The sequence below is a fragment of the Mesorhizobium sp. B2-5-7 genome, assembly GCF_006440875.1.
In the GTDB taxonomy this organism is placed as follows: domain Bacteria; phylum Pseudomonadota; class Alphaproteobacteria; order Rhizobiales; family Rhizobiaceae; genus Mesorhizobium; species Mesorhizobium australicum.
In genome coordinates, this window is record NZ_VFUO01000002.1 from 702,501 (window position 1) to 758,037 (window position 55,537).

Here is a 55,537-nt window from a genome sequence, read left to right on the forward strand (position 1 = left end):
GAACTCGGCAAATTGCACGCGTAACTTCGGAAGAAGCGTGACCCTTTTCCACGCAAGTGGAGGAGGGTGGCACAGACCAGGGGGTAGCGACTGTTTATCAAAAACACAGGGCTCTGCGAAGTCGCAAGACGACGTATAGGGTCTGACGCCTGCCCGGTGCTGGAAGGTTAAGAGGAGGGGTGCAAGCTCTGAATCGAAGCCCCAGTAAACGGCGGCCGTAACTATAACGGTCCTAAGGTAGCGAAATTCCTTGTCGGGTAAGTTCCGACCTGCACGAATGGCGTAACGACTTCCCCGCTGTCTCCAGCATAGACTCAGTGAAATTGAATTCCCCGTGAAGATGCGGGGTTCCTGCGGTTAGACGGAAAGACCCCGTGCACCTTTACTATAGCTTTACATTGGCATTCGTAGTGGCATGTGTAGGATAGGTGGTAGGCTTTGAAACCTGGGCGCCAGCTCAGGTGGAGCCACCCTTGAAATACCACCCTTATCACTATGGATGTCTAACCGCGGCCCGTTATCCGGGTCCGGGACAATGTATGGTGGGTAGTTTGACTGGGGCGGTCGCCTCCTAAAGAGTAACGGAGGCGCGCGATGGTGGGCTCAGAACGGTCGGAAATCGTTCGCTGAGTGCAATGGCATAAGCCTGCCTGACTGCGAGACTGACAAGTCGAGCAGAGACGAAAGTCGGTCATAGTGATCCGGTGGTCCCGCGTGGAAGGGCCATCGCTCAACGGATAAAAGGTACGCCGGGGATAACAGGCTGATGACCCCCAAGAGTCCATATCGACGGGGTTGTTTGGCACCTCGATGTCGACTCATCGCATCCTGGGGCTGGAGCAGGTCCCAAGGGTATGGCTGTTCGCCATTTAAAGCGGTACGTGAGTTGGGTTCAGAACGTCGTGAGACAGTTCGGTCCCTATCTGCCGTGGGTGTAGGAATATTGAAAGGATCTGTCCCTAGTACGAGAGGACCGGGATGGACGGATCTCTGGTGGACCTGTTGTGGCGCCAGCCGCATAGCAGGGTAGCTATATCCGGACGGGATAACCGCTGAAGGCATCTAAGCGGGAAACCCACCTTAAAACGAGTATTCCCTGAGAACCGTGGAAGACGACCACGTTGATAGGCCGGGTGTGGAAGAGCGGCAACGCTTGAAGCTTACCGGTACTAATAGTTCGATCGGCTTGATCGTTCTCATTCCTAATACCCATTTGATGAAGTCAAATGGTCTGACCAGCGCTCACGCATGAGCGGCCCTTACGGGCCTATGCTCCGCGAGGGCGCCGGACGACCGGCGACGCGCAGTCGCGCTTGCGGGCTTTGCCCGGAAGCAAACTGCGGATGTCGCTCAGGCACAAAAAGACAGGTGAAGAGCAGTGAGCCAATGGCGAATAGGTATCCCCTACTCACTATTCGCTACTCACTATTCCCTATTCCAGCTTCTCGAATAACGTGCGTTTTGCCGACCTGGTGGTTATGGCGGAGCGGCTGCACCCGATCCCATTCCGAACTCGGCCGTGAAACGCTCCAGCGCTGATGGTACTTCGTCTCAAGACGCGGGAGAGTAGGTCGCTGCCAGGTCTGCAAAACGCACGTTCAAACTCTCATCCAATCGGATGACCGTGAAATCTTCTCTGCACGTCGTTCGATGCATGTCGTTGCCCCAAACCGCTAACACTTTTGGGCAACATCCATAAAGGCCCGCCAAGGGATCCCGGGCCGCTCTAAGCGGCCCTTTCATTTGGCAAAGCCAAAAGCAAGCAAACGCTTGCCTAGATCGGCAAGCAAACGCTTGCCTAGAGGTGACGCGGGGTGGAGCAGCCCGGTAGCTCGTCAGGCTCATAACCTGAAGGTCACAGGTTCAAATCCTGTCCCCGCAACCAAACAAAACGGCCCGCCTGGCTCTATGCCGGCGGGCCGTTCGCGTTCCGATCTCATAATGCTGCGGATGTCTTGTTTTGGGGTGCGGCAGAACCGCTTTATGTAAGCCATTACCGACCTTCTGCCGCGGTTGCATTCACGCCACGGCACTGCCGCGCGATCGCTTTCTCTCTGCGGCGGCGAGCAGGTCCACAAACGCGCGCACCTTGGCGGGCCTGAACCTTGCCGGCGGAAAGACAGCGTGGATACCGCCGTTGGGCAAGGCCCAGTCGGCAAAGACAGGAACCAGCCGCCCCTCGGCGATGTCGTCGCTGACGCTGTAGTCGGGAAACACACCCAGCCCTATGCCGGCAAGCACGCAGGCATGGGCAGCCGGGCTCTTGTCGCATGTGATGACCGGGTTGAGTTCAGTCAGCACCTTGTCGCCATCCCTGGAAAACAGCCATTGGCCGACGCCGCGAAGCTGGGCGTTTCCGACCCAGGCCAACGACCGCGCCTGCCGCGGGCTCACGTCCTGCGGCAGGCTTGCGGCGAACGCAGGGCTTGCCACCACGATCTGCCGGATCGTGCCCAAGCGCCGCGCCTGGTTGGAGGAATCAGCAAGCCAGCCGACGCGGATGCCGAGGTCGATCTGCTCGTCGACCAGATTGCTTACCGCGTCGTCGAAGATCACCTCGACGCGCATATGCGGATAAGTTCTCAGATAGGCGGCGATGACCGGTGCAACCACCTTCGTGCCGTAGTCGAGCGGCGCCGTCAGTCTCAACATTCCAGCCGGTTCGACGGCCGCGCGCGAAATCTCGCCATAGGCGGCCTCCGCTTCCCGCAGGATTATCATCGCACGATCATAGAAGAGGCGTCCCTCTTCGGTCGGCGCGACACGCCGTGTCGTTCGTCGCATGAGTGTCGCGCCCAACTCCTCCTCGAGCTTGCCGATCTGATGGCTGACCACGGCTTTGGCGACGCCAAGCCGGTCGGCCGCCGATGTGAAGGAGCCGGTCTCCATCACGGTGGTGAAGTAGACCAGTCGATTGAGGTTCAGCAGGTCAGCCACGGCGATCGCTTTGTATGAACTGGTCAGACAATCTATATTATTGGATGGTGTTTATCGCAAGATCGTTGTCTGCCACATAGGAGCAACAGATTTTGGCAATCCAGACCGCTGCACGCCGCGCCAAGGGATATCAGGCAATCATGAGCAATTCGGATGTGATTTATCTTTTCGATCCGCTCTGCGGCTGGTGCTACGGCGCCGCCCCGATGCTGGACAAATTGGCTGCCAGCGGCGTGCGCGTCGAATTGCTGCCGACTGGTCTGTTTTCGGGAGCGGGCGCGAGGCCGATGGATGAAGGTTTTGCCGCTCACGCCTGGGCGAACGACCAGCGTATCGAGCGTCTGACCGGACAAGCGTTCACGCAGCCCTATCAGCACAATGTCCTCGGCATCCGTGGCACCTTGCTGGACTCGCATGCCGCGACCCTCGCCATCAGCGCCGCCGGCCTGGAAGACCCGAGCCGCCGGTTGACCGCGCTCAAGGCAATCCAACGTGCGCGCTATGTCGACGGTCGCGATATCGTAACTGTGGAAGGCGTGGCTGCCGTGCTCGCCGGCGCTGGCATGATGGATGCCGCCGCGATCCTGAAGAGCCCGACCGAAACCTTACTGACGGCGCACCTCGACCTGGTTAATCGGGGCAGCGCGCTGTTCCAGCGCTTGCATGCCAAGGGCGTGCCTTCGCTAGCGGCCATCCGCAACGAAGCGCCTCGGCTCATCGGTTCGAACGCGCTGTTCGGCGGCTTTGACAATCTTGTCGCCCATATAGCGGCGGCGTGATCCTCAACCGACCTCCAACAAGGACTGGAAAAGAACATGGCAAACGTCGCTCTCATCGGTGCATCCGGCGCTGTCGGCTCGCGCATACTCAAGGAACTCTCCGATCGTGGCCACACGGTCACCGGTATCGCCCGCAGCCCTGAAAAAATTGCCGCGCTGCCCGGCGTGACCCCCAGGAAGGGCGATGTCTTCGATAAGGAAGGCCTTGCCGAGTTGATCCGCGACCATGATGCGGTGATCAGCGCGGTGCATTTCGTGGATAGCGACCCCGACACGCTGATCGCCGCGGTGCGTGCCTCGGGCGTGAAGCGCTATCTCGTCGTGGGCGGCGCGGGCAGTCTCGAAGTCGCGCCCGGCAAGCGTCTGGTCGATACCGCCGAATTTCCTGCGATCTACAAGGCCGAGGCACAGAAGGGCGCCGACTTCCTGGACAAGTTGAAGACAGTCAGCGACCTCGACTGGACGTTCCTGTCGCCGTCCGCGATGTTCGTCCCAGGTGAGCGCACCGGCAAGTTCCGCGTCGGCAAGGACACGCTTCTCGCCTCGGATAAGGGTAGCAGCATCTCGTTCGAGGACTATGCCATCGCCATGGTCGACGAAATCGAGAAGCCGACGCATGTCAGGCAGCGCTTCACCGTCGGTTATTGATTGAAAGGACCGACGCGTCGCCGGCCAGGGTCGCGCGGAGCCATGCGGCGATGGCCTCGAAGTCGATCGGCTGCGTCGTGTCGACGTCGAACAGCGGCCCGCGCCGCAGCGGTTCGGCGCGCCTGGCCAGCTCGATCAATTCGGGGATATAGGCAGCGCCGGGATGACCCGGGAGGCGCTGACCTAGCCGGGCGCCGTAGCGTTCGGCCAGAACTTCGCCCGGCGCGTGGCACCAGATTTCGACCGTGTGTTCGACCCCGGCGTTGCGCAGATGATCCTCGAGCACTTGCCGCGGCTGGAAACCGAACCAGGCATCGACGATGAAGGTGCTGCCGGCCGGGGCGTCGCCGACGAGCGACCAGATTGCCTGGTAGCTGGCGCGGCCCAGCGTGCGGTTGAATTCGCGGTCGCCGCCGCCGAGCACTTCGAGGAACGGGTTCTTGACCGTATCGAGCGCGAGCAGCGGCCATCCCATGCGATCGGCGATGCCGCGTGACACCGTGCTCTTGCCGCTGGCCGGGATGCCGTTGACGAGCACGGCGCGTCTGGCGCGGCCGGGCTGAACGGAAAGCGATGTCGATGTCGGTGCCGAAAGCGCCTGGAGACCGGCGCCGATCACTCCGGCGTCGTCGCCGAGCCGCGCCGGCGCCACCGGGCATTGGTACCACGGCGCCAGCGCCGGCGCGTGGCCAAGCGCTCTGTGTGCCGCCCGGCCAAGACCGCCGCCAAGCAGGACGAGGTCGGGGTCGAACACGGCAACGGTGGTATCGATAGCCGCCCGCAGTGGCCTCGCCCAGGCTTCCAATATGCCTCGCGCCTGGATGTCGTCGGCGGCATCGCGGGCAAAGAGTTGGTCGACCGAAACCTCGGGACCAAGGCCAGCCCGCGCTATGTGACGGCCGAGCGCCGTACCCGAACTGGTGGTTTCGACACAGCCGCGCCGCCCGCAAGCGCAGAGTTCGCCGTTGACGTCGACGGTGATGTGCCCCAGTTGCCCCGCCGTTGCCCGGCCGCGCATGATCCGTCGGTTCTGGACAACGGCGCCGCCAACGCCGGTGCCGATGGTGAACATGGCGATGTTGTCGTGGCCTTGGCCGGCGCCAAGCGCCATCTCGGCGGCCAGAGCCATGTTGCAGTCATTGTCGACGATAACAGGCTTGCCGGTCATGCTTTCCAGCCGCTGCGCGAGTGCGACCGAAGCGAGGTTGACATAGCCTCCCGACAGGACCGCGCCGCGCCGTGCGTCGACGCGGCCGGGAACGCCGACGCCGATGGCCGCCACATCAGGCGTATCGAGAAGGCGCACCATGTCGGCGATGCGGCCAAGCACCAGCTCCGGGTCAGGCGCGCTCTTTTCAGAAAGGCGTTCGAGGATTTCACCGGTGCACGAGATGCGGGCGGCACGCAAATTGGTGCCGCCGATATCGATCCCTATGGCCATCGACTTTTGTGGCATGACGTCCTGCACGTGACGGCGCTCAAACGGGGATATCAGGCGGCAGCCTTCCGCCGATAGTGCCCGATCACCGCCTGGATCTCTCGCAGCCGCGGCACCGCGATGGTCTTAAGCCTTTCGCGCTGAATGTCACGATCGAGCGAGATGCAGTCCTTCCACAGCGATCGGCCGGCGATGACGCCGGAGGCGCCATTTTGCATGGCGACCTCGACCTGGCCAAGGAAAGTGGTGTGGTTGACGCCGGCCGAAAGTACGGCCCACGGCACTTCGCCGGCCATTTCAGTGATGTTGGCGCAGGCTTCCGGCGTTCCGGGGTAGGGAAGCTTCAGCACCTTCGCGCCGCATTCCAGCGAAATCCTCGTACCCTCCTCGACCAACCAGGGCGTCTTGGCCGCATAGTCCTCGGGGCTTTCCCCTTCGAGCTGATAGGTCAGGAATTCGACGACGAGCAGCAGGTCCTCTTTGCCGAAGTCGGCGATGCATTGGTGCAGGATGGCGATGTTGTGTTCGTTGGCTTCAGGCTTGTCGGCTCTGAGATACACCATGATCTTGCCGCCCGTGCCGCCGAGTTCGCGCACGCGCCGCGCATTGATGCCGGGGACCAGCCGCGACAGCCGGTAGCCCTCCGGCGAAACGTCGAAACCGGACGCGTCGAGGCCAATGAGGAGTGCGGTATCGCGGTTGAGCACGCCGTCGTCGACAACCCTCGGCACCGCGCAGAGTGGGTCGAGCAGCACGCAGGACGCCGCACTTGCGAGATAGCGCGTGATGTCGGCCTTGGTGTCGCCGAGCATGTCGTTGGTGATCCTGGCCTGGTCCTCGGGGTCCGACGCCAACAAGGTGCGCATGCCGCCGCGCTGGTCGCAAGCGATGGCCACCATGGCTCCGTCCTTGCCGCATATCTGCTGGTAGCCGCGCAGTTCCGCGGTGGTCATCTTGATCATGGTTTTCTTCTGTCCGATGTTGGCGCGCCGAGGCGCTGATCCCGTGGAAACAAATGGTCAGTTTGCCCGCCTGCCGGCAGGAAGAGTTTGCCGCCTGATGCATCGCCGGCTGCTGGGATAAGCAGCCCAGCCGGCGTTTGGCCTGGTATCGCCTCAAGTTGCGAGTTCACCGGATTTGCGCGATAACTCGCATCGGCGTATACGTATGTAACACGTTGCTGAAAGGAATTGCAAGCTGTCTGTTTCTTCCGCCCAGGACGCGACCGCATCGCGCACGATGCTGCACACGGTTGCCAAGTTGCACTATGTGGAGGAGATGTCGCAGGTCGACATAGCGCGGCAGCTCGGTGTCTCCACCGCGACGATTTCGCGGCTGCTGCAGCGGGCGCGGGCCGAAGGCATCGTGCGCATCGAGGTGATCGACCTGGCGACGCCGGAGGATATTACCAGGCAACTTGTCGACGGATTGAAGTTGCGGGACGCCGCCGTTGTCGAAACGCCGGCAGCGGGTGCGCTGACTGCGCTTTCCGCCCCGCTTGGCGCTTTGCTCAGGCAGGCGCAACTGGTGGCCGGCTCCGTAGTCGCCATCGGCTGGGGACGCGCCGTGCGCGAGGTCATTCGAGCCGGTCTGCCGCGCATGCCGGGCGTGCTGACTGTGGCCGCGACTGGCGGCATGCAGCAGCACGCGGCGCATTTCCAGGTCAATGAATTCGTGCGGCTCGCCGCCGAAGAGTTTGGCGGGACACCGCACTTTATCCATGCGCCCTATCTGCCGTCCAGCGAACTGCGTGACGTCTTCCTCGGAGACGCCACCATCCGCGATGCCGTCGCGCTGTGGGACAGGACCGACGTTGCGATCGTCGGCATTGGCCTGCCGCACGCCATCAACCCACCCGAGGCGAGTGCCGCCACGCCGACCGAGCAGGCGCTGGTCCATGCGGCTGGCGACGTCCTTCGCCATTATTTCGATGCGGAAGGCGCCCTGATCGCCTGGGAAGGGGAGAGCCGGATGATCGCCATGTCGCCGGCGCAGCTTCGCGCCGTGCCCCTGGTGGTCGGCGTCGCAGCCTCGCCGGAGAAGGCGACGGCCATCATCGGCGCCGTTCGTTCCGGGCTCATCAACACGCTGGTGACGGATACCAAGACGGCTCAGGCCATCCTCGCGGTTCTTGCAATGCGATAGCGGCAGATATGAGGACTGATGCGGCGCTGTCGGTGCGGAGAGAAGCCGCTGCGAAATCGATTGTGTCGCCGGGGAGTCGGGACGATAGTTCGCCCGGGGCTCGGAGGAGCAGTCAGATGGCGTCTGGAAAGCCGGCGTTGCAGTCGCGGAAAAACCGAGTTGCAATTTATTTCTGCAAAGTGTTACAAATTGCCGATCCGTCGTGCAGGATGCCGGGCGCGATGGTTCCCTGACCTCGCGGAGGCGAGGAAAGTGAGCACGGGATTGTGCGGTCGGCTCGGCCGGCTGATATTTAGATTGGAGGGCGCTTGGGAGGAGCTGCCCGCGAAAGGCAAACAGGCGTTCCGGCCGTCGGCATCCTGCCTCTGAGCGGATAACGGCCACTCCAATGTCACCGAAAACGGCAGAACTGCCAACAATGAGGAGGATGTCATGAAGAAGATCGTTGCCGCGCTCGCGGCGCTTGCCGTCAGCGCAACGGTGCTGATGGCGCCCGCGCAGGCGCAGGACAAAAAATACACCATTGCGCTCATTCCGGGCCTCACGACCGATGGCTTTTACATCACCATGCGCAAGGGTGCCCAAGCGGCCGCCGACGCGCTCGGCGTGAACCTGGTCTTCCAGGGCGCTCCGGACTTCAACCCGGTCACCCAGGTGCCGGTGCTCGACGCGGTCATCGCCAAGAAGCCGGATGCGATCCTGATCGCGCCGACCGACAAGGTCCAGCTGGTCGAGCCGCTGCGCAAGGCCAACGACGCCGGCATTCCGGTCATAACAGTCGATACTTTCATCGGCAGCGGCGTTTACCAGACGGGTGCTGGCGATGCCGATTTCCCGCTGGCCTACATTGCTTCTGACAATGTTCTGGGCGGCGAGATCGCCGCGCGTGCGCTTGCCACCGCCGTCGGCGACAAGGGCAAGGTCTATGTGTCGAACGTCAAGCCCGGCATCTCGACCACCGACCAGCGCGAAGAAGGCTTCAAGAAGGAAATGGCCAAGCATACGGGCATCACCGTGCTGGAGACCCAATTCAATGACGACGACGCCAACAAGGCGGCCTCGCAGCTGCAGGCCGTCTTCGCGCGCAATCCCGATCTGGTCGGCGTGTTCGGCGCCAATCTGTTCTCCGCGCTGGGTGCGGCCAACGGCGTCAAGCAGGCCGGGCAGAGCGGCACCGTCAAGGTCGTTGCCTTCGATGCACCGACCAGCATCGTCGACAACATCAACACCGGCCTGGTGGACGTGGCGATCGCCCAGCATCCCGCCGAGATCGGCTACTTCGGCGTCGTCTCGGCCTATGCCCACCTGACCGGCCATTCAATCCCGGTCACGATCGGCACCGGCTTCACGATCATGGACAAGTCCAACATCGCCGACCCGAACATCTCGAAGTACCTCTACTCCGAGTAGGTCAAGACGAGCTTGGCTCCTCCCGGTCCGCCGGGGGGAGCTCGTGCCGGCTCCCAAAGGCGGGGCCTGTTTGAACGCAGCCGCGCCGCGGAGTATTCATGACCTCGACATCACCAGCCGAGTCGGCCGAGAAGCATGTCGCCCCCCAGGCCGATCATGGCGATCCGGCCAGGACCCTGATCGGACGCATCGCCGAAGGGCGCGCCTGGTTGTTCCTCGCCGGTCTGATCATCTGTTTCGAGGTATGGTCGAGGTTCGCCTTCGGCGCGACGTTCGTGCTCAACCCGTTCAACCTGCAATCCATCGCAATCTTTGCCATAGCGCCGCTCCTGCTTGCGACCGGACAGACCTTCGTCATCATTTCGGGCGGCATCGATCTGTCGCTGGGGTTCATCATGGGGCTTGCCGCCGTCGTTGCCGCGCATGCCACCAATATGGCGGGCGCCGCCATTCCCTTGCCGCTGGCCATGCTGGCGGGCATCCTCGCAGCGGTGATCGTCGCCGGCTTGCCCGGCATCATCAACGGCCTGCTCATCTCGCGCCTCAGGGTGCCGCCGTTCATCGGCACGCTCGGCATGTTCGGCGTCGCGCGCGGCGTTGCCTTCCTGCTTGCCGGCGGCACGACGGTGCCGGTTCAGAATTCCTGGTTCGCGCTGCTCGGTAATGGCAAGTTCTACGGCGTGCCCTATCTGGTCATGATCGCTGCCGTGTTCGTCATCGTGATGCATTATCTGCTCAGCCAGACACGGTTCGGCCAGCACAATTATGCCATCGGCGCCAATGTGCAGGCGGCGCGGCGCGCCGGCATCGACATCAGGGGCCACATATTGCGGCTCTATGTGCTGTCGGCGATGTGCGCCGGCCTTGGCGGGGCGCTCTACGCGGCGCGCTTCACGGCCGGTGCGGCACAAGCCGGCGAGCCGCTGCTGCTCGACAGCGTCGCGGCGGTCGTCATCGGCGGCGCCAGCCTGTTCGGTGGCTCCGGCACCATCCTGGGCACGGTCGCCGGCGCGCTGGTGATCGCGGTCATCCAGTACGGGCTGGTCTTCGTCAATGTCGAGCCGTTCTGGCAGTTCATCGCCGTTGGCGTCGTCATCATCATTTCCGTGCTCATAGACCAGGCGCAGCGCCGGTTCAGTGGAGGCCGCCAGGATGAATAGCACCGACCAGAACACCCCCTTGCTCGAGGTCCGCAACCTGTCCAAGCATTTCGGCGCCGTGCGCGCGCTCAACGATTTCTCCATGGCCGTGCGGCCGGGCGAAGTGGTGGCGCTGGCCGGCGACAATGGTGCCGGCAAGACGACGCTGATCAAGGCGATCTCGGGCGTGTTCCAGCCGACAGGCGGCGAAATCCTGCTCAGGGGCCAGCCGGTGGCATTCGCGACGCCGCAAGAGGCGCGCGAAAAAGGCATCGAGACGATCTACCAGGATCTGGCTCTCGCCGACAATCTGTCGATCGGTGCCAACATTTTCCTTGGCCGCGAACCGATGCGCAAGGCGTTCGGCTTCCTGCCGGTGCTCGACCGCAAGGCCATGGCCGAGGCGGCCAGGGAGACGATGAAGCGGCTGGATTTCCACGTCAGCCGGATGAACGCCCCGGTCAGCAATTTCTCCGGCGGCCAGCGCCAGGCTGTCGCCATCGGCCGCGCCGTCTACTGGGATGCGCAGATCCTCATCATGGACGAACCGACCGCGGCACTTGGCGTGCCGGAACAGCGCAAGGTGATCTCGCTCATCCACCAGCTCAAGGCGCAAGGACGCGGCGTGATCTTCATCTCGCACAATCTGCAGGATATCTTCGCGGTCTCGGACCGCATCGTCGTGCTGCGCCGCGGCGTCCAGGCCGGCGAGCGCAAGATTTCCGAGACCAACCATGACGAGGTCGTCAGGTTGATGGTTGGAGGGTAGGCCGTCCTGTCGGTGTGATCTTGTTAGAAGAGCGGATCATGGTCTGTTTCTGTTCAATCTAGGCGCGGCTGCCACCAGTGCCTTGCCGATGGCCGATCGCGGCGCGTCGATGACAGTTCGGGCATCGCCGCTCTCGGCAATACGCCCGGCATCGAGAAGGATGACGCGGTGGGCGACCGCCCGGACGACGCCAAGATCATGCGAAATGAAGAGATAGGCGATCCGTTCCTCGCGCTGCAGGTCCAGCAGGAGATCGAGGATCTGGCCGCGCACCGAGACGTCGAGCGCCGACACCGCTTCGTCAAGCACGATCAGCGACGGCTTGGTGGCGATGGCGCGGGCAATCGCCACACGCTGCCGCTGACCGCCGGAGATTTCATGGATTGCGCGGGGCGCGAGATCGGCCGCCAGGCCGACCCGCTCCAGCAAGGCGGCGATGCGACGCGGGCGCTCCGAGCGCGGGGCGACGCCATGAATGCGCAAGGGGTCATCGAGGACGCGCGCCACCGTGGCGCGCGGGTTGAAGGCGGCCAGCGGATCCTGGAACACCATTTGCAGGCGCGCGCGACGGGCTCGAAGTGCCGAGCCGCCCAGAGCCAGGAAATCACCGCCTTCGAATTCAATGCGTCCGCCATCCGGCTCGATCAGGCGCAGCACCAACCGCGCGATGGTCGACTTGCCGCTGCCGGAAGGGCCTGCCAGCGCCAGCGTTTCGCCGGGCTCGATATGAAACGAGATATCATCCACCGCAGCAAGGGTCTTGCCGCCGCGACTATAGCGTTTGGTGAGATTGGATACTCTCAGCAGGCTCATGCATTCAGCCTGCTTCGGTGCAGCAGCGGCTCGGCGTCGAGGCCGATATGGGCGTCGAGCAGCGCGCGAGTGTAAGCTTGCGTCGGGGCTTCGACAATCTGCTCGGTCTTGCCAAACTCCACCAACTGGCCGTGGCGGAACACGGCGATGCGTTCGGCAAGCTCGGCGGCGAGCGCAATGTCATGGCTGATGAACAGCAGCGTCATGCCGTCCTCGGCCACAAGCCGCCGAATCAAAGCGACGATCTCGGCCTGCACGATGGTATCGAGCGCACTGGTCGCCTCGTCGGCGATCAGCAGTTTCGGCCCGGCGGCAATCGCGGCGGCAATCGCCACGCGCTGCTTCTGGCCGCCGGAAAGCTGATGCGGGAAGGCGTGCAGGGCGGAGTCGGGGTCGGGCAAGCGGACGCGTTCGAGAAGGGTTTTGGCTTTGGCATATGCCTGGGCCCATGTGAGGCCGAGATGCGTGCGCGCGACTTCGGCGATTTGTTTGCCGACTGCCATTACCGGATCGAGGCTTGCGGACGGATCCTGGAAGACGAAGCCGATGTCGCGGCCGCCAAGGGAGGCTTGATTGTGACGGTTGAGAGATAGGCGATCCTTCCCACCCCCCTCTATCCTGCCGGAGGGGGGTGCCTTGGCCCCCAAGGTTGGCGGTGATCGCATGAACCAGTCGATACTCCCCTCAATCCTGGCGCTCGCCGGCAACAATCCCGCGATCGCCAGCGCCAGCGTGCTCTTGCCCGAACCGCTTTCACCGATGATGGCCAGCCGTTCGCCTGGCTGGATATCGAGAATAATATTCTTCAGCGCGGCGACCTCGCTGCCATCACGGCGGTAGGTCACCGTCAGATCTCGGATCGACGCCAGTACTGTCACGACAGGCCCCTCCGCACGGCCGTCGTCTCGACGATGCCTTCGCCGGCGAGATAGACGCCGAGCACCGTCAGCACCAGCGCAATGCCCGGGACGATCGAGAGGAACGGCGCGGTGCGCAAGACAGCGCGACCTTCCGCGATCATGCCACCCCAGGTGACCCGGTTGGGGTCGCCAAGACCAAGGAAAGACAGGGCTGCTTCGGTGAGGATCGCGGCGGCGACGATCACCGACGACATCGCCAAGATCGGCGGCAAGGCATTGGGCAGCACCTCGCGAAAGGCGATTTCCAGGGGATGCATGCCAATGACACGGGCACTGGCGACATAGTCGCGTTCGCGAATGGAGAGGACTTCCGCGCGGGCGACCCGCGCCGGTCCTGTCCAGGTGCCGAGCGTTATTGCAACGACGACGACGCCGAGCGAGGTCCCAACCACGCTGACGAAGGCCAGTGCCAGCAGGAAGCCCGGCACGGTCTGGAAAGCATCGGTGACGCGCATCAGCACCTCGTCGATCAGGCCGCCGGCGAAGCCGGCCAGCGTGCCGATCACCGCGCCGAAAGCGAGTGCCGCGGCCGCCGCCGCCAGACCGACGGCCAGCGAGGTACGGGCGCCATGAAACAGCTCGGCCAACACGTCCCGGCCGAGCCGGTCGGTGCCGAGCGGCAGCGACCAGTCCTGGAAAGGCGGCAGCAACGCCGCGCCAGCAATGGCTTGCGGGTCGCCGGGAAACAGCAGCGAGGCCGACAGCGCCATGGCAAAAAGCGCCGTCAGGATGATGGCACCGGCGGCCGCCTCGGGCGTGCGCAGAAAGCGGCGCAGACGGCTCATGCACCGGCCCCGCTGGCGCCGACGCGCGGGTCAAGGAACGCGTAGGCGATGTCGACGACAAGATTGATGACGATGACCAGGACGGCGCTGGTAAGAATGATGCCGAGCAGCAGCGGCGTGTCGCGCGCGGCGACCGCTTCCTGCGCCAGCCGACCAAGGCCGGGCACGGCAAAGACGCTCTCGATGACGACACTGCCGCCCAGCATCTGCGCCGACTGCAGGCCGAGCATGGTGACCAGCGGCAGCAGCGCATTTCGGGCGACATGAGCAAGCACGATGCGGCGGCGCGACAACCCCCGGGCGCGGGCGGCCAGCACAAAATCCTGGCGCCAGGCCTCGGCCATGCCGGCGCGCATCATGCGCAGATAAAGCGCCAGATAGATGAAACCGAGTGCGCAAACCGGCAGCACCAGATGGATGGCGATGTCGGCGCCGCGGTCGAGGCCGGTCTTGTCCGAGGCCAGCGTCTCGACGCCGCCGATCGGCAGCCAGCGCAGGTCGACGGCGAAGATCACGATCAGCACCAGGCCGAGCCAGAAGCCGGGCACCGCGTAGAGAGCCAGCGAGGCGGCGGAGAGAAAACGGTCGCGGAAGCTGCCTGGCCTGGCGCCGGCATAGATGCCGAGCGCCGAGCCGAGGCCAAAGGAGAGCGCGGTGGCGCTGACCATCAGGAAGAGCGTGGTCGGCAGGCGCTCGAGGATGACACCGCGGATCGGTCGGGAAAAAGTGACGGACTGGCCGAGATCGAGATGCAGCAGTGCCCAGAGATAGCTGGCGAGCCGCGTCAGCTCCGACTGGTCGAGGCCCCAGCGGTGGCGCAACAGCTCGATCATGCCGGCGTCGCCGCCGGTCGAGACGATGTAGGCGTCGACCGCATCGCCGGGCGCTGCTTCGAGCAAAAGGAAAGTGCCGATGACGACGATCAAAAGCACGAAGATGCTGCCGACGAGGCGACGGCGCAGGAGGACGAGGACGCGGGTCATGCGGACCTCGAATGCGCGATAAGGGACATAACGAAATGTCGAGCCCAGGCGCGCCCCTCTGTCCTGCCGGACATCTCCCCCTCAAGGAGGGGGATTGGCTGCTGCCGACGGCTTTCCTCGCGAATTCTCATCCGCGTGAGTGTGTCACGATTCCAAATATGTGTCCGCCCAGTTCGAGACCGCCCAGCGCGGGTTGTTGGCGATGTTGCCGACCTTGTCACTGGCGACGCTGATAAAACTCCATTCGGCGACGTTGATCAGCGGCAGGTCGGCCGCGACCTGTTTCTGGAACTCCTTGTAGAGGTCGGTGCGCGCCGTGGTGTCGAGCGTTTCGGAGGCCTTGGTGATCAGGGCGTCGAGCGCGTCATTCTTGTAGCCGCCCTGATTGGAAAACGGCACGCCATCGGGAATGCCGCTCTGCACCAGGATGGTGGTCGAGATCGCCGGGTCGCCGCGGAAAACCGGCGGACCGACCGCAAGGTCGAAGGCGTGGTCGGTATAGACCGCCTTGATGTGGGCGGCCGAGTCGTTGTTGACCAGCTGCGCGTCGATGCCTATTGCCGCGAGCGCCTGGCGCAGGTAGTCGCCGAACTGTTTCGTCTCATTGAAATAGGGGGCAGGCAAGAGCCTGAGCGAGAAGCGGTTGCCGTCGGCGCCTTTCTTATAACCAGCTTCGTCGAGCAGCGCATTGGCCTTGGCGACGTCGAAGGCATAGGTCGGCACATCGGCGGTATAGAACTGCGGATCGTTCTTCGGCACCGGGCCGGTGGCGGTGGCGGCATAGCCGAGGAACACCGTCTTGACGACGAAATCCTTGTCGATGGCATGCGCGATGGCCTGGCGCACCTTGAGGTCGGCGAGCTCCTTGCGGCGATGGTTGATCTCGACGACGAGCTGGTAGGTCAATCCCTCATAGCCTTTGGTGATCACTTTCAGGCCCGGCACTTTCGAGATGCGGTCAAGATCGGCCAGCGGCACCGCGGAGAAGGCGGCAAGCTGGATCTCTCCGGCTTCCAGCGCGCTCGCCGCCGAGGTGCGGTCGGGCAGCACCTGGTAGATGATCTCGTCGAGGTAGGGTTTGTCCTTGCCCCAATAATCCGTGTTCTTCGTCAGCCGGTAGTACTGGCCGGCCTTGTATTCGCCGAACTTGAACGGGCCGGTGCCGATGGGCGCATTGTTGGCCGGGTTGTCCTCGATCTTGCCGACTTCGTAGATGTGTTTGGGCACCACGCTCGACAGTGCCGGCAGCGCGTTGCGGATCAACTGGAAGGGCGTCGGCCTGGCGAATTTGAGCACGGCGGTCAACTCGTCAGGGGTATCGACCACGGCAAGATCCCTGAACACGGTGCGGCCGAGATTCTGCAGCGGCTTCCAGATCTGCAGCGCCGAGAAGGCGACGTCGGCCGAGGTGAACGGCTTGCCGTCATGCCATTTGACTCCTTCGCGCAGCTTGAAGGTCGCCGACAGGCCGTCGGCGGCACCTTCCCAGCTCACCGCCAGCCGAGGCGCGAGTCCGTCCTTGCCGTCGAAAGAGGCTTCGGCCAGCGTTTCGACGATCTTGCTGGAGATGAAGAAAACGCCGTTGGAGGCGACGATCGCCGGATTGAGATTGCGCGGCTCGGAATCGGCGGCAAGCACGAGCCGTCCGCCCTTCTTTGGCGTCTGCGCCCGGCCCAGTGCCGGCATGGCGGTGGAGGCCAGCAGCATTGCCGACCCAGTGAGCATGGTGCGTCTGGAAATAATGAAACCTGACATGATTGAACTCCGTCCTCTCCTCCACCCGACCGGGCGCGGCCTCGAACGCCGGCGCGCATCGGCATCCTTGCGGCGGGGATTATGGGCCTTGCCGGGGGTTTCGCCAGAGACGGAATTGGCGCATCCTTGCTTGGCTTTGAAATTTCCGTCCGCTGGACCAGTTTAGCACAAGTCCAGTCAATTCGGCTGGCTGGCAGGACCAGATTAGCGGATACGCGCACAAATGACGCTTTGGTGACCATCCCGGCGCTGTGTTCGTATACATTCTGGCTAGACCAGAGCGAGAAAAATGGTGCAGATTTGATCGCGAGCCGGCGGATCGGGTGCGAAACAGCGCCGATCCCGGGCAATTCAGGGAGAGAGTGATGAACATTGCGCCGGGCAAGAGTGCCGTCAGCAATATCCCGTTCGAGCAGGCCAGGGTCGACCGGCTGATGGAGGAGGCCGGCATCGACGTGTTGCTCGCGACCTCCAAGCACAACACGCAATATCTGCTGGGCGGCTACAAGTTCATCTTCTTCGCCGCCATGGATGCGATCGGCCACAGCCGCTATTTGCCAATCGTGATCTACGAGAAGGGCGGGCCGGATCATGCTGCCTATATCGGCAACCGCATGGAAGGCGGCGAGCACCAGAACCACCCGTTCTGGACGCCGACGCTGCATGCCGCCTGCTGGGGCACTCTCGACGCCGCCAATCTTGCCGTCGAGCATGTCAGGAAGATCGGCAAGGGCGGTGCCCGCATCGGTATCGAGCCCGGTTTCCTGCCGTCGGACGCCTATGCGCTGATCCGCAAGGCATTGCCCGATGCGAAGCTGATCGATGCGACCGACATGCTGGAACGCATGCGTGCCATCAAGACGGACGCGGAGTTGGAGAAGCTTCGCACGGCCTCCGAGCTGATCACCGATTCCATGCTGGCGACCATCGCCTGGGCGCGCGAGGGCACGACCAAGGCCGAGATGATCGAGCAGATCAGGCGCGAAGAGACCAATCGCGGTGCGCATTTCGAATATTGCCTGCTGACGCTGGGCTCCAGCCACAACCGCGCCACCTCCCCGCAAGCGTGGAAGAAGGGCGAGGTGCTGTCGATCGATTCCGGCGGCAATTATCACGGTTATATTGGCGATCTCTGCAGGATGGGCATTCTGGGCGAACCCGATGCCGAGCTCGAGGATCTGCTGGCCGAGGTCGAGACGGTGCAGCAGGCGGCCTTCTCGAAGGTGAAGGCGGGCACGCTGGGCGGTGACATGATTTCTCATGCGGAGAGCGTGCTGAAGACATCCAAGGTCGCGCCCTATACGGATTTCTTCGCCCACGGCATGGGGCTGATCACGCACGAGGCGCCGTTCCTGATGACCAACCACCCAGTGGCCTATGAAGGCACCTATGCGGCCAAGCCGCTGGAGAAAAACATGGTGCTGTCCGTGGAGACCACCATGCTTCACCCGACGCGCGGCTTCATCAAGCTGGAGGATACGCTGGCGGTGACCGAGAGCGGGTACGTGATGTTTGGCGATCGGGGCCGGGGATGGAATAGCGGTGGGACGGCCTAATTTTGGAGGCCGGCGCCCGGCGGGATCAGCCTGAAATCCGGCAGTTCGCGCAGACCCAGTTCCGGCCCGGCCGGCGAATAGACGACGAACAGCTGCATGGGCCCGTCGCCGGTGTTGAGCGTCGAATGAAACCGACTCTCCGGCACGTAGATGGTGCAGCCGGGGCCGACTTTCTCCACCACCGGATTGCCCTTCTCATCCTCGACCATCTGCTCGCCATGGCCCGAGATGACGAAGATAATCTCTTCCGCGCCCGGATGGTTGTGGCGGGTATGGCCCTTGCCTGAGGGCAGGTCGACGACGCCGCCGGAAAAGCGGGTCGCGCCGTTCACTTCAGGTGCCACCGTCAAAGACAGTTTTCCCCAGTCGAAGCCGAAGGCGCTGACGTCCTTCGGGTAGACAAACACCTTGCTCCTGTCGGTCATCTCTCTCATCCCTTCTTGTTCTTTGCGCCGCCGCCGAGCGTCACCGCCTTGAAATCCACAGTCTGCCTGGCGATCGCGGCTTCCGCCGGCAGCCGTTCCATCGAGCTCGCGCCATAAAAGCCGTGCAGGCCCTTGGCGTGGGAGAGGATGTAGCGGGCGTCGTCGGGCATCGAGATCGGGCCGCCATGGCAAAGCAGGATGACATCGTTGCGCACCGAGCGCGCCGCCTCGGCAATGGCGTCGATGGCAATGACGCAGTCGTCGAGCGACTTGGCCGAGGTGGCGCCGATCGAGCCGCCGGTGGTCACGCCCATATGGGCGACGACGACATCGGCGCCCGCCTTGGTCATGGCGCGTGCTTCTTCGGGGTTGAAGACATAGGGCGTGGTCAGGAGGTCGAGCTTGTGTGCCTCGGTGATCATGTTCACCTCTAGGCCGAAGCCCATGCCGGTCTCTTCGAAACTCTGCCGCATCTGGCCGTCGAACAGGCCGATGGTGGGAAAGTTCTGAACGCCGGAAAAGCCCATCGTCTTCAGTTCCGCGAGCAGCAGCGGCATGATGACGAAGGGATCGGTGCCGTTGACGCCGGCCAGTACCGGCGTCTTCTTGACCACCGGCAGCACCTCATAGGCCATCTCCTTGACGATCTCGTTGGCGTTGCCATAGGCGAGCAGGCCGGCGGCCGAGCCGCGGCCAGCCATGCGGTAGCGGCCGGAATTGTAGATGATGATGAGGTCGATGCCGCCGGCCTCCTCGGCCTTGGCCGACAGGCCGGTGCCGGCGCCGCCACCGACGATCGGCACGCCTTTGTCGATCATTCCCCGGAACTTTTTCAGTATGTCCTTGCGCGGTATGGCTGGCATGTCTGGGTCTCACTGTCTGGCGATGTCGAGAAAGGCCGCGACCGCCGCCTTGGCAAAGTCCGGATCGTTGATGTGCAGCGGCAGGCGGGTGACGCGGCGCGTCGCACCCGGCCTGATGGTGCGCTCGACGGCTTCGAACAGAGCTGCGTCGGCTTCCGGATCGAAGAAGGCGCCGCCTTCGATGTCGAGCGCGGAAACGCCTTTTTCCGGGATCAGGAAATGCACCGGGCCTTCGCAATGGGCGAGCCTTGTGCCGATCCATTCGCCGATCGCGCGGCATTCCCGCGCTGTCGTGCGCATCAGCGTGACGTTCGGATTGTGCTCGTAGAACAGCCGGCCTCGATAATGCTCCGGAATGGTCGATGGCGCCCAGAAATTGACCATGTCGAGCGCGCCGACCGAGCCGACATAGGGTAGCTTGGTGCGGGCAATGGCACCGAAACGATCCTGGGTCGCCGGCAGCACGCCGCCGAACAGCAGGTCGCAGACCTCGGTCGTGGTGATGTCGATGACACCCGACAGCAGGCCGCTGTCGGCCAGCTTCTCCATGCTGCGGCCGCCGGTGCCAGTGGCATGGAAGACCATGCAATCATAAGTCGAGCGCAGGTGTTCGGCGATTGCCGTCACGCAAGGCGTGGTGACGCCGAACATGGTGAGGCCGATCGAGGCCTTGCCGTCCGCCGCAGGCGCCGGATTGACCGCCATGCCCGCTATCGCCTGGGCGGCGTTGTGCAGCACGACACGAGACAGCCGGTTGAGGCCGGCCATGTCGGTCACCGATGGCATCATGATGATGTCGGACACGTCCACATAGGGGGCGGTGTCGCCCGAGGCCAGCGTGGAGACCATGAGCTTGGGCAGACCGAGCGGCAGCGCGCGCATGCCCGCTGTGATGATCGAGGTGCCCCCGCCGCCGCCAATGCCGATGATGCCCGATATGTCGTCGCGGGACTGGACAAAGCGCGTGAAGGCCCCAGCCATTGCCGCAACCGATCTGCCGCGGTCGTCGATGCCGAGCACCGCACCGCGGCCGTCGGGATGATGGGCGGCGACCTCTTCAGCCGAGACGTCGACCGGCACGGTCGCGCCTCGCGTGCCGACATCGACACGGCAGACGACGGCACCCGTCGCGGCGATCGCATCGGCCAGGAATGCGAGTTCCTCGCCCTTGGTGTCGGCGGTGCCCACCACATGGATGCGCTTCATCCGTGCGTCCCTCTGCTGGTTGGTTCGAAGGTGGTGATGCTCATCAGATGAAAGCTTTGTGCGCCGTAGAGCGTCAACGTGGCCACTCCAGGAAAAGGGCTGCCATTGCAAATTTTTGAGACGCGCGTATCGTATTGGCATGGATGTCTCACGTCAACAACCCGCAACGGACGACAATGCCGGGGAGAGAGCAGAGCGCGGACCGCGGGCGCGGACAAAGCGGCTGATGCTGGAGACGGCCACGCGGCTGATGCAGGCGGGGGCGACGCCTTCGGTCAGCGAGGTGGCGGAGGCAGCCGAGGTCTCCCGGGCCACGGCCTACCGTTACTTCCCCAGCCAGGCAGCCCTGGTGCAGGCCGTCGTCGACGAGGGGCTGGGGCCAATCTTGACCTGGAAGTCCACCGCCGCCGATGCCGAGCGCCGCGTCACCGAACTGTTCGACACGGCCATGCCGCGCATCGAGGCCTTCGAGGCGACATTCAAGGCTGCTTTGAAGCTGTCGCTCGATCAATGGGCGCGGCGCCAGGCGGGCACGCTGGGCGGAGAGCCGGCCTTCACGCGCGGCCATCGCGTCGAATTGCTGAAGGAGGCGCTCACGCCGCTCAAGGGCCGCTTGCCGCCGCGCGACTTCAAGCGGCTGGCGCAGGCGCTGTCGCTGATCTTCGGCGTGGAGGTGCTGATCGTGCTCAAGGATATATGGGGGCTGGACAGCCGCCGGATGATGTCGGTGGCGCAATGGGCGGCGAGTGCGCTGGTGCGCACAGCAATCGCGGAGTCGGCTTATGGTGGTGATGAGTCCGCTTCAGGAGCGGCGAAATAGCCCCAATCTGGTTCGACCAGATTTGCCTGCATACCGCTGATCCTAGCCCAAAATGCGTTCATGGGGCAAGGTCAATGTATATCATTGAGTAGGAAAATCATGGGAAAACAGGCAGATAAAGCTTTAATTCGACAGTAACGGCCCATGCCGGCTTTCAAGAAAGGGCTTGACGCCGCCGCAGGATTGGTAATACCAGATCAAGGAAGATAAGCGGATCGAAAGTGAGGGCTGCGATCCATTTCCGGACAGAGCGAGGAGGCTCCGAATTCGGAAAAGCGCGACCACGGGAGGAACTACCAGGGCCGGCTCCGTCGCCGGCTCGTACGACAAGGTAGAATGCGCACAAGGGAGGAAATCATTATGCGCAAGTTAGTGACCAGCATGCTTGCTGGTATCGGCTTAACGCTTGCCTGCGGAACGTCCGTCTACGCGCAGGAAAAGTCGCTCACCATCTTCTGGGCGGAATGGGATCCGGCCAATTACCTGCAGGAACTCGGCAACGAGTACGAGAAGGAAACCGGCGTCAAGATCACGGTGGAGACCACGCCCTGGTCCGACTTCCAGACCAAGGCCTTTACCGAGTTCAACGCCCATGGCGACGCCTATGACCTGGTCGTCGGCGACTCGCAGTGGCTCGGCGCCGGCTCCACCGGCGGCCACTACGTCGACCTGACCGACTTCTTCAAGAAGCATGATCTCGGCAACGTCATGGCACCGGCGACGGTGAAATATTATGCCGAGTATCCCGGCAACAGCGGCAAATACTGGGCGATCCCACTTGAGGGCGACGCCGTCGGCTGGTCCTATCGCAAGGATTGGTTCGAGGATCCCAAGGAAAAGGAAGCCTTCAAGGCCAAATACGGCTACGACCTCGACGTGCCGAAGGATTTCAAGGCGCTGCGCGACATCGCCGAGTTCTTCCACCGGCCGGATCAGAAGAGATACGGCATCGCCATCTACACCGACAATTCCTACGACGCGATGGCGATGGGCTTTGAGAACGCGCTGTTCTCCTATGGCGGTGAGCTGGGCGATTACACGACCTACAAGGTCGACGGTCACATCAACTCCGACAAGGCGGTGGCCGCGCTCGATGCTTACAAGGAGCTCTACAAGTTCACGCCTCCGGGCTGGGCCAAATCGTTCTTCGTCGAGGACAACCAGGCAATCACGGAAAACCTGGCCGCGATGAGCATGAACTTCTTCGCGTTCTTCCCCTCGCTGATCAACGAAGCGTCGAACCCGAATGCCAAGAACACCGGCTTCTTCGCCAACCCTCCCGGCCCAAATGGCGACCAGTTCGCCGCACTCGGCGGGCAAGGCATCTCCGTCATCTCGTACTCGAAGAAGCAGGACGAGGCGATGAAGTTCCTCGAATGGTTCATCAAGGACGAGACCCAGAAGAAGTGGGCGGCCCTTGGCGGCTATACCTGCAGCCAGGCGGTGCTCAAGTCGCCTGAGTTCCAGAACGCCACACCCTACAACAAGGCCTTCTACGAGACCATGTTCAAGGTGAAGGATTTCTGGGCAGTGCCGGAATACGCAGAGCTGCTGCAGCAGCTCAACCAGCGCGTCTACCCCTACATGATCGGCGGCAGCGGCACCGCCAAGGAAACGCTGGACGCATTGGCTGGAGACTGGAACGCGACCTTCAAGAAATACGGCCGCGTCCAATAATCCTTCATGTCCCGCGGAGGGGGCGGTGTCGCCTCCTCCGTTTCTTTTTCTTGAACCGGGAGCAGGGTCTTGGCGACCACGATGATCACCACCCTCGACAGATCCTCGCGCGCCGCGGCACGCGGCCTAAGCGATATCTCCATCCGCAATCTCTTCATCATCCCGACGGTTCTGTTCCTGATCGTCTTCAACATTTTTCCGCTGATCTACTCGCTCGGCTATTCCTTCACCGACTTCCGTGCGTCGACCAACGCGCCGGCGAATTTCGTCGGGCTGCAGAATTATCGCGACCTGCTCAACGACCCTTATGTCTGGTCGAACTTCGCCATCACGGCGAAATACGTGATTGTCTCGGTCGTCGGACAGCTGCTTGTCGGCTTCGGCGTGGCGATGCTGCTCAACCGGGACATTCCGCTCAAGGGTCTTATCACCACGCTGCTGCTGCTGCCGATGATGCTGTCGATGGCGGTGGTCGGGCTGTTCTGGAAACTGCTTTACGACCCGTCATGGGGGGTTATCAACTATGCGCTCGGGCTCGGCAATTTCGAGTGGCTGGCCGACCCCAAGATGGCGCTCTACGCTGTTGCGTTGACCGACATCTGGATGTGGTCGCCCTTCGTCATGCTGCTGTCGCTGGCCGGGCTGTCGGCGGTGCCGAAGCATCTCTATGAGGCCGCCGCGATCGACCGCGCCGGGCCGTTCTACACGTTCTTCCGCATCACCCTGCCGCTGGTCGCGCCGATCCTGATGATCGCCGTCATCTTCCGCACCATGGAAGCCTTCAAGACCTTCGATCTCGCCTACATCCTGACCAGCCAGCCGACGGCCGAGCTGATCTCGATCCGGCTCTACAAGATGGCGTTCCAGGAATGGCAGACCGGGCGCTCCTGCGCGATGGCCTACATCGTGCTGATCATGGTGCTTGCGATCACCAACATCTACGTCAAATATCTCAACAAGGTGAAGGAGCGCTGAGATGGCGGCCGTCCGCACTTCTTCCGAAATCACCTTCAACCGCGTCGCCATAGTCGCCGTGCTGCTGGTGACGATCATCTTCCTGGCGCCGATCTACTGGATCGCCTCGACAGCGTTCAAGCCGCGCAATCTTGCCACCACCATTCCGCCGACCGTCGTCTTCCAGCCGGAGATATCGCCGTTCGTGAAGCTGTTCACCAAGCGCTCTCAATTGCGCAGTCCGCCGTCGCCGGAAGAGTACGCGGCGGCCCCATGGTGGGAGCGCGTCGTCTTCGACGGTGGCGAAAAGATCGTGCGCGACGGCAAGGGCCAGGTGCAGTGGTCGGGCTATCCGAGCCGCTTCCTGAACTCGCTGATCATCGCCATCACCTCGACGGTGCTGGCCGTCGGCATGGGCACGTTCACCGCCTATGGCTTCTCGCGCTTCAGGGTAAAGGGGGAGGCGGACCTGCTCTTCTTCATCCTGTCGACACGCATGCTGCCACCGGTGGTGGTCGCGATCCCGATGTTCCTGATGTACCGCGCGGTCGGCCTCAACGATACCCACGTCGGGCTGATCATTCTCTACACCGCCTTCAACCTGTCCTTCTCGGTGTGGCTGATGAAGGGTTTCATGGATGAAATCCCGAAGGAATATGAGGAGGCGGCACTGGTCGACGGCTACACACGCATGGAAGCCTTCTTCAAGATCGTGCTGCCGGAGGCCGCCACCGGCATCGCCGCCACCGCTGTCTTCTGCTTCATCACGGCGTGGAACGAATACGCGTTCGCGCTGATCATGACCAACCGCCGCGCCCAGACGGCGCCGCCCTTCATCCCGAGCCAGGTCGGCTCGGGCCTGCCGGACTGGACTGTGATCGCCGCCGGCACCTTCCTGTTCCTGCTGCCGGTCGCCATCTTCACCTTCCTGCTCCGCAACCATCTGTTGCGCGGCATGTCCTTCGGAGCGATCCGCAAATGAGCTTTCGCGCCATCAATCAGAAATATCTGGAACCGGGTTCACAGATCCTCATGGTGCTCGGCATCGTGGCCCTCTGCCAGCCCTGGAACATGACCCTGCACACCTACGGCCTGACCATCATCCTGATCGGGCTGATCGGCTTCAACATCACCTCGAAGATCGCACCCGAGGAACAGGCCGGCACCGGTCATGCCGGGGACGCGCGAAATCCGGGAGCACAGCATTGACCCAGATCGAGCTTCGCGGCGTCCAGAAATTCTTTGGTGCCGTCCAGGTCATCAAGGATCTCAACCTCAAGATCGCGGACAATGAGTTCATCGTCCTGCTCGGCCAGTCCGGTTGCGGCAAGACGACGACGTTGCGCGCCATCGCCGGACTGGAAACCATCGACGAGGGCGACATCCTCATCGACGGCAAGCCGGTCCAGCATCTGAAGGCAGCCGACCGCGACATCGCCATGGTGTTCCAGTCATTCTCGCTCTACCCGCATATGAGCGTCTACGAGAACATCGCCTTTCCGTTGCGCGCCACGCGCAAGAGCAAAAGCGAGATCGACCAGGAAGTGCGCTCGGTCGCCAAGACGCTGCAGATAACGGATCTGCTGGCGAAGAAGCCGTCGGCGCTTTCGGGCGGCGACATGCAGCGCGTTGCGATCGGCCGGGCGCTGGTGCGGCGGCCGAAGGCGATGCTGATGGATGAGCCGATCGGCGCGCTCGACGCCAAATTGCGCGAGGAGATGCGGGCCGAGATCAAGCGGCTGCATATCAAGCAGGGCTCGACCACCATCTATGTCACGCACGACCAGATCGAGGCGATGAGTCTCGCCGACCGTATCGTCATCATGCATGAGGGCGTGCTGCAGCAGGTGGGAACGCCCGACGAGGTCTATTCGCGGCCGGCCAATCTGTTCGTGGCCCAATTCGTCGGCAGTCCGGTGATGAATGTCGCCGACGCGGCGGTTGCCGAAACAACGTCATCGGCCTCGGTCACCGTTGGTGGCGCGGCTTCCGGCTTCGAGTTTCCGCGGGCGCTGCTATCGAAACTCAACGGCCACGCTAGCGGCCAACTCGCACTTGGCATCCGGCCGGAAGGCGTCCTCATTCGTCGTGACGCGGCCGATGGCTTCATGGCCGTCGAGACGCAGATCGTCGAACCGCTCGGCTCCTTCGACATCGTTGACCTCAAGGTTGGCTCGAAAATGCTGCGGGCCCGCACCAAGAGCGGCTTCGTTGCCGGACCGGGCGAGAAGGTGTTTGCCCGAATCGATCCGACCCAGGCGCATTTCTTCGACAAGGCAAGCGGCAAGTCGCTTGAGGTGAGGCTCTGATGGCCCATATCCAGCTCAAGAACATCTCCAAGACTTTCGGCAACCACACGGCCTTGACCGGGCTCGACCTCGACATCGCCGATGGCGAATTCTTTGTCCTGCTCGGCGAGACGGGCGCCGGCAAGACGACGACGCTGCGGCTGATCGCCGGCCTGGAGAAGCCGAGCGAGGGGCAGGTCTTCATCGACGGCGTCGACGTCGCCGACTGGGGTGCGGCCGAGCGCGACGTGGCGCTGGTGCTGCAGCAATATTCGCTCTACCCGCGCTACACGGTGCGCGAAAACCTCGAATTTCCGCTGAAGCCGAAGATCCGCCGGCTGCCGGATGCCGAGATCAAGGACCGCGTCGACCGCGCCGCCCGCACGCTGCGGATCGAGCACCTGCTCGACCGCAAGACCGACCGCCTGTCCGGCGGCGAGATGCAGCGCGTCTCCATCGGCCGTGCCATCGTGCGCAAGCCGCGCGTGTTCTTGATGGACGAGCCGCTGTCGGCGCTCGACGCCAAATTGCGCGAGGCGCTCCGCACCGAATTGAAGAACCTGCAGATACAGCTTGGCGCCACCTTCCTGTTCGTGACCCACGACCAGATCGAGGCGATGTCGATGGGCGACAAGGTCGGCGTGCTCAACCATGGCCGCATCATCCAGACCGGCACGCCGCACGAGATCTACAACAATCCGCGCGACACCTATGTGGCGAGCTTCGTCGGCTCGCCGCCGATGAACCTCATCGACGGCAGGCTGGTTAACGGCCGCGCGGTGATGGCGCCATTGAATTTCGAACTGCCCTTCGCGGGGGCGGCCAAGATTTTTACGGGGGCTGGGGCGAGTGCGGCGACCGACGGTCGCCCGCTCGTCTTCGGCATTCGTCCGGAGGATGTCTATCTGGAAAGCGGCGCACCGGTCGAGGCCCGTGTCCACGACGTCGAGAACCATGGCGTGGAAAAGATCCTGACGCTGCGGGTCGGCGATACAACGCTTCGCGCCACGGTGCCGGCCAGGACCGATGTCGCGATCGAGCAACCGGTGCGCTTTGCCTGGAATCCCGACAAGGTGGTGCTGTTCGACAAGGGCAGTGGTGTCAGCCTGCGGCACGCATCATAGGGCGCGGCTATTTCGGCAGGTAGGTCTCGTAAGGCGTGTCGTTGATCAGCAGGATCACGCATTCCGTCTCCGAGAGGCAGGCGTCGTCATGCATCTCATTGGCTTTCTGCGTCCAATAGGATCCAGACGGCAGTTCGACCTTGGTCGCTTCACCGCCAGTTGCCGGGGACTTTCAGCAAGGTTCCGGCAGCGCCTTTGGCCCTTTCGCCCCACAGTGATCCCAAGCGTGCCGGTAGAGCTGCAGAGCTGGCTGGTGCGGGCAGCGCCCGACCAGGCTGAAAGCGCCGGTGGCCTGATGGTGGCGACCTTCCAGGTAGCGATTGCGATGGGCGCCGTCTTCGGCGGGCTGCTGGTCGACCATGCCGGTGTCGGCAGCGCGTTTGCCTATTGCGGCGCCGCGACGCTGCTGGCGGCCATCGCGGTGTTCCTGCGCGGCCCAAAGGCCGAATAGTCTCTCGCAACAGCCACCTATAGGGGATGATGGGAAGCTTAGACGGCCCGCCCGTCGAACGCGAAGACCGACAAGGTGGACGGGTCGAGACCGGTGACGCAATTGATGTTGATGTAGGCGCTGCGTTCACCGCCTTCGCTGGTGTCCTCGGCAAAAGGATGGATGCCGCAGGTTCGACAGAAGCGGTGCGCTATCTTCGTTTCGCCGAATGTGTAGCGGCCGAGGTCATCGCCCCAGGCGACGAGCGTAAGCTTGTCGTGCGGCACGGCCCATAGCAGCGCACCCTTGCGGGCGCAGATCGAGCAATTGCAGCGCACGACGCTCTCAAGTTCGCCCTCCACCTCGAACGCAACCTTGCCGCAATGGCAGCTGCCTTTGTACAGCATCAGTATCTTCCTGTCGCTGGCAGGTGCAAAGGCACGCTGGCCGGGTTATCCCTTCGGCAGTCCCAACGGCTGCTTGCCTTCAAGACGTTCCATCCTGGCGGAGTCCGACACCAACATGCAACCAATCCGCGACCGCCTCGAAATTATCCTGTCACGTCTTGCCAATCGTGTGGCCGACGAGAAGGTCTTCACGAAGCTCTATGCCGAAGCGGCGCGGGTCGCGGCTGACGCCAGCGATGCCCGCAAAAGAGTGGGCGTGACACTCGGCCCGCTCGACGGCACCATTGTCTCGATCAAGGACCTGTTCGATGTCGCCGGCGAGCCGACCACGGCCGGGTCGCTGATGCGCAAGGCCGCCGCGCCGGCACAGCGCGACGCCGCCATCGTCAGCCGGCTTCGGCAAGCCGGTGCGGTCGTCATCGGCAAGACCAACATGACCGAGTTCGCCTTCACCGCGATCGGCGACAACATGCATTACGGCACGCCAGGCAACGCCGTTGATGCCAGCCGCATTCCAGGCGGGTCGTCCTCGGGCGCCGGCGTGTCCGTGGGCGAGGGGACGAGCGACATCTCGATCGGCTCCGACACCGGCGGCTCGATCCGCATTCCGGCGGCGCTCAATGGCGTCGTCGGTTTCAAGCCGACTGCACGGCGCGTCCCGCTCCATGGCGCCTTTCCGCTTTCGGGTACCCTGGACTCAGTCGGACCGCTTGCCCGAACCGTCTCGCAATGCGCCGCCGCCGACGCGGTGATGGCCGGCGAAGTGCCGAAGGAGTTGGTGGCCATTCCACTCGCCGGGCTTCGCATCGGCATTCCGCGCGGCGTTCTTTTCGGCGACACCGAAGGCGAGGTTGGATCCGCCTTCGAGTATTGTCTTGGCAAGATCGAACAGGCTGGCGCACACATTACGGATCTGTCGATCGACGACATGATCGCGGATCTGCGCGCGGCCACCAAGCGCGGTTCGATCGCGGCGATGGAGGGCGCGGAAGTGCATGCCGACTGGCTGGCGACAGGCGCATCCGCGCCGGTCGACCCGCATGTCAGCGGGCCATTGTCGCGGGCGGCGCTGCTGCCGACGCCGGTCTATATCAGGGCGCTCCGCCGCCGTACCACGCTGGCCGCTGCCATGGATGAGCGGCTGGCATCGGTTGACGTGCTGGCGTTGCCAGCCACACCGGTGACGGCGCCGGCCATCGCTTCCATGGCCGAGGATGCCGAGTTGCGTGACCGCACCGAAGGCCTGCTGCTGCGCAACACCCAGGTCGCCAACCAGTTCGACCTTTGTGCGATCTCGTTGCCGATGCCGGGGCCATCGCTGCCAATGGGGCTGATGCTCGTAGCGCGCAATGGCCATGACCGGCATCTGCTGCGGATCGCCGTGTCGGTGGAGAGGCTGCTGGGGGTTGATCGGCAGCGAGTCGTGGATGACGGATCAGTGCGATGAACAGTGCTTGCGTTCGCCGTCCTTGGCGGTGCGCACGATGCGGGTCGCGACCAGCCAAGGCAGGCTGTATTCCTTGCCGGTGAAGGTCTGGATGCGGTGCTCGATCGAGCCCCTGACCACGATCTTTCCGCTATAAAGCACGTCGGACTGGGCCGTTATCGCCTCGTCGGCCTGCGGCAATCCGCTGGTGTCGATCGACACGCCCTTGGTGATGGCGCCGGTGGCAAGGTCGAGCGCGCTGTTCGACGGGCAGGGCGCCTTGAAGCAGCGTAGTCCGTTGTCGCAATAGACATAGCTGCTCTCGGCCGCTGCGAATGCCGGCAAGGTGCAGATGGACGAAGTTGCGACAATCAGAACTGCAAGGCGAAGACCGGACATGGCTCGCAAAGTCGCGGAGAATTGGGGCGAAACCGCGATGCTATATCTGCGCCGGAAAGCGACGCCGGTAGTGATCGACCACTTCGGGATTGCGCAAATTGACAGGCAGTTTGCCCGCCAGCACCAGCAAGGCTTCGCCGGCCGCTCCGACGCCCATGCGCATCATCGATTCCTCGGTGATTCCCGCCATATGCGGGGTGATGATGACATTGTCGAAGCCGAAATAGGGATGGTTTGGCGGCAGCGGCTGCGCCGAGAAAACGTCGAGCGCGGCGCCGCCGATGCGACGCTCCCGCAAGGCCTCGATCAGCGCGTCGTCATCGACGACCGGCCCGCGCGACACGTTGATCAGCAGTGCGTTGGGTTTCATGCGGGCGATGCGTTCGCGGCTGATCAGGCCGCGCGTTTCCGGCGTCAGCGGACAGCAGAGCACGATGATGTCGCTCTGCTCGACCAGCGCGTCGATCGACAGGAAGCCGACCTTTTCCGGCGCCGGCTGCATGCTGCGTGTCGTTGCCACCACTTTGAGATCGAAGCCGTGTGCGGCGATGTGGCCGACCGCCTGCCCGACGGCGCCGAGACCAACAATGCCGATGGTCTTGCCGGCGAGTTCGATGTTGGCATTGGCGTGCTCGCGTCCGGCCAGCCAGCCCTTGGCGCGCAGGTCGCGGTCGACCCGGCGGAACTGCCGCAGCAGTGCAAGCGCGGTGAACATGACATGTTCCGCCACCGAGCGGGCATTGACCGCCGGCACGTTGGCCACGAGCACGCCGGCCGCCGCGGCCGCTTCCATCGGGATCATGTCGAGACCGGCGCCATGGCGGATCGCGGCCCTCAGCTTCCATGCACCCTCGAACAGCGCCGGCGGCAGCGGCGCCCGCACGATGATGATGTCGGCATCCTTGGCCTCCCCCGCCAATGTGCCGGGGTCGAGCGCCGAAGCGATGACCAGCTGGCCGGCGCCGGCCAGCTTGGCCGTGGCGCGCGGGTGCAGCGGATGCGTCGACAGGATCTTTGGCACGGTCTGGGTCACGGTCAGGCCTTTTCGAGTGCCGCGCCCGCGGGCGAAGCCGCCATGCCGCCCTCGATCAGGCCCTTCCAGTAGCTTTCCGCGCCCTGCAGATGGGCGCTCATGAGCGCCTGGGCGAGATTGCCGTCGCGGCGCAGCAGCGCCTCGTAGATCTGCACGTGCTCGGCATGCGAGCGCACGCTGCGTTCAGGATCGTTGAAATAGATCGGCAGGCGCTGCTCGCCCATCAGATAGTAGACGCTGCAGATGTTGTGGAAGACGCTGTTCTTGGTGGCGCGCACGATCTCGAGGTGAAACTCGCGGTCTTCCTTGGCCAAACCTTCGCCAGCGGCGATGCGGTCTTCCGACGCTTTGAGGATTTCGCGCAGGCGCTCGAAATTCTCCTCGGTGGCGCGCGAGCAGGCAAGCTCGGCGGCCTTGATCTCATGGATCTTGCGCAACTCGACCGTTTCATAGATCTGCAAGGGATCGAGCGGCAGGCCGGCACGTGCGAACAGCGCCAGCGCCTCGACGCTGGCCTGCTTGGTGTCGATGTAGATACCCGACTTGGCGCGGCGCTCGACGATGCGCATGGCTTCGAGGATGGCGAGCGCTTCGCGGATCTGGCCGCGGCTGACGCCGAAATGCTCCGCCAATTCGCGTTCCGACGGCGTGCGGCCGCTCTCCTTGTCCGAGTGGGAGAACAGATAGGCGGCGAGTTCGGCGAGAAGATTCTTTTCTTTCATCGTCAATTGCGTTGCGCGTGCGCCTCCAGGAATCGCTCCGAAACGGTGAATCCCAATCCGGGCTTTTCCGGGATCGCTATCATACCGTCCTTGGCTTCGACAGTCTCTTCGACCAGATCGTGGATCATCGGGTTGGCGCCGAGCGAATACTCGACTGTGAAACTCGAAGGCGACGCGGCGCAGACATGCAGCCCGGCGAAGAAGCAGGGCGCGCCGGCCCACAGATGCGGCGCAAAGCGCAAATTGAAGGCGCTGGCGATGGTCCCGATCTTCATCGCCTCGCTGATGCCGCCGCAGAAGGCCGGGTCCGGCTGGAAAATGTCGGCGGCCCTGAGAACGGCGAGATCGCGGAAGGCATAGCGTGTCGCCTCGCTTTCGCCGGTGGCGATCGGAACGGCGCCGGAGGCGCGCACTTCGGCCATGCCTGGCTTGTCGTCGGCGATAACAGGCTCCTCGAACCAGGCGAGATCGAGGTCGTTGACGAGATGGATAAAGCGTTTGGCTTCCGCCACCGTGTAGGTGCCATGGGCGTCGACCATCAGCTCGACGTCGGGGCCGAGTGCCTGGCGCGCGGCGCGCACGCGGGCGGCGGAAACGTGTGCCGCGCCATCCATGGCACCGACCCGCATCTTCAGCGCCTTGAAGCCGCCTTTGGCGATATAGGATTTCAGCTGTTCCCCGATGGCATCGGCGGAGGCCCAGCCGCCCGAGGCATAGGCCTGCATGCGATCGACCTTGCGGCCGCCAAGGAGCCGCCAGACCGGCTGGCCCAGCGACTTGCCCAGTATGTCCCAGAGCGCAATGTCGACCGCGCTGATGGCGGCGACGCTCATGCCGCGCCGCGCGAGTTGCGGCATGGCGTGGCCGGCGCGGGCGGCGCTCTCATGGCGCACGCCGTTGTAGAGCATCTCCCAGATGACGCCGATGTCGGCCGGGTCGCGGCCGATCAACTGCGGCCCGACCTCGTGATTCAGCATGTGAACGAGTGCGCCGTAGCTGCCGGCACTGCCGGCTGCGTTCTTGCCTTCGCCCCAGCCGACCAGCCCGTCATCGGTTTCGACGCGCAGGATGGCGGCGTCGAAGGTCGTCACCTGGCCGAAGTCGCTGCGATGCTGCTTCGGGGCTTCGATCGGCACGCGGACCCACCACGCCTGGACTGTCTTGATGCGCATGTTTCTCCCCAGCCCTGCCGCCGGTCGGGGCGGAAGGGCAAATTTCCCAGCGGCAGTCGACTATTTGATCAGCGGCAGCAGTGTTTCGGCGGTGATGCGCATCTGGTCGGTGTAGAATTTCTCGGTCAGCACGCTGGAGCCATGGTCCTGGATGAACTTCAGCTGCTCGGGCGAGATATCGACCGGATGGCGCTCGACCATGTCGGGATAGGGTGCTGCCGGCGTGCGGTCGACCGGGGCGACGAACTCGTTGGTCAGTGCGCCGTCGTAGCCGACCTCCTTCAAGGTGGCGACGATCCTTGGCCAGTCGATCTGGCCGAGGCCGGCGGCAAAGCGGTTGTTGTCGGCGACATGGAAGTCGAACAGGCGCTTTCCGACCTGGCGGATAGCGTCATGCACGTTAAATTCCTCCATGTGGATGTGGTAGGCGTCGAGGCAGACGCCGCATTCGGGGCTGACCGCGTCAGCCAGCGCCAGCGCCTGGGCGCCGCGGTTGAACAGATAGGTTTCGAAGCGGTTGAGCGGTTCGACGGCGATCTTGACCCCGACCTTCTTGGCGTGGGTGAAACATTCGCGGGTCGCGTCGACCACCCACTTCCATTCCTCTTCCTCGGTACCGTCCGGGACCACCTTGCCGACGGTCGCCGGAACCAGCGTGATGATCTCGCCGTCGAGTTCGCCGACCATCGTCAGCACGTCCTTGACGTATTGCACGGAGCGCTCGCGCTGGCCCTGGTCCCTGGCGGCGAGGTTGCGTTCACCCAGCATCAAGGTCACCGCGCCCCAGCAGCGAATGCCATGCTCCTTCAGCAGCGCCCGCGTCTCCTTGGTCTTGTACTGCGCGGGCTCGCCGGAAATCTCGATCGACTCATAGCCGAATTTCTTGATGCGCTTCAGCGTCGTCTCAAGCGGTTCCGCGCGCATCCAGTTGTGCGTCGAAAGATGCATGGTCTGTCCTTCCCAGATTCGTCCGTATGGTTTGCCTGCGACATGCATCGCCGGAAGACGACGCAAGGGTTCCTCCCAAGGCATCCCCAGCCTTTTACTGCAAACTGGTTAGACCAATTGGGTCTGAAATGAGGTCTACAGCAAATTCCTTGAGACGGCAACAACTGTGGCGACGCAACTTTCAGGGTGAACTAGTTTATTGATTACATTGCGATATGTGCCGTTATTTTGGGCTTTCGGGGTGCCTTTTCGGCGCATTCCAAGGCTTGACCAGATTGCCTTATTTGGTCATACCAGAATGGCGGTGTCGGCAGAGCGTCCGACGCGATAAAGACCAAAGTGACTGGCCCTGCTTTCATCAGGCGCTATGCTTGGTCGTGACAAACGAGGAGGATGCCGATGCCGACGACAATGAAGGGCCCTGGACTGTTTCTGGCGCAGTTCGCGGGTGATGCCGCACCGTTCAATTCGCTGGCGTCGATCACCAAATGGGCCGCCGGCCTCGGCTACAAGGGCGTGCAGATCCCGACCTGGGACGCGCGCCTGTTCGACCTCAAGAAGGCGGCGTCTTCCAAGGCGTATTGCGATGAGGTGAAGGGCATCTGCACTGACGCCGGGGTCGAGATCACCGAACTGTCGACGCATCTGCAGGGGCAATTGGTGGCGGTGCATCCGGCCTATGACGCGCAGATGGATGGGTTCGCGCCGCCGTCGGTGCACAACAACCCGAAGGCGAGACAGGAATGGGCTGTCGAACAGATGAAGTTCGGTGCCAAGGCATCGCGCAATCTCGGGCTGAATGTGTCGGTGTCGTTCACCGGCTCGCTGGCTTTCCCTTACCTCTATCCCTTTCCGCAGCGCCCCGCCGGACTGATCGAGGAAGCCTTCGGCGAACTCGGCAAACGCTGGAAGCCGATCCTCGACGCCTATGAAGACAATGGTGTCGATGTCGGCTACGAAATCCATCCTTCGGAGGACGTGTTCGACGGGGCGACCTTCGAGATGTTCCTCGACGCGGTCGGCGGCCACAAGCGCTGCAACATCAACTACGACCCTTCGCATTTCCTGCTGCAGCAACTCGATTATCTCGAATTCATCGACATCTATCACGAGCGGATCAAGGCTTTCCACGTCAAGGACGCCGAGTTCAATCCGACTGGACGGCAGGGCGTGTACTCCGGTTACCAGAGCTGGACGAACCGCGCCGGCCGCTTCCGTTCGCTCGGCGACGGGCAAGTGGATTTCGGCGGCATCTTCTCCAAGTTGACCCAGTACAATTACGATTCGTGGGCGGTGCTGGAGTGGGAATGCTGCCTAAAGCATCCGGAGGATGGTGCGGCCGAAGGGGCGCCCTTCATCCAGCACCACATCATCCGGGTGACGGAGAAGGCATTCGACGATTTCGCCGCCGGCACCACGGACAAGAAGCTGCTGCGCGCCATGATGGGAATTTGACACGGCTTTCCCTCTCCCTCGGGGGAGGGGTATCTCACACGAGGGAGAAAAACATGGTTGGTGCATCGAAGTCGGAAACGGGAGGCGGCCCGATCCGTTACGGCATGGTCGGCGGCGGGCAGGGCGCATTCATCGGCGCAGTGCACCGGATCGCTGCGCGCATGGACAATGATTTCGTGCTGGTCGCCGGCGCCCTGTCGGCCGATCCGGCGCGTGCGAAAGCCTCGGCCGCCGAACTCGGGCTCGATCCGTCGCGCAGCTATGCGTCCTACGCCGAAATGGCCAAGGCCGAGGCAAAGCGCTCGGATGGCATCGAGGCGGTGGCCATCGTCACTCCCAACAACGTGCATGTGCCGGCGGCCAAGGCCTTCCTGGAAGCTGGCATCCACGTGATCTGCGACAAGCCGCTGGCAACGACCTTGGCCGAGGCGAAAAGGCTTGCGGCGATCGTCGAAAAGACCGGCAAGGTGTTCGTGCTCACCCACAACTACACCGCCTATCCGATGGTGCGGCAGGCGCGCGAAATGGTCGCCAAGGGCGTGCTCGGCGACATCCGCATCGTGCAGTCGGAATATCCGCAGGACTGGCTGACCGAGGACCTCGCCGCCACCGGCCAGAAGCAGGCGGCTTGGCGTTCAGACCCCAAGCAGGCGGGCGCCGGCGGCGCGCTCGGCGATATCGGCACCCATGCCTACAATCTCGCCCGCTTCGTCTCCGGGCTCGAACTCGACTCCCTGTCGGCCGATCTCGACGCCTTCGTGCCGGGCAGGCTGCTCGACGACAATGTCAACGTCATGCTGCGTTTCAAACCGAGGGGGAAAACGCATCCGGCCAAGGGCATGATCTGGGCGAGCCAGGTGGCGCCCGGGCATGAGAACGGCCTGAAGCTGCGCATCTACGGTTCGAAGGGCGGGCTGGAATGGGTGCAGGCCGATCCCAACTATCTCTGGTACACGCCCTTCGCCCAGCCGAAACAGTTGATCACCCGCAACGGCGCCGGTGCGCTGCCGGTGGCGGGCCGTGTCAGCCGCGTTCCGTCAGGCCATCCCGAGGGTTACCTCGAAGGCTTCGCCAACATCTACCAGGAGGCCGCACGGGCCATCCGCGCGGCACGCAAGAAGGGTGGCAAGCCAGCAAAGGATGTCGTCTTCCCGACCATCCAAGACGGCGTCGAGGGCATGGCCTTCATCGAGGCCTGCGTGAAGTCGTCGAAGAAGAACGGGGCCTGGACCAAGCTGTAAGAGGCGCCGAGTAACGAGGGCCCTCACCCGGATAGCCAACCGAATTGCGAAAGGCAATTCGGGGCAATCCGGCCTCTCCCCGAGGGGGAGAGGAGGCGTTGGCGCCTATCTCTTCTCCCTCTCGGGGAGAAGGTGGCCGCGAAGCGGCCGGATGAGGGGAGTGGCGAAAACCGGCGGTGCAATCAGCCGGCCGCCAGCAAAGGGAGGGCGTCGATGAAGATCGGCATGTGCATGTTCTTGTGGACGACGGCGGTATCGAAGAAGCACGAGCCGCTGCTTCGAGACATCAAGGCAACCGGCTTCGACGGTGTCGAAATCCCGATCTTCGCCGGCACGCCGGACGACTACAGGAAACTGGGCGAATTGCTCGACCGTATCGGGCTGGAGCGGACCGCTGTGTCAGCCATGGGCGATCCGGCGATGAACCTGATTTCGGCCGATGCGGCAACACGCAAGGCCGGTGTCGACTACATGAAATGGGCCATCGATTGCGCCGATGCGCTTGGCGCCCGCACGCTGAGCGGACCGCTGCATTCGACGCTCGGCGCCTTTTCCGGCTCCGGACCGACCGCCGCCGAAAAGAAGCGCTCGATCGCCTCGCAGCGTGCCATCGGCGACCATGCCGGCAAGCGCAACGTCACCGTCGGGCTCGAGGCGCTGAACCGCTTCGAATGCTACCTCCTCAATACCATGGCCGACCTGTCGGAGCATATCGATGCCATTGACCGGCCGCACATCAGGGCAATGTACGACACGTTCCACGCCAATATCGAGGAAGTCGACCCGATCGGCGCCTATACGAAGCACTGCGGCAATGTGGTGCATATCCACATATCGGAGAACGATCGCGGCGTGCCGGGGCGTGGCAACATTCCGTGGAAGGAAACTTTTTCCGCCATTCGCAAGAGCGGCTATGACGACTGGCTGACGATCGAAGCGTTCGGTCGCTCGCTGAAGGATCTGGCGGCGGCGACCAAGGTGTGGCGGGATTTTTCCGAGACGCCGGAAGCCGTCTATCGCGATGGGTACAGGCATATCAGGGACGGGTGGAGGAAGGCGGCTTAGGTGCCTACGTCTGGTCCATTTTCTATTTGTGTTCGCGTCGCTTGCCAGGTGGTTCCCCCACTCCGTCTCGGCTTCGCCGAGCCACCTCTCCCCCCTCCGGAGGGAGAGGAAGGGGCTTGGTGGCGCCGGGACAGGAAGAGAGCCTCGGCCTTCGGGGACGAGCGCGGATCGGACAGTCTGGTGCCTTTCCTCTACCCCGTCGACCGGGGGAGAGGAGTCGAGCGAAGCTCGACGGAGTGGCGGTCGACCCCTCGGCGCCGGGCGAGACGATGCTTGCGCTTCTGCGTCCCAACACTAACCCTGCCTGGCCTGCAACCTGTTGTAGTCGTGGATGGTCCGGCTCAGCCGGCGGCGCAGGAAGTTGGATATGTTGTCGAAAATGAAGACGACGAGCAGGATCAGCAGCACCATGTAGAAGACGTTGGCCCAGTTGGAATTGGTGCGCATCGCTTCCCACAGTTTCAGGCCGATGCCGCCGGCGCCGACGGCGCCGATGATGGTGGCGCCGCGGGTGTTGGATTCCCACTGGTAGAGCGTCTGGCTGATGAAGACCGGGATCACTTCGGGCATCACGCCGTAGCGCTGCACCAGGATGCCGTTGGCGCCGGTCGAGAGCACGCCTTCGCGCGGCTTGTCGTCGATGTTCTCCAGGCCTTCCGAATAGACTTTGCCGAGGGTGCCGATCTCGGTGAAGAAAATCGCTGCACTTCCCGCCAGCGGGCCGGGGCCGAAGGCGCGGGTGAAGAACAGCGCCCAGATCAGCATGTCGACCGAGCGCATGAAGTCGAAGAAGCGCTTGAGCACTTGGCCGAGCATGCCACTCGGCGTGATGTTGCGCGCCGCGAAGAAGGCAAGGGGGAAGGCGACGATGCCGCCGAGCAGCGTGCCGAGGAAGGCCATGACAATGGTCTGCAGGAGCTTCGTCCAGACATCGCCGTGCTGCCACTGGGCGTTGTTCCAGACGTTGTCGCCGGCAAGAGCAAGGTTGGTGGTACCTGGTTTCAGCTCTGGTCCCGAGACGATCAGCGAGATCACTTCCCGCGCTGATTTGCCGAAGAAGGGCGAGCGCGTGTCGAAAACGAAGTTCGCCCAGCCGAGGAAGCGCTTGCGCACCTTGACGCGGTCGACAGTGACGCGCACCTCGCCGACGAAGCCCATCTTGGCCACCACCTCGTCGTCATGGGCGGTGATCCAGTCCGGTACGGCACCCGTGACCACCGGCTTGCCGCTGGTCAGCGAAACAGGCACGGTCTGGCCGTTGGCGACGATCGTCGCCTGCGTCTTGTCGAAGGTGACGGATTTTGCCGGCCCGTCGATCAGCACGGTGAAGGTGCCGTCCGGATTCCTGGCCACCCAGTCGGGATTCGGGTTGTCGCCCAGCGCGGAAAAGCGCGGGTATTTGGGCGTGATCTCCGGCTGGTCGAGACGGAATTCCGGCTGCAGATCGTAGCTGATCCATTGTGTCAGGAAGAGCGGCAGGCGCTCCCAGTGCGATTCCCGCAGCACCTGCGGCAGGCTGAAGAACCACAAGGCATAGATCAGATAGAGGAGAGTGCCGACGAACAGCAGGAGCGGACCGAAGCGCTTGTATGCCGGGCGCCGGAACACCTGCGGGTGGCGCGCCTCGATCGACAGCATCTCCTCAGCGGTCATGGTCGCCATGATTTACGCCCCCATCATGAAGGCTTGTTCGCCGACCAGCTTGCGACGAAGCCAGGCGGAAAACTGGTCGATGATGAAGATGGTGGTGAACAGGAGCAGCACCAGTGCCAGCGTCTTGGCGCCGAAGCCGCGCGAGATGGAGAGCTTCAGCTCTTCGCCGATGCCGCCGCCGCCAACGGCGCCGATGATGGTCGAGACGCGGACGTTGATCTCCACGCGCAGCAGCGTGTACGACATGAAGTTGGGCAACACCTGCGGCAGGCCGGCAAAGCGAACCCGCTCGAGCCAGTTGGCGCCGACCGCGCGCAGGCCTTCCTCGGCTCGCATGTCGATGTTCTCGTTGATCTCGTAGAACAGCTTGCCGAGTGCGCCGATGGAATGCAGGCCGATGGCGATGATGGCGGCGATCGGACCGGTCGAGACGATGGCCGCGAACAGCCCGGCGATGACGATCTCCGGAAAGGCACGCAGCAATTCCATGAAGCGCTTGACCACCAGCCTCAGTGCCGGATGAGGCGTCAGGTTGCGCGCCGCGATGAAGGAAAAGGGCACGGCGAAGACAAAGCCGATGAAGGTCGAGACCAGCGCCACGTTCACGGTGGTCAGCATCAGCTCGACATATTCGGGGATGTAGAAACCGTCCCAGACGTAGACGCGGCCGAGCGGGAAGTTGAATTCCTGGGTGCCGGTATCATGCGGCGAGGCAATGTCGAACAGCGCCCGCCAGACGTCGTTCCAGTCCTTGGGGACCAGCCAGCTCAGGAAATCCAGAATATGCGGCAGCCGGTCGAAGAAGTGCCCGGCGTTGGCTTCGTCGGCGAACCACATGCTGGAAAGCATCGCGGCAAGCAGCAGGCCGACGCCCAGCACGGTATAGAACCGGCGCAGCGACGTCTGGCGTCGCCAGGCATCGGCCATCTCGTGGGTGGCGCCGGAGGGGGCTGTCACGGAAAGGGTCATGATCGGAGATGCAAAAAGGGCGGTACTTGATGAGGTACCGCCCTTTTGCAATTTCGCCGTTAGCCGCCGATGGCTGCCTTACGGGCTTCGACGATGACGCTGTAGAAGTCCGGCTTCACCGGAACGTAGCCGGTGAAATCGCCGCCTTCGACGCCTTCGAAGCAAGCCTTGTCCTTCTTGGGCAGGTCGGTGAAGAAGGCCGCCAGCTTGGCGGTCATGTCGTCGCCGATCGCGGTGCGCACGACAAGCGGGCCGTTCGGGATCAGGCCCGAGCGCCAGACTTCGACGAAGTCGTTAGGGTCGACGGCGCCCTTGGCGACTTCCTTGTGGAAGGTGCCGGAGGTGTAGCCGTTCTTGAAGTCGCCGATGCCCGAGGAATCGTCGACCGCGACATCTACCTTACCGTCACGCACGGCCAGAACGTTGTTTTCGTGGCCGCCATTGAACTGGGTCGAAGCGAAGTAGGTTTCGTTCGAGGCGCCGGTGGTCTTCGGAATCTGGGTCAGCGGGATCAGGTAGCCGGAGGTCGAATCCGGATCGGCATAGCCGAGCTTCTTGCCCTTGGCTGACTTGATGTCGGTGATCCCCGACGTCTTCAGCGCCAGCCCGATCGAATAGTAGCCGGTGGAGCCGTCGGTCTGCTTGGTGGTGAGGATCGGGGTAACCGCCTTCGGATCCTTGAGATAGACGCTGGCGTAGCCGGAAGCGCCGAGTTCGGCGAAATCGAGCGTGCCGCCGAGCAGGCCCTGGATGACGCCGTCATAGTCGGCGGCGGGGAACAGCGAAACCTTCTCGAAGCCAAACTCTGCCTTCAGGTGATCGGCCAGGCACTGGTAGTTGCGCAGCCGGTCGGTTTCGTTTTCACCGCCGAGAATGCCGACGCGAAATTCCTTCATGTCGGCGGCATGGACCATGCTGGTGGCCATGGCGAGCACCGAAACGGCACCGAAAACCATCTTCCTGAACATTGATATCTCTCCTGTAAGTTCCGGCCCCGCGCCGGCAGCGTTCTTGATCTTGACAAGTGCCCTTGACGCGGACGGACGATCCAGGCTGCTCGCTATTGGCCCTTACTGGGCTCAGTATCCCGGGAATGCGGGCTCGAGCGGTCCGGCGGATGCGGCGATCTTCTGCTTGAAGGCAACACTGGTGGAGGTAATGACCTCCGATATCTCGCCGCCATTGCTGTCGGCTCCATAGACAAGACGCACGGCTTGGCGGTCGAGCTCTTCGGGCGGCCCGTCGAAGACGACCTTGCCGCCGGCCATGCCAATGATGCGGTTGCAATAGGTGCGGGCGGTATCGAGCGTATGCAGATTGGTGACAACGGTGATGCCTTCGCGCAGATTGATGTCCTGCAGAGAATCCATCACCACCTTGGCGTTGAGCGGGTCGAGCGAGGCGATCGGCTCGTCGGCGAGGATCACCCTGGGCTGCTGCATCATGGCGCGGGCGATGGCGACGCGCTGCTGCTGGCCGCCCGACAGCGTGCCGGCGGGCTGAAGTGCGGTGCGGGCGATGTCGAGCCGCTCGAGCGCGGCGACCGCCTCGGCGCACTCGGCGCGCGAAAACATGCCGAGAAGATTGGACAGGGTCGAACGGTGGTTCAGTTTGCCGAGCAGCACGTTGGTCAGCACGTCGAGGCGCGGCACCAGGTTGAACTGCTGGAAGATCATGGCGCAGTCGCGCTGCCAGCGCCGCAGCGGCGAGCCGCGCAGCCGGGAGACCTCGGCGCCGTCAAAAAAAATCGACCCCTGGCTGGGGTCGACAAGACGGTTGATCATGCGAAGAAGAGTGGATTTGCCTGCACCCGAACGACCGATGACACCGACCATCTGCCCTTGCGGGATCGAGATGTTCACGTCGCTGACTGCGGTGTTCTTGCCAAATCGTCGGCTGACGCCGCGGATTTCGAGCGTGGCAGAGTTTGCTGACATGGGCTGGTTCCAGTCCGGTCCATATTGATCGTCAGGCATTCGCCTAACGCAACCTCATGAACCTGCCGTGTCGCGATGATGTCAGTTTTGTTACGCTCCACAGGCGCGGCGACTGGCGCCTTGCGGGCGATCAGCCGAGCACCAGCAATTCCTCGAAATGCTTCATGTCGCGGAACGCGCAGAAGGCGGGAGCCTTGATCTCGATCACCGGCGCCTGGCGCGCGAAAAGCGCCAGGCAATCGTCAAACAGCGCCTGCCACCCGGCGGCCCTATCATCATCAAAGCGCTGGATCTGATAGGCGAAGGTGATGTGGAAGACGTAGGTGTCGTGATCGGGATGCCGGTAGCCGAACGGCACCGCGAGCGCATCGCGCCATGCACGCATGATGCGCGCATCCTCGTCGGTCGCGCCGGCAACGGTGAGGCCGGTCGGCAGGACCTCGGCCACCTTGATGTTGAAAGGGCCGAAGCCCTGGAACCCCTTCAGGCGCTCCAGATAGAGGCGGGTCATGGCGTCGGTGCTGGTGTCGAGCGGCACGTCCCGCGGCCAGAAGGGCAGGCGACGGCGATATTCGATTATGCCCTGGAAAAGGGTCATGTGCAGGCTGGAAACCGGCGTGAAGGCGAGGCGGTCGGCATCAGGCATTGCCAGCATCTTCTCGCGGACGGCCAACACCACCGCTTCCGAAGGCGAGCCGCTGACCAGATGGCTGACGACGGTGTTGCCCGGCTCGAGGAGGAAGTTGCCTGACGCGTCGTAGCGCGTGCCGAGATGCGCCGGCGACGCCGGATCGGAGCCGGCAAAGAATCCGGCGAGCGAGGGTCTGACAGTGTCGAGCATGGCGATCTCCTTCAAGGAGATCGCGTCCTGTCCGAGTCCTGTGTCAAGGGTATGAACAAGCCGGCGATATGACGATGATGTGAGGGCTATGCCTCTTTGCCCGATGCCCGTTCTTCGTGTTTCTCCAAAAACGCTTCGGCCGTCAGCTCCCGAAAATCATCGAGCGCGGCGCGCAGCCTCGCGTGATCCCAATCCCACCAGGCAAGCGCCTGGTAGCGCTCGGCGGTGCGGCGGTCGAAGCGCTCGCGGATCGGTTTTGCCGGCACGCCGGCGACGATCGTGTAGGGCGCGACGTCCTTCGAGACGACCGCGCCGGCGCCAACGGCGGCGCCGTCGCCGACGGTGACGCCGGGCAGGACGGTCGAGCCGTGGCCGAGCCAGGTGTCGTGGCCGATGATGACGCGCTTGGCGCGGCGCTCGGCGAAGAATTCGCTCTCATGCTCGGCGTCGTCCCAATAGTCGGAGGCGCGGTAGGTGAAGTGGTGCAGCGTCGGCCGCCAGGTCGGGTGGTTGGTGGCGTTGAGGCGCACGCTGGCGGCGATGTTGGCAAATTTGCCGATCGTCGCGCACCAGACCGCGCAGTCCTGCATCATGTAGGAATAGTCGCCGAGCTCGCTTTCCGAAACCCGGCTGCGGTCGGCGATCTCGGTCCAGCGGCCGAGTGTCGAGTTGTGCACCTCCGCCGTCGGGTGAACCAGCGGCGTCTCCGATAGCTTCCTGGTCATGCGGCGATTTTTCCCGGAGCGAAGGCGGTGACGTCGATGATGCGGTCGGCCACCGCCTCGCGCACATCGTGATCGTGGAAGATGCCGAGCAGGGCGACGCCCGCCGCCTTTTTGGCGGCGATGAGTTCGATCACCACGTCGCGGTTCGTCGCATCGAGCGATGCGGTCGGCTCGTCGAGCAGCAGGATGGGGTGCTCAGTGATGAAGCCGCGCGCGATGTTGACACGCTGCTGCTCGCCACCCGAGAAGGTTGCCGGCGGCAGCATCCAGAGTTTTTCCGGCAGGTTGAGCTGGGCCAGCAACGCGCGTGCCTTGGCTCGGGCTGCCTCGCGCTCCTCACCGCGTTCAACCAGTGGCTCAGCGACGACGTCGAGAGCCGAGACGCGCGGCACGGTGCGCAGGAACTGGCTGACATAGCCGATCGTTTGCCGGCGTACGGCAAGCACGGTGCGCGGGCTGGCATGGGCGAGGTCGATCAGTCCGTCCTCGTGCCTGACGATGATCTGGCCTTCGTCGACGGCGTAGTTGCCGTAGAGCATCTTCAGGATCGAACTCTTGCCGGCGCCGGACGGACCACCGAGCACGGTGCATTCGCCCGCCTTGATCGAGAACGAGACACCCGCGACGACAGGGAGTTTGATGCCGTCGCGCAGATGCATGGTGAAGCTTTTGGCAACGTCGGAAACAACGAGTGGGGTCGGCATCAGAAAGTTCTCCAATCGTTGATCGTCGGCGGGACACGCGCCATCATCACACCTGCAAAATCGAGGATACGAGCAATTGCGTGTAGGGCGCGCGCGGGTCGTCGAGGACGCGGTCGGTGAGGCCGCTTTCGACGACGCGGCCATCCTTCATCACCATCATGCGCTGCGACAGAAGCCGCGCCACCGCGAGGTCGTGGGTGACGACGATCGCGGCAAGGCCGAGATCGGTGACAAGGCCGCGCAACAGGTCGAGCAGGCGGGCCTGCACCGAGACGTCGAGGCCACCTGTAGGCTCATCCATGAACACCAGCCTTGGCCCGGTGACGAGATTGCGGGCGATCTGCAGCCGCTGACGCATGCCGCCGGAAAAGGCGCGCGGTTCGTCGTCGATGCGGTCTTCCTCGATCTCGACGCGCGACAGCCAGTCGACCGCGGTGGCGCGGATCTTGCCGTAGTGGCGGTCGCCGACCGCCATCAGCCGTTCGCCGACATTGGCGCCGGCCGAGACCGTCATGCGCAGGCCGTCGGCTGGGTTCTGATGGACAAAGCCCCAGTCGGTGCGCATCAGGAAGCGGCGCTCGGCCTCGCTCATGCGGTAGAGCTCGCGGAACTGGCCGTCGCGCATGCGGTAGCTGGCGGTGCCGGAGGAAGGCAGCAGCCGCGTCGACAGGCAGTTGAGGAGCGTCGTCTTGCCGGAGCCGGACTCACCGACGACCGCCAGAACCTCGCCCGGCCACAGGTCGAAGGAGACATTGTCGCAGCCGACCCGCGAGCCATAGAACTTGGAGAGCGCCGAGACGCGCAGCAGCGGTTCGTCGGTCATTGCGCCGGCTCCATGTTTCCTGCGGCAAGATCGGTTTCGGGGGCAAGGTGGCCGCGATGGCCGTCGGCGCGCCGCTTCTCGCAATAATCGGTGTCGGAGCAGACGAACATGTGGCCGCCATGGTCGTCGAGGATGACCTCGTCGAGATAGACATTCTCGGCCGCGCATAGCGCGCAGGGCTGATCGAAAGTCTGCACCTCGAACGGATGATCCTCGAAGTCGAGGCTCACCACATCGGTGAAGGGCGGCACGGCGTAGATGCGCTTTTCGCGGCCGGCGCCGAACAGCTGCAGGGCCGGCGAGCGGTGCATCTTGGGATTGTCGAATTTTGGCGTCGGCGACGGGTCCATCACATAGCGGCCCTCGATCTTGACCGGATAGGCATAGGTGGTGGCGATGCGGCCGTGCTTGGCGATGTCCTCATAGAGCTTCACATGCATGAGGCCGTATTCTTCCAGCGCATGCATTTTCCGCGTTTCGGTCTCGCGCGGCTCGAGGAAGCGCAGCGGTTCGGGGATGGGCACCTGGTAGACCAGCACCTGGCCCGCCGTGAGTGGATGTTCGGGGATGCGGTGACGGGTCTGGATGATGGTGGCGGTGGCGGTATCGGTGGTGACCGCGACGTTAGCGACTTTCTTGAAGAAGGCGCGGATCGACACGGCATTGGTGGTGTCATCGGCGCCCTGGTCGATGACCTTGAGCACATCGTCGGGGCCGATAATCGACGCGGTGACCTGCACGCCGCCAGTGCCCCAGCCATAGGGCATCGGCATTTCGCGCGAGGCGAACGGCACCTGGTAGCCCGGAATGGCGATGCCCTTGAGGATCGCGCGGCGTATCATCCGCTTGGTCTGCTCGTCGAGATAGGCGAAGTTGTAGGTGGCGATGTCTGTCGGTTGCGCAGTCATTCCGCTGCCTCCTTTTTTTCTTCCGCCTTCGCTGGATTCTCGCGTGCTTCGTACTCGGCGCGCATGCGACGTACGAGATCGAGTTCGGCCTGGAAGTCGACGTAGTGCGGCAGCTTCAGGTGCTCGACGAAGCCGGTGGCCTGGACATTGTCGGAGTGCGAGATGACGAACTCCTCGTCCTGGGCGGCGGCGACGATATCCTCGCCGAGCTCGGAGGCGCGCAAGGCGCGGTCGCAGAGCGCCATGGCCATCGCCTTGCGTTCGCTCTGGCCGAAGACGAGGCCGTAGCCGCGGGTGAATTGCGGCGGCGCCTTGGCCGAGCCCTTGAACTGATTGACCATCTGGCATTCGGTGACGCGCACCGTGCCGAGCGGCACGGCGAAGGGCAGTTCGGGAACGTCGAGTTCCAGCTCGACCTCGCCGATGCGGATTTCGCCGACAAAGGGATGGTTGCGGGCATAGCCGCGCTGGGTGGAATAGCCGAGCGCCAGCAGAAAACCTTCATCGCCGCGCGACAGTGCCTGCAGGCGGATGTCGCGCGCCATCGGGAATTCCAGCGGCTCGCGGGTGATGTCGCCGGGAACATGATCGCCAGGCATGTCGCCATCGGGCTCGATAAGGCCTTCGCGGGCAAGGATAGCCGAGACACGCGGCATCGCCTGCGCTTCCGTCTCGCGCTGCAAGGGCTCGGCGACATCGGCGCCAGCGGCAAGTTCAGGGTCGAGCAGCCGATGCGTATAGTCGAAGGTCGGGCCGAGCAACTGGCCACCGGGCAGATCCTTGTAGGTCGCCGACACACGCCGCTCGACCAGCATGGTGCTGGTGTCGATCGGTCTGGAATAGCCGAAGCGCGGCAGCGTGGTGCGGTAGGCGCGCACCAGGAAGATCGCCTCGATCATGTCGCCGCGCGCCTGAACGATGGCTAGCGCGGCCAGTTCCCTGTCATAGAGCGAGCCTTCGCTCATCACCCGGTCGACGCCGAGCGCCAGCTGTTCCACGATCTGGTCGAGGCGAAGTGCGGGCACCGAGCGGTCGCCGCGCCGGCGGTCGGCAAGCAGGCTGTGGGCGTTGGCAATGGCGGCTTCGCCACCTTTTACCGCGACATACATCTTACGCCTCCATCGTCTTGATACGCGTCGTGCGCGGCAGGCAGGCTATGCGGTCCGATGTGGCGAAGATGATGTCGACGCCGCGCGGAAAGCGCCTGATATTCTGCTTCCACTGCTCGACGAAATGGCGCGGCATCTGTGCCGGCGCGATCGTGGCGCTGGTTTCGATGCCCGGGCCTTCCAGCAGTAACGGAGTGCCTGAAACGAGGTCGCCGACCTGCAGGATCAGCGTCGTCGATCGGTCGGGATAATCCTGCGTGCCCTGCGAAAAACCGTCGAGCGCCATCATCTCGGCCGGCGTGGAAACAAACGCGAAATGCGCGTCGGCCGGCGTGTTGGCCAGCGGCGCGCCCGTATGGAACCCAAGCCAGGACCCGATCGCGGCGGAGGCATGCAGGGCAGGGTCGAGCCAGAGCGGCGTGTCGTTGTCGCATAGCGCCAGTGCTACGGCGCCCGACGTCGCCGAGAGCGAAGCCGGCGGGCGGGCCAGGGGTGGCAAGGGGTGGACACTGCCCGGCCGCGCCATGGCATCCATGACGGCCCGAAACACGGTCTGAGCGTTGAAGACCGGATCGGCGAAACCGCCCTCGATCGATTGCGCAGCGATATCCATCAATCTTCTCCGCGAACCATGGTGAAGAAATCCACCTTCGTTGCCGCCGTCTCGGCGCGGCGTTTTTCCTGGGCAGCGGTGAGAGCCGAGCGTAAAGGCGTAATGAGCCTGGTCTCGACCTCGGTGCGGCGGGCAGGGTCCTGCCAGAGCGCGTCGGCTATTGCTCCCAGCTTCGCCTTCTGCTTGTCGCGGCCAAGCGCGTAGCAATGGCCGACCTGCCCGGATGGCAGCCGGACAGTGGCACGCGTGACGGTCGCCTCGCCGACATTGAAGGGCGCGCCGCCGCCGCCGATGCGGCCACGCAGCGTGACCAGGCCCGTCTCGGGACCGCGCAGAAGTTCGGCTTGCGAAGGCAAGCCGGACTCGTTCCAGAGCCGCACGATGTCGTCGCCGCTCGATTGCGCCAGCGTCGCCATGGCGGCCTTGCGCTCGGCCTGGTCGCGGCCTTCCTGTCCTCGCATCGCCAACTTCCTCTCAGCTAAATTTGTCTATTGATATAGACAACTATACAAATTATACATATTACCTAACGCGAGTCCATGACGGGTGCGTGACAGGCCGGGGGGCAAAACATGATCGGGCATGATGTGGCCGACAGCATCGAGCGGCGCAGCGGCGTCTCACTGTGGCGCCAGATCGCCGACAGGATCCTGCAATCCATCGCCGCCGCCGATTTCGCCGAAAACGCCGCGCTGCCGCCCGAAGTCGCGCTGGCCGAGCGCTACGGCGTCAACCGTCACACCGTACGCAGCGCCATATCGGCCCTCGTGCAGGAGGGCGTGCTGCGGGCCGAGCAGGGACGCGGCACCTTCGTCCTGTCACGCAAGCGGCTGTCCTATCCGATTGGCGCGCGGACACGCTTTTCGACTGGCCTGCAGGGGCAGACGTCGGAACGGCACATCGTGCTGCTCGCTTCGTCGGTCGAGCCCGCCAGCCAGCGCGTGGCCGAAGGCCTTGGCCTTGCCAGGGGTGCCGAGGTGATCCGGTTGGAGACACGCGGCGAGGCTGACGGACGGCCAGTGTCGCGCGCCGCTGGATGGTTCGATGCCCGGCGCTTTGCCGGCATCGACAAGGCGATGGCGCAAACCGGTTCTATCACCGCCTCGCTCGCACGTTTCGGCATCGACGATTATCTCAGGCAATCGACCGTGCTCTCGGCACGCCATGCGGACGCCGCCGATCTCGCCGATCTCGATCTGCAGCCGGGCGCCATCGTGCTGGTCACGGTTGCGGTCAACGTCACACCTGACGGCCAGCCAATCCAGTTTTCGGAGTCGCGTTTTCCGGCCGAGCGGGTGGAGTTGAAGCTGTCGGCGCTGTAGGGCTATCCGATCTCGATCACGGCCTTGATCAGGCCCGACTTTTCATGCGCCCAGCGTGCGAGATCTCCTGGCGTATCGGCCAGCGTGGTGCGGTGGGTGACAAGCTTGGCCAACGGCACGGCACCATTGCGGATCGAGGCCGCGACATGGTCGAAGTCGGCGCGCAACGCATTGCGGCTGCCGATCAATGTCATTTCTCGCTTGTGGAACTCGGGATCGGAAAAAACAATATCGTCCTTGACGACGCTGACCAGCACCAGCGCTCCGCCATGCGCGACGTGGGCAAAGGCCGATTGAACCGATCGCGTGTTGCCGGTGGCGTCGAAGACTACGTCGAAGCCTTCGCCGTCGGTCGCATCACGCACCAGATCGGACACGGGTCCTTGCGAGCCGTCGAGAATCGAAAAGCCGAGTTCACTCGCCGCGAAGACCAGTCTTTCGGTGCTCATATCGAGAAGTGTCACATCCAACCCGGCAATGCGGGCGAAGATGGCGGTGCCGAGCCCGATCGGGCCGGCGCCGATGACCAGGGTGCGGGCGCCAGGCTCGGCCCGGGCGCGCCGGACGGCATGCGCCCCGATGGCCAGGAATTCGACGGCGGCGGTGTCGGCGAGCGACAGGCCGTTGGTGGGATAGAGATTCTTAGCCGGCACCAGGATCTGTTCGCACATCGCGCCGTCGCGGTGCACGCCGAGCACTTCGATCCTGACACAGCAATTGGGCTTGCCGTGCCGGCAGGCGATGCATTTGCCGCAGGAAAGGTAGGGGTTGATGATCACCGGTTCGCCAAGGGCGAGGTCGACGCCTTCGCCCCGCTCGGTCACTGTGCCGGAGACTTCATGGCCCATGATGCGGGGATAGGCGAGGAAAGGGTGCTTACCCTCGAAGATATGGTAGTCGGTGCCGCAGATGCCGACATGACTGACCGCCACCAGGGCCCAGCCGGGAGGCGGGGCGCCGGGAGCCGGGTGGTCTTCGACAGCAAGGTCGCCGGGCGAGCGGCAGACGACGGCTTTCATGCTTTGATCCAGTCTGTTCAAGAAATCGCCGGCCCGCGCCAAGCCGGCGATCGATTGGAATGCGTCATTTGCCGCGGCGGCGCAGTCCGTCGAAGTAGACGATGATGATGATCAGCGCGCCGGTGATGATGCGCTGCCAGAACGAGTTGACGTTGAGCAGGTTGGCGCCGTTGTTGATGGTGGCCAGGATGAAGGCGCCAAGCAGCGGCCCGTGCACCGAGCCGACCGCGCCGAACAGCGAGGTGCCGCCGATGACCGAAGAGGCGATCGCCTGCAGTTCCCAGCCCTCGGCCTGGGTCGGGTTGCCGATGCCGATGCGGGCGGCGAGCAGCACGCCGACGAAGGCCGCGCACAGGCCGGACAGCGTATAAGCCATGTAGATGGTGCGCTGGACATTGACGCCGGACAGGCGCGAGGCCTCGGCGTTGGAGCCGACCGAAAAGAGGTAGCGGCCCCAACGGCTGTGATGCAGGAAGACATAGGCGGGCACACCCACCAGGATCACCATCCAGAACAAATTGGGGATGCCGATAAAGGAATTGCGCGAGAAGGCGGTAAAGCTGTCGCTGTTGATGTTGATCGAGTTGCCGTTGGTCATCAAAAGGCCGATGCCGCGCAGCGAGGTCAGCGTCGCCAGCGTGATGATGAAGGGCGGCAAGCCCATCTTGACGATGCCGAAGCCATGGAAAAGGCCGATGGCGACACCGACGAGCAAGGTGATCAGGATGGCGACCGCGATCGGAACGCCGGCATTGATCAGCATGGCGACGACGACGGTGGCGAAGCCGACCACCGCGCCGACCGACAGATCGATGCCGCCGGTGATGATGACGAAGGTCTGGCCGACCGCCATGATGGCGATCATCGAGCCCTGCCGCAGAAGATTGGCGATGTTGTTGCCCGAGGCGAAGCTTGGCGTCGCCAGGGACAGGACGATCCAGAGCAGCACCAGCAGCGCCAGCAGCGTCAGCCCGAACAGGACGTTGTAGTTGCGCTTCGGTTTTTCGGCGGGGATCGCCTCGATGCTCATGTCTGTCCTCCCAGTTTTTCTTGTTTCTCGGCGAGCGCCTGCGTGAGAATGTCCTCGTGACTGGCGGTGTGGAACCCGTGCGTGGCCACCAGCTTGCCGCGCCGGAACACGTGCAGCGTGTCGGCCAGTTCGTAGACCTCTGGCAAATAGGACGAGATCAGGATGATGCCGGCGCCCTTCGACAACAGCTCGCCGAACAGGCGATAGATCTCCGCCTTGGTGCCGACATCGACGCCGACCGTCGGTTCGTCGAAGATGAACAGCTTGGCGCCGTGCGCCAGCCATTTGCCGATGACGATCTTCTGCTGGTTGCCGCCCGAAAGGCTCGACGCCAGCGCCCCGCGCGTCGGCGTCTTGATCCTCAGGCCGGCGATCTGACGGTCGGCCTCGGCCTTCTCTTTCGCATTCGAGATCAACAGATTGCTGGAGATGCGCTTGTAGATCGGCAGGTTGAGGTTGAGGCCGACCGGCAAATTGAGGCAAAGGCCTTGGTCGCGGCGGCTTTCCGGCGCCAGTGCCATGCCGAGCTTGATCGCGTCGTGCTCGGAGTTGATCTGGACGTCCTTGCCTTCCCACAGGATCTGGCCGGCCGACTTCTTGTGACGTCCATAGAGCGAGGTGACGAACTCGCTGCGGCCGGCGCCGATCAGTCCGTAGAGGCCGACGATCTCACCGGCGCGCACCGTCATCGAGATGTTCTCGAAGCCTTTGCCCGACAGGTTCCTTGTTTCGACGATCGGAGCGCCCGGCGTGAAATGCTCCTTGTGATAGACCTGTTCGATAGAGCGGTTGATCATCATCTTGACCAGCTCGGCATCATTGGTCTCGGCGATATTGCGTGTGCCGACCAGCGTGCCGTCGCGCAGCACGGAAACCCGGTCGGCGAGTTCGAAGACCTCCTCCATGCGATGGCTGATGTAGATGATCGTCACGCCTTCACCCTTCAGGCGCCGGATCAGCGTGAAAAGCTGGTCGGCCTCCTTGCGGGTGAGGTAGGCCGTGGGTTCGTCGAAGATCAGGAATTTGGTGCCGCGCACCGTGGCGCGGGCAGCGGCGATCAGCTGTTGCTGGCCGATGGTGAGATCACCCAGCACGACATGCGCCGGCAGGTCGAAGCCGAGATCGTCGATGATCGTCTGCGCTTCCCTGACCATGGCGCGCTGCTGCAGGATGCCGAAACGGGAATTTTCCTCGCCAAGGAACATGTTGGCGGCGACCGTCAGGTGACGGCACAGCACGACTTCCTGGTGCACGGCATTGATGCCGAGCGCCATCGCTTCATGCGGCGTCGCCAGGGCTGCCGGCTGCCCTTCCCAGAGGACCTCGCCAGAGGTGCGCGGCATGACGCCGGTCAGGAGTTTGATGAGGGTCGACTTGCCGGCGCCGTTCTCGCCGACGATGGCGTGGATTTCGCCTGACTTGAAGGCGAGATTGACCGGCTTCAGCGCATGGGTGCCGGGGTAGCGTTTTTCCAGCCCGCGCAGTTCGAGGATGGTCCTGCCGGGTTCCAGCACGGGGGCCGGATGCAGTTCCTGCGCCGTCGGCGTCATGACAATCCTCCCAGATTGGCCTCGCGGTTGGCATTCGGCGAGACTGCGGTCGTCTTTCAGGTAAGGCCAAACGGGCTGATCGCCAAGCCGCTTTGGCGGCGGATGCTTCCGGGACATCTAGCCCCGGAAGCGGTTTTGAACGCCGGCTGCTTAGAGCTTGGGATTGAGCAACGCGTCGATCTTGGGGTCCTTCATGTTGGCCTTGGTCACCAGATTGGCGCCGGTGTCCACATTGGCCTCGACCTTCTCGCCCTTCGAGGCGGCGAGCGCGGTCTTGATGCCGTCATAGCCCATCCGGTAGGGATCCTGGACGACGAGGGCGGAAATGACGCCGTCGTTGAGGAACTTGATCAGCTTCTCGTCGCTGTCGAAGCCGACCAGCGCCAGCTTGCCGCCAAGGTTGTTTTCGGCGACGGCCTGGCCGACGCCCTGCGCCATGATCAGGTTGGAGGCGAAGATGCCCTTGAGGTTCGGATTGGCGGTGATCAGGTCGGTGGCGATGTTGAGCCCGGTGGTGGCCTGGCCGTCGGCGTATTTGTCGGCGACCAGCTTCAGGCCGGGATATTTTGCCTTGAGCTGCTCGGTGAAGCCCTGCTTGCGCTGTTCGAGCGAGCCGGCGCCGGGAGCGTTGGTGATCAGGGCGACGTCGCCCTCGATCTTGCCGCCATTGGCGGCGCCGATGGCGGCGGCAAGGCCGTCCGCGGCGACGCGTCCGCCCTGCACGTTGTCGGTGGTCAGGAACGAGGTGAAGGCCTTGGAGTCGGCGCCGGAGTCGATGCCGATGACCTTGACCTTGGCGGCTGCTTCATCGATCGGCTTGCCCAGCGCCTTGAACTCGGTGGGCGCGATCACGATCGCGGCCGGGTTGCTGGCGACGGCGTTCTCGAGGATCGAGACCTGGCCATTGACGTCGGTCTCGGCCTGGGCGCCGAGTTCCGGCACGTTGATGCCGAGATCCTTGCCGGCCTTGCGGGCGCCGGCCAGAACGATCTGCCAGTAGAAGGACGTGGTGTCCTTGACGATGATCGGGATGGTCACATCCGCCGCCGAAACCGGTGCGGTATGCATGACGCCGGTGAGCATCGATGCTGCCGCCAGGGCCATGACGGCGCGGCGGTTGAGAATGCTGGTCACGAATTTCATAGGATCCTCCCTAAGTCGCCCGGTGAACGTTAACGGAAGCTCCGTCCGGATAGGCGTGGCCCAAACAGAACTTTATCAATAAAAAACAGTTGCACCGTTTTGATAGTGCATCGATCCAGCCGATGCAAGCGGTGTTTCAGCCAGTTCTTCCAACTGCCCGACAATGACTCCCCCAGCGGCGGCTCTCCCTTGTCGCGGTCAGGCGCTCCCGTTTCCGTTCTGTGAAGGTATGGAATATTAATTCCATAGATCAGTCAACATGGAATGTTCATTCTTCTCTGGATCGCGACATCGCGAAGGCGGGTCGCGCGCCCGTGCACATCGCGACGATGCGCTTCAATGCAGTTCCTGCACCACCGTGTAGGGACGATACCTGGCATAGTCCGTCTCCGGCACGTCGATATCGAGCAGTTCGAGGTTGCGCGTCAGGTTTGCCAATTTTGCGGTACCGGTCAGCACAGTGGCGACCGCGGGTTCGTGCAAAGGAAACTGGAACGCGGCGGCGGGCAGCGGGTAGCCACCTTCAGCGGCGATCTTCTCCATGGCGTCGACACGGTCGAGAACATCGCGGCTGGCGGGCTGGTAGTCGAAATGCGCCCCTTGCACCGGCCCGGTCGCCAATATGCCTGAGTTGAAAACCCCGCCAATGACAAGCGAGGTCCGTTGCGCCCGGCACAGCGGCAGCAATTCGGCTTCCGCGCTGCGGTCGAGCAAGGAATAGCGGCTGGCGAGCAGGATGCAGTCGAGCGGCGCGCGGCGCATCACGTCGAGGCAGATCTGGACTTCATTGACGCCGAGCCCGTAGGCGGAAATCGTGCCGGCCCGCTTCAGCTCCTCGAGCGCCTTGAGGCCGCCGTCCATCAACTGGCGAAAGTGCAATTTGGTTTTCTCGACACCGTGCGTGTAAACGCCGATGTCGTGGACAAACAGGATGTCTATCCTGTTTAGCCCAAGGCGCGCATAGCTGAACTCGACCGAGCGCATGATGCCGTCATAGGAATAGTCGTAGTCCAGCGCGAAGGGCAGCGGATCGACATAGGAGTGGTCTGGCACCTGATCTTCGGGCACCGGGTGAAGCAGGCGGCCGACCTTGGTCGACAACACATAGGAATCACGTGGCTTGTAGCGCAGGAAATCGCCGAAGCGCCGTTCCGACAGGCCGAAACCGTAGAAGGGCGCGGTGTCGAAATAGCGCAGGCCTGCCTCCCAGGCACCCTGCAGCGTTTCCATTGCCGCTTCGCGCGAACACGCCCGGTAGAGGCCGCCGATCGCGGCGCCTCCGAAACTGACTTCGGTGACCTCCAACGCGGTCTGGCCGATGCGGCGTTTTTCCATGCGCAACCTCCCTATCCCGGCCACTTGTCCGGCCGGGCAGTCTATCAGACATCAATCGAAATCAGAGCGTCGCGCCGAGATGCCAGGGCACGAATTCGTTGTCCCCGTAGCCAAAATCCTCGCT

At 63.4% G+C, this 55,537-nt stretch carries 54 protein-coding genes, 1 tRNA gene, 2 rRNA genes and 2 pseudogenes (2 of these 59 only partly in view); 23 read left to right on the forward strand and 36 right to left on the reverse strand.

The genetic code is table 11. From position 1 onward, the window contains the following. The 3 genes from FJ543_RS10870 to FJ543_RS10880 all read left to right on the forward strand — a co-directional run. Positions 1-1,194: ribosomal RNA gene (locus FJ543_RS10870) — 23S ribosomal RNA — on the forward strand (it extends 1,638 nt beyond the left edge of the window). Positions 1,195-1,468: 274 nt separating this feature from the next. Then, positions 1,469-1,583, forward strand: a 5S ribosomal RNA gene (gene rrf / locus FJ543_RS10875). Positions 1,584-1,808: 225 nt separating this feature from the next. Beyond that, a tRNA-Met gene (locus FJ543_RS10880) sits at positions 1,809-1,885 on the forward strand. 134 nt (positions 1,886-2,019) lie between these two features. Here FJ543_RS10880 and FJ543_RS10885 read toward each other — a convergent pair. Next, positions 2,020-2,937, reverse strand: a complete 918-nt coding sequence (locus tag FJ543_RS10885) for a LysR family transcriptional regulator (protein WP_140787790.1) — start codon at positions 2,935-2,937, stop codon at positions 2,020-2,022. A gap of 140 nt (positions 2,938-3,077) precedes the next feature. On the opposite strand from FJ543_RS10885, the gene FJ543_RS10890 reads away from it, so the two are divergent. Together FJ543_RS10890 and FJ543_RS10895 are read left to right on the forward strand one after the other, a co-directional pair. Next, positions 3,078-3,716 (forward strand): DsbA family protein, encoded by a 639-nt coding sequence (locus tag FJ543_RS10890; protein WP_140875020.1) that lies wholly within the window; start codon positions 3,078-3,080, stop codon positions 3,714-3,716. 36 nt (positions 3,717-3,752) lie between these two features. Next, entirely contained in the window at positions 3,753-4,364 is a 612-nt protein-coding gene (locus FJ543_RS10895; protein WP_140661649.1) for an NAD(P)-dependent oxidoreductase, read from the forward strand. On the opposite strand, the gene FJ543_RS10900 is transcribed toward FJ543_RS10895, so the two are convergent. Continuing rightward, on the reverse strand, positions 4,348-5,820 hold the full coding sequence (locus FJ543_RS10900) for an ROK family protein (RefSeq protein ID WP_140875022.1): 1,473 nt from the start codon (positions 5,818-5,820) through the stop codon (positions 4,348-4,350). The two genes, FJ543_RS10895 and FJ543_RS10900, sit on opposite strands and share 17 nt — an antisense overlap. Positions 5,821-5,855: 35 nt before the next feature. After that, on the reverse strand, positions 5,856-6,764 hold the full coding sequence (locus tag FJ543_RS10905; RefSeq protein WP_140875024.1) for a tagatose-bisphosphate aldolase: 909 nt from the start codon (positions 6,762-6,764) through the stop codon (positions 5,856-5,858). Between the two features lie 277 nt (positions 6,765-7,041). On the opposite strand from FJ543_RS10905, the gene FJ543_RS10910 reads away from it, so the two are divergent. The 4 genes from FJ543_RS10910 (at position 7,042) to FJ543_RS10925 (ending at position 11,265) form a co-directional block, all read left to right on the forward strand. Beyond that, a complete protein-coding gene (locus FJ543_RS10910; RefSeq protein WP_140875026.1) occupies positions 7,042-7,947 on the forward strand; it encodes a sugar-binding transcriptional regulator in 906 nt (301 codons plus the stop codon). Positions 7,948-8,379: 432 nt separating this feature from the next. Next, a complete protein-coding gene (locus tag FJ543_RS10915) occupies positions 8,380-9,357 on the forward strand; it encodes an ABC transporter substrate-binding protein (RefSeq protein WP_015315618.1) in 978 nt (325 codons plus the stop codon). A gap of 98 nt (positions 9,358-9,455) precedes the next feature. Then, positions 9,456-10,517 (forward strand): ribose ABC transporter, encoded by a 1,062-nt coding sequence (locus tag FJ543_RS10920; protein WP_140875028.1) that lies wholly within the window; start codon positions 9,456-9,458, stop codon positions 10,515-10,517. Further along, positions 10,510-11,265: an ATP-binding cassette domain-containing protein gene (locus FJ543_RS10925; RefSeq protein WP_140618990.1), complete on the forward strand. Its 756-nt coding sequence runs from the start codon at positions 10,510-10,512 to the stop codon at positions 11,263-11,265. The genes FJ543_RS10920 and FJ543_RS10925 overlap by 8 nt, the downstream gene beginning before the upstream one ends. Before the next feature lie 36 nt (positions 11,266-11,301). On the opposite strand, the gene FJ543_RS10930 is transcribed toward FJ543_RS10925, so the two are convergent. From FJ543_RS10930 to FJ543_RS10950, 5 genes are all read right to left on the reverse strand, one after another. After that, positions 11,302-12,078, reverse strand: coding sequence for an ATP-binding cassette domain-containing protein (locus FJ543_RS10930; protein WP_140875030.1), 777 nt, complete (start codon positions 12,076-12,078; stop codon positions 11,302-11,304). Then, entirely contained in the window at positions 12,075-12,956 is an 882-nt protein-coding gene (locus tag FJ543_RS10935; protein ID WP_181173956.1) for an ABC transporter ATP-binding protein, read from the reverse strand. The genes FJ543_RS10930 and FJ543_RS10935 overlap by 4 nt, the downstream gene beginning before the upstream one ends. After that, a complete protein-coding gene (locus FJ543_RS10940) occupies positions 12,953-13,783 on the reverse strand; it encodes an ABC transporter permease (RefSeq protein ID WP_140875032.1) in 831 nt (276 codons plus the stop codon). The genes FJ543_RS10935 and FJ543_RS10940 overlap by 4 nt, the downstream gene beginning before the upstream one ends. Further along, positions 13,780-14,766 carry an ABC transporter permease gene (locus FJ543_RS10945; RefSeq protein WP_140875034.1) on the reverse strand — a complete coding sequence of 329 codons (987 nt, stop codon included), beginning with the start codon at positions 14,764-14,766 and terminating at the stop codon, positions 13,780-13,782. Before FJ543_RS10945 ends, FJ543_RS10940 begins: the two co-directional genes overlap by 4 nt. Before the next feature lie 144 nt (positions 14,767-14,910). After that, a complete protein-coding gene (locus FJ543_RS10950; RefSeq protein ID WP_140875036.1) occupies positions 14,911-16,521 on the reverse strand; it encodes an ABC transporter substrate-binding protein in 1,611 nt (536 codons plus the stop codon). A gap of 365 nt (positions 16,522-16,886) precedes the next feature. On the opposite strand from FJ543_RS10950, the gene FJ543_RS10955 reads away from it, so the two are divergent. Further along, entirely contained in the window at positions 16,887-18,077 is a 1,191-nt protein-coding gene (locus FJ543_RS10955; protein ID WP_140875038.1) for a Xaa-Pro peptidase family protein, read from the forward strand. Here the strand turns inward: FJ543_RS10955 and FJ543_RS10960 are convergent. From FJ543_RS10960 to FJ543_RS10970, 3 genes are read right to left on the reverse strand one after another with little or no spacing between them, the layout of a single operon-like run. Further along, positions 18,074-18,502: a cupin domain-containing protein gene (locus FJ543_RS10960; protein ID WP_015315627.1), complete on the reverse strand. Its 429-nt coding sequence runs from the start codon at positions 18,500-18,502 to the stop codon at positions 18,074-18,076. The genes FJ543_RS10955 and FJ543_RS10960 overlap by 4 nt on opposite strands. A 5-nt stretch (positions 18,503-18,507) precedes the next feature. Then, complete coding sequence (locus FJ543_RS10965; RefSeq protein WP_140875040.1) at positions 18,508-19,365, reverse strand: phosphoenolpyruvate hydrolase family protein; 858 nt, start codon at positions 19,363-19,365, stop codon at positions 18,508-18,510. A gap of 9 nt (positions 19,366-19,374) precedes the next feature. Continuing rightward, on the reverse strand, positions 19,375-20,571 hold the full coding sequence (locus FJ543_RS10970) for a Tm-1-like ATP-binding domain-containing protein (protein WP_015315629.1): 1,197 nt from the start codon (positions 20,569-20,571) through the stop codon (positions 19,375-19,377). 139 nt (positions 20,572-20,710) lie between these two features. Between FJ543_RS10970 and FJ543_RS10975 the strand changes: the two genes are divergently transcribed. From FJ543_RS10975 to FJ543_RS11005, 7 genes are all read left to right on the forward strand, one after another. Next, a complete protein-coding gene (locus tag FJ543_RS10975; RefSeq protein ID WP_140875042.1) occupies positions 20,711-21,391 on the forward strand; it encodes a TetR/AcrR family transcriptional regulator in 681 nt (226 codons plus the stop codon). A 360-nt stretch (positions 21,392-21,751) separates the two neighbouring features. After that, a complete protein-coding gene (locus FJ543_RS10980; protein WP_015315631.1) occupies positions 21,752-23,068 on the forward strand; it encodes an ABC transporter substrate-binding protein in 1,317 nt (438 codons plus the stop codon). A gap of 69 nt (positions 23,069-23,137) precedes the next feature. Next, positions 23,138-24,043: a sugar ABC transporter permease gene (locus FJ543_RS10985; RefSeq protein WP_015315632.1), complete on the forward strand. Its 906-nt coding sequence runs from the start codon at positions 23,138-23,140 to the stop codon at positions 24,041-24,043. Position 24,044: 1 nt separating this feature from the next. Next, entirely contained in the window at positions 24,045-25,004 is a 960-nt protein-coding gene (locus FJ543_RS10990; protein ID WP_140618971.1) for a carbohydrate ABC transporter permease, read from the forward strand. Further along, positions 25,001-25,231: a hypothetical protein gene (locus FJ543_RS10995; protein WP_015315634.1), complete on the forward strand. Its 231-nt coding sequence runs from the start codon at positions 25,001-25,003 to the stop codon at positions 25,229-25,231. The genes FJ543_RS10990 and FJ543_RS10995 overlap by 4 nt, the downstream gene beginning before the upstream one ends. Further along, positions 25,228-26,331 carry an ABC transporter ATP-binding protein gene (locus tag FJ543_RS11000; protein ID WP_140618969.1) on the forward strand — a complete coding sequence of 368 codons (1,104 nt, stop codon included), beginning with the start codon at positions 25,228-25,230 and terminating at the stop codon, positions 26,329-26,331. The genes FJ543_RS10995 and FJ543_RS11000 overlap by 4 nt, the downstream gene beginning before the upstream one ends. Further along, complete coding sequence (locus FJ543_RS11005) at positions 26,331-27,434, forward strand: ABC transporter ATP-binding protein (RefSeq protein WP_015315636.1); 1,104 nt, start codon at positions 26,331-26,333, stop codon at positions 27,432-27,434. Before FJ543_RS11000 ends, FJ543_RS11005 begins: the two co-directional genes overlap by 1 nt. 7 nt (positions 27,435-27,441) lie before the next feature. Here FJ543_RS11005 and FJ543_RS31815 read toward each other — a convergent pair. After that, positions 27,442-27,667, reverse strand: a pseudogene (locus tag FJ543_RS31815) (hypothetical protein); the annotation flags it as partial. On the opposite strand from FJ543_RS31815, the pseudogene FJ543_RS11015 reads away from it, so the two are divergent. Next, positions 27,658-27,885 (forward strand): annotated as a pseudogene (locus FJ543_RS11015) (MFS transporter); the annotation flags it as partial. The pseudogenes FJ543_RS31815 and FJ543_RS11015 sit on opposite strands and share 10 nt — an antisense overlap. A 38-nt stretch (positions 27,886-27,923) precedes the next feature. Here FJ543_RS11015 and FJ543_RS11020 read toward each other — a convergent pair. After that, entirely contained in the window at positions 27,924-28,271 is a 348-nt protein-coding gene (locus FJ543_RS11020; RefSeq protein WP_140661663.1) for a GFA family protein, read from the reverse strand. A gap of 115 nt (positions 28,272-28,386) precedes the next feature. Here FJ543_RS11020 and FJ543_RS11025 point away from each other — a divergent pair, with 115 nt between their 5' ends. Continuing rightward, complete coding sequence (locus tag FJ543_RS11025) at positions 28,387-29,718, forward strand: amidase (RefSeq protein WP_140875548.1); 1,332 nt, start codon at positions 28,387-28,389, stop codon at positions 29,716-29,718. Here FJ543_RS11025 and FJ543_RS11030 read toward each other — a convergent pair. From FJ543_RS11030 to FJ543_RS11050, 5 genes are read right to left on the reverse strand one after another with little or no spacing between them, the layout of a single operon-like run. After that, the gene (locus FJ543_RS11030; RefSeq protein ID WP_140875044.1) at positions 29,707-30,096 is read right to left on the reverse strand and encodes a hypothetical protein; all 390 of its coding nucleotides are present in this window, start codon (positions 30,094-30,096) and stop codon (positions 29,707-29,709) included. The genes FJ543_RS11025 and FJ543_RS11030 overlap by 12 nt on opposite strands. Positions 30,097-30,136: 40 nt before the next feature. Next, positions 30,137-31,117: a hydroxyacid dehydrogenase gene (locus FJ543_RS11035; protein ID WP_140875550.1), complete on the reverse strand. Its 981-nt coding sequence runs from the start codon at positions 31,115-31,117 to the stop codon at positions 30,137-30,139. A gap of 14 nt (positions 31,118-31,131) precedes the next feature. Next, positions 31,132-31,851 carry a FadR/GntR family transcriptional regulator gene (locus FJ543_RS11040; RefSeq protein ID WP_015315641.1) on the reverse strand — a complete coding sequence of 240 codons (720 nt, stop codon included), beginning with the start codon at positions 31,849-31,851 and terminating at the stop codon, positions 31,132-31,134. A 2-nt stretch (positions 31,852-31,853) separates the two neighbouring features. Then, entirely contained in the window at positions 31,854-33,023 is a 1,170-nt protein-coding gene (locus tag FJ543_RS11045; protein ID WP_140875046.1) for a mandelate racemase/muconate lactonizing enzyme family protein, read from the reverse strand. Between the two features lie 60 nt (positions 33,024-33,083). Continuing rightward, on the reverse strand, positions 33,084-33,971 hold the full coding sequence (locus FJ543_RS11050; protein WP_015315643.1) for a sugar phosphate isomerase/epimerase: 888 nt from the start codon (positions 33,969-33,971) through the stop codon (positions 33,084-33,086). A gap of 399 nt (positions 33,972-34,370) precedes the next feature. Here FJ543_RS11050 and FJ543_RS11055 point away from each other — a divergent pair, with 399 nt between their 5' ends. From FJ543_RS11055 to FJ543_RS11065, 3 genes are all read left to right on the forward strand, one after another. Next, positions 34,371-35,426 carry a sugar phosphate isomerase/epimerase gene (locus tag FJ543_RS11055; protein WP_140713162.1) on the forward strand — a complete coding sequence of 352 codons (1,056 nt, stop codon included), beginning with the start codon at positions 34,371-34,373 and terminating at the stop codon, positions 35,424-35,426. Between the two features lie 53 nt (positions 35,427-35,479). Continuing rightward, on the forward strand, positions 35,480-36,667 hold the full coding sequence (locus FJ543_RS11060; RefSeq protein WP_140875048.1) for a Gfo/Idh/MocA family oxidoreductase: 1,188 nt from the start codon (positions 35,480-35,482) through the stop codon (positions 36,665-36,667). A gap of 213 nt (positions 36,668-36,880) precedes the next feature. Continuing rightward, positions 36,881-37,732: a sugar phosphate isomerase/epimerase gene (locus FJ543_RS11065; RefSeq protein ID WP_140875050.1), complete on the forward strand. Its 852-nt coding sequence runs from the start codon at positions 36,881-36,883 to the stop codon at positions 37,730-37,732. A 294-nt stretch (positions 37,733-38,026) separates the two neighbouring features. On the opposite strand, the gene phnE (FJ543_RS11070) is transcribed toward FJ543_RS11065, so the two are convergent. From phnE (FJ543_RS11070) to phnG, 12 genes are all read right to left on the reverse strand, one after another. Continuing rightward, positions 38,027-39,394: a phosphonate ABC transporter, permease protein PhnE gene (gene phnE, locus FJ543_RS11070; RefSeq protein WP_140875052.1), complete on the reverse strand. Its 1,368-nt coding sequence runs from the start codon at positions 39,392-39,394 to the stop codon at positions 38,027-38,029. Between the two features lie 3 nt (positions 39,395-39,397). Continuing rightward, a complete protein-coding gene (phnE, locus tag FJ543_RS11075) occupies positions 39,398-40,354 on the reverse strand; it encodes a phosphonate ABC transporter, permease protein PhnE (protein ID WP_140875054.1) in 957 nt (318 codons plus the stop codon). Between the two features lie 59 nt (positions 40,355-40,413). Continuing rightward, positions 40,414-41,322 (reverse strand): phosphonate ABC transporter substrate-binding protein, encoded by a 909-nt coding sequence (gene phnD / locus FJ543_RS11080; protein ID WP_140875056.1) that lies wholly within the window; start codon positions 41,320-41,322, stop codon positions 40,414-40,416. A gap of 111 nt (positions 41,323-41,433) precedes the next feature. Next, positions 41,434-42,291 (reverse strand): phosphonate ABC transporter ATP-binding protein, encoded by an 858-nt coding sequence (gene phnC, locus FJ543_RS11085; protein WP_140875058.1) that lies wholly within the window; start codon positions 42,289-42,291, stop codon positions 41,434-41,436. Positions 42,292-42,421: 130 nt separating this feature from the next. Beyond that, positions 42,422-43,132, reverse strand: coding sequence for a DUF1868 domain-containing protein (locus FJ543_RS11090; protein WP_140875060.1), 711 nt, complete (start codon positions 43,130-43,132; stop codon positions 42,422-42,424). 86 nt (positions 43,133-43,218) lie between these two features. Then, on the reverse strand, positions 43,219-43,857 hold the full coding sequence (locus FJ543_RS11095) for a DapH/DapD/GlmU-related protein (RefSeq protein WP_140875062.1): 639 nt from the start codon (positions 43,855-43,857) through the stop codon (positions 43,219-43,221). Then, positions 43,854-44,561 carry a phosphonate C-P lyase system protein PhnL gene (gene phnL / locus FJ543_RS11100; RefSeq protein WP_015315653.1) on the reverse strand — a complete coding sequence of 236 codons (708 nt, stop codon included), beginning with the start codon at positions 44,559-44,561 and terminating at the stop codon, positions 43,854-43,856. Before phnL ends, FJ543_RS11095 begins: the two co-directional genes overlap by 4 nt. 46 nt (positions 44,562-44,607) lie before the next feature. Beyond that, entirely contained in the window at positions 44,608-45,384 is a 777-nt protein-coding gene (gene phnK / locus FJ543_RS11105) for a phosphonate C-P lyase system protein PhnK (RefSeq protein WP_015315654.1), read from the reverse strand. Further along, complete coding sequence (locus tag FJ543_RS11110) at positions 45,381-46,292, reverse strand: alpha-D-ribose 1-methylphosphonate 5-phosphate C-P-lyase PhnJ (RefSeq protein ID WP_015315655.1); 912 nt, start codon at positions 46,290-46,292, stop codon at positions 45,381-45,383. Before FJ543_RS11110 ends, phnK begins: the two co-directional genes overlap by 4 nt. After that, positions 46,289-47,401 carry a carbon-phosphorus lyase complex subunit PhnI gene (locus FJ543_RS11115; protein ID WP_140875064.1) on the reverse strand — a complete coding sequence of 371 codons (1,113 nt, stop codon included), beginning with the start codon at positions 47,399-47,401 and terminating at the stop codon, positions 46,289-46,291. The genes FJ543_RS11110 and FJ543_RS11115 overlap by 4 nt, the downstream gene beginning before the upstream one ends. 1 nt (position 47,402) lies before the next feature. Then, positions 47,403-48,014, reverse strand: coding sequence for a phosphonate C-P lyase system protein PhnH (phnH, locus tag FJ543_RS11120; RefSeq protein ID WP_140875066.1), 612 nt, complete (start codon positions 48,012-48,014; stop codon positions 47,403-47,405). Beyond that, the gene (gene phnG, locus FJ543_RS11125; protein WP_140787834.1) at positions 48,014-48,475 is read right to left on the reverse strand and encodes a phosphonate C-P lyase system protein PhnG; all 462 of its coding nucleotides are present in this window, start codon (positions 48,473-48,475) and stop codon (positions 48,014-48,016) included. The genes phnH and phnG overlap by 1 nt, the downstream gene beginning before the upstream one ends. A 111-nt stretch (positions 48,476-48,586) precedes the next feature. Here phnG and phnF point away from each other — a divergent pair, with 111 nt between their 5' ends. Then, entirely contained in the window at positions 48,587-49,336 is a 750-nt protein-coding gene (phnF, locus tag FJ543_RS11130; RefSeq protein ID WP_140875068.1) for a phosphonate metabolism transcriptional regulator PhnF, read from the forward strand. A gap of 2 nt (positions 49,337-49,338) precedes the next feature. Here the strand turns inward: phnF and FJ543_RS11135 are convergent, their stop codons facing one another. The 6 genes from FJ543_RS11135 to FJ543_RS11160 all read right to left on the reverse strand — a co-directional run. Beyond that, a complete protein-coding gene (locus FJ543_RS11135; RefSeq protein WP_140875070.1) occupies positions 49,339-50,355 on the reverse strand; it encodes a zinc-binding alcohol dehydrogenase family protein in 1,017 nt (338 codons plus the stop codon). A gap of 64 nt (positions 50,356-50,419) precedes the next feature. After that, positions 50,420-51,385 (reverse strand): ABC transporter permease, encoded by a 966-nt coding sequence (locus FJ543_RS11140; protein WP_015315661.1) that lies wholly within the window; start codon positions 51,383-51,385, stop codon positions 50,420-50,422. Beyond that, positions 51,382-52,935, reverse strand: coding sequence for a sugar ABC transporter ATP-binding protein (locus FJ543_RS11145; protein WP_140618932.1), 1,554 nt, complete (start codon positions 52,933-52,935; stop codon positions 51,382-51,384). Before FJ543_RS11145 ends, FJ543_RS11140 begins: the two co-directional genes overlap by 4 nt. 150 nt (positions 52,936-53,085) lie before the next feature. Then, positions 53,086-54,078 (reverse strand): ABC transporter substrate-binding protein, encoded by a 993-nt coding sequence (locus tag FJ543_RS11150; protein WP_015315663.1) that lies wholly within the window; start codon positions 54,076-54,078, stop codon positions 53,086-53,088. A gap of 336 nt (positions 54,079-54,414) precedes the next feature. Beyond that, positions 54,415-55,413, reverse strand: coding sequence for an aldo/keto reductase (locus FJ543_RS11155; RefSeq protein WP_015315664.1), 999 nt, complete (start codon positions 55,411-55,413; stop codon positions 54,415-54,417). A gap of 61 nt (positions 55,414-55,474) precedes the next feature. After that, positions 55,475-55,537, reverse strand: the end of a protein-coding gene (locus FJ543_RS11160) for an altronate dehydratase family protein (RefSeq protein WP_140618930.1). 1,443 nt of this gene lie beyond the right edge of the window; 63 of the gene's 1,506 nt are visible here — the last part of the coding sequence; its start codon lies off the right edge, out of view; its stop codon occupies positions 55,475-55,477.

Excerpts from the sequence above, each read along its gene's own strand:
- FJ543_RS10895 (WP_140661649.1), top strand. The coding sequence starts at position 3,753 with ATGGCAAACGTCGCTCTCATCGGTGCATCCGGCGCTGTCGGCTCGCGC.
- FJ543_RS11055 (WP_140713162.1), top strand. The coding sequence starts at position 34,371 with ATGCCGACGACAATGAAGGGCCCTGGACTGTTTCTGGCGCAGTTCGCG.
- FJ543_RS10925 (WP_140618990.1), top strand. The coding sequence starts at position 10,510 with ATGAATAGCACCGACCAGAACACCCCCTTGCTCGAGGTCCGCAACCTG.
- phnL (WP_015315653.1), bottom strand. The coding sequence starts at position 44,561 with ATGCCGACCCCACTCGTTGTTTCCGACGTTGCCAAAAGCTTCACCATG.
- FJ543_RS10945 (WP_140875034.1), bottom strand. The coding sequence starts at position 14,766 with ATGACCCGCGTCCTCGTCCTCCTGCGCCGTCGCCTCGTCGGCAGCATC.
- phnC (WP_140875058.1), bottom strand. The coding sequence starts at position 42,291 with ATGTCAGCAAACTCTGCCACGCTCGAAATCCGCGGCGTCAGCCGACGA.
- FJ543_RS11050 (WP_015315643.1), bottom strand. The coding sequence starts at position 33,971 with ATGCATCTTTCGACGCACAACTGGATGCGCGCGGAACCGCTTGAGACG.
- FJ543_RS11020 (WP_140661663.1), bottom strand. The coding sequence starts at position 28,271 with ATGCTGTACAAAGGCAGCTGCCATTGCGGCAAGGTTGCGTTCGAGGTG.
- FJ543_RS10980 (WP_015315631.1), top strand. The coding sequence starts at position 21,752 with ATGCGCAAGTTAGTGACCAGCATGCTTGCTGGTATCGGCTTAACGCTT.
- FJ543_RS10970 (WP_015315629.1), bottom strand. The coding sequence starts at position 20,571 with ATGAAGCGCATCCATGTGGTGGGCACCGCCGACACCAAGGGCGAGGAA.
- FJ543_RS11025 (WP_140875548.1), top strand. The coding sequence starts at position 28,387 with ATGCAACCAATCCGCGACCGCCTCGAAATTATCCTGTCACGTCTTGCC.
- FJ543_RS11040 (WP_015315641.1), bottom strand. The coding sequence starts at position 31,851 with ATGAAAGAAAAGAATCTTCTCGCCGAACTCGCCGCCTATCTGTTCTCC.
- FJ543_RS11065 (WP_140875050.1), top strand. The coding sequence starts at position 36,881 with ATGAAGATCGGCATGTGCATGTTCTTGTGGACGACGGCGGTATCGAAG.
- FJ543_RS11145 (WP_140618932.1), bottom strand. The coding sequence starts at position 52,935 with ATGACGCCGACGGCGCAGGAACTGCATCCGGCCCCCGTGCTGGAACCC.
- FJ543_RS10995 (WP_015315634.1), top strand. The coding sequence starts at position 25,001 with ATGAGCTTTCGCGCCATCAATCAGAAATATCTGGAACCGGGTTCACAG.
- FJ543_RS10900 (WP_140875022.1), bottom strand. The coding sequence starts at position 5,820 with ATGCCACAAAAGTCGATGGCCATAGGGATCGATATCGGCGGCACCAAT.
- FJ543_RS10955 (WP_140875038.1), top strand. The coding sequence starts at position 16,887 with ATGAACATTGCGCCGGGCAAGAGTGCCGTCAGCAATATCCCGTTCGAG.
- phnE (WP_140875054.1), bottom strand. The coding sequence starts at position 40,354 with ATGACCCTTTCCGTGACAGCCCCCTCCGGCGCCACCCACGAGATGGCC.
- FJ543_RS10940 (WP_140875032.1), bottom strand. The coding sequence starts at position 13,783 with ATGAGCCGTCTGCGCCGCTTTCTGCGCACGCCCGAGGCGGCCGCCGGT.
- FJ543_RS10950 (WP_140875036.1), bottom strand. The coding sequence starts at position 16,521 with ATGTCAGGTTTCATTATTTCCAGACGCACCATGCTCACTGGGTCGGCA.
- phnF (WP_140875068.1), top strand. The coding sequence starts at position 48,587 with ATGATCGGGCATGATGTGGCCGACAGCATCGAGCGGCGCAGCGGCGTC.
- FJ543_RS11140 (WP_015315661.1), bottom strand. The coding sequence starts at position 51,385 with ATGAGCATCGAGGCGATCCCCGCCGAAAAACCGAAGCGCAACTACAAC.
- FJ543_RS11060 (WP_140875048.1), top strand. The coding sequence starts at position 35,480 with ATGGTTGGTGCATCGAAGTCGGAAACGGGAGGCGGCCCGATCCGTTAC.
- FJ543_RS11115 (WP_140875064.1), bottom strand. The coding sequence starts at position 47,401 with ATGTATGTCGCGGTAAAAGGTGGCGAAGCCGCCATTGCCAACGCCCAC.
- FJ543_RS11090 (WP_140875060.1), bottom strand. The coding sequence starts at position 43,132 with ATGCTCGACACTGTCAGACCCTCGCTCGCCGGATTCTTTGCCGGCTCC.
- FJ543_RS10990 (WP_140618971.1), top strand. The coding sequence starts at position 24,045 with ATGGCGGCCGTCCGCACTTCTTCCGAAATCACCTTCAACCGCGTCGCC.
- FJ543_RS10920 (WP_140875028.1), top strand. The coding sequence starts at position 9,456 with ATGACCTCGACATCACCAGCCGAGTCGGCCGAGAAGCATGTCGCCCCC.
- FJ543_RS10965 (WP_140875040.1), bottom strand. The coding sequence starts at position 19,365 with ATGCCAGCCATACCGCGCAAGGACATACTGAAAAAGTTCCGGGGAATG.
- FJ543_RS10915 (WP_015315618.1), top strand. The coding sequence starts at position 8,380 with ATGAAGAAGATCGTTGCCGCGCTCGCGGCGCTTGCCGTCAGCGCAACG.
- phnK (WP_015315654.1), bottom strand. The coding sequence starts at position 45,384 with ATGACCGACGAACCGCTGCTGCGCGTCTCGGCGCTCTCCAAGTTCTAT.
- FJ543_RS11150 (WP_015315663.1), bottom strand. The coding sequence starts at position 54,078 with ATGAAATTCGTGACCAGCATTCTCAACCGCCGCGCCGTCATGGCCCTG.
- FJ543_RS10910 (WP_140875026.1), top strand. The coding sequence starts at position 7,042 with ATGCTGCACACGGTTGCCAAGTTGCACTATGTGGAGGAGATGTCGCAG.
- FJ543_RS11110 (WP_015315655.1), bottom strand. The coding sequence starts at position 46,292 with ATGACTGCGCAACCGACAGACATCGCCACCTACAACTTCGCCTATCTC.
- phnD (WP_140875056.1), bottom strand. The coding sequence starts at position 41,322 with ATGTTCAGGAAGATGGTTTTCGGTGCCGTTTCGGTGCTCGCCATGGCC.
- FJ543_RS10975 (WP_140875042.1), top strand. The coding sequence starts at position 20,711 with ATGGATGTCTCACGTCAACAACCCGCAACGGACGACAATGCCGGGGAG.
- FJ543_RS11005 (WP_015315636.1), top strand. The coding sequence starts at position 26,331 with ATGGCCCATATCCAGCTCAAGAACATCTCCAAGACTTTCGGCAACCAC.
- FJ543_RS10890 (WP_140875020.1), top strand. The coding sequence starts at position 3,078 with ATGAGCAATTCGGATGTGATTTATCTTTTCGATCCGCTCTGCGGCTGG.
- FJ543_RS11095 (WP_140875062.1), bottom strand. The coding sequence starts at position 43,857 with ATGACCAGGAAGCTATCGGAGACGCCGCTGGTTCACCCGACGGCGGAG.
- FJ543_RS10905 (WP_140875024.1), bottom strand. The coding sequence starts at position 6,764 with ATGATCAAGATGACCACCGCGGAACTGCGCGGCTACCAGCAGATATGC.
- phnG (WP_140787834.1), bottom strand. The coding sequence starts at position 48,475 with ATGCGAGGACAGGAAGGCCGCGACCAGGCCGAGCGCAAGGCCGCCATG.
- FJ543_RS10960 (WP_015315627.1), bottom strand. The coding sequence starts at position 18,502 with ATGACCGACAGGAGCAAGGTGTTTGTCTACCCGAAGGACGTCAGCGCC.
- FJ543_RS11030 (WP_140875044.1), bottom strand. The coding sequence starts at position 30,096 with ATGTCCGGTCTTCGCCTTGCAGTTCTGATTGTCGCAACTTCGTCCATC.
- FJ543_RS11155 (WP_015315664.1), bottom strand. The coding sequence starts at position 55,413 with ATGGAAAAACGCCGCATCGGCCAGACCGCGTTGGAGGTCACCGAAGTC.
- FJ543_RS11135 (WP_140875070.1), bottom strand. The coding sequence starts at position 50,355 with ATGAAAGCCGTCGTCTGCCGCTCGCCCGGCGACCTTGCTGTCGAAGAC.
- phnH (WP_140875066.1), bottom strand. The coding sequence starts at position 48,014 with ATGGATATCGCTGCGCAATCGATCGAGGGCGGTTTCGCCGATCCGGTC.
- FJ543_RS10930 (WP_140875030.1), bottom strand. The coding sequence starts at position 12,078 with ATGAGCCTGCTGAGAGTATCCAATCTCACCAAACGCTATAGTCGCGGC.
- FJ543_RS11045 (WP_140875046.1), bottom strand. The coding sequence starts at position 33,023 with ATGCGCATCAAGACAGTCCAGGCGTGGTGGGTCCGCGTGCCGATCGAA.
- phnE (WP_140875052.1), bottom strand. The coding sequence starts at position 39,394 with ATGGCGACCATGACCGCTGAGGAGATGCTGTCGATCGAGGCGCGCCAC.